The 56,545-nt window shown below is 71.3% G+C and carries 47 protein-coding genes and 1 tRNA gene (1 of these 48 running past the window's edge); 29 read left to right on the top strand and 19 right to left on the bottom strand.

Annotation, left to right across the window (positions count from 1 at the left end; all coding sequences use genetic code 11):
* The 4 genes in view from HNQ70_RS17530 to HNQ70_RS17545 are tightly spaced (each overlapping or abutting the next) and all read left to right on the top strand, a layout consistent with a single transcriptional unit that may run on beyond the window.
* A protein-coding gene (locus tag HNQ70_RS17530) for an acetate--CoA ligase family protein (protein WP_183970191.1) crosses the window boundary here: on the top strand, nt 1-1,348 show its 3' portion. It extends 482 nt beyond the left edge of the window; the window shows 1,348 of its 1,830 coding nt (coding positions 483-1,830); its start codon lies off the left edge, out of view; it ends in the stop codon at nt 1,346-1,348.
* Complete coding sequence (locus HNQ70_RS17535; protein WP_183970193.1) at nt 1,348-2,898, top strand: class I adenylate-forming enzyme family protein; 1,551 nt, start codon at nt 1,348-1,350, stop codon at nt 2,896-2,898. Before HNQ70_RS17530 ends, HNQ70_RS17535 begins: the two co-directional genes overlap by 1 nt.
* The gene (locus HNQ70_RS17540; protein WP_183970195.1) at nt 2,895-4,190 is read left to right on the top strand and encodes a glycosyltransferase; all 1,296 of its coding nucleotides are present in this window, start codon (nt 2,895-2,897) and stop codon (nt 4,188-4,190) included. The genes HNQ70_RS17535 and HNQ70_RS17540 overlap by 4 nt, the downstream gene beginning before the upstream one ends.
* Nucleotides 4,187-4,717, top strand: coding sequence for a hypothetical protein (locus HNQ70_RS17545; protein WP_183970197.1), 531 nt, complete (start codon nt 4,187-4,189; stop codon nt 4,715-4,717). Before HNQ70_RS17540 ends, HNQ70_RS17545 begins: the two co-directional genes overlap by 4 nt.
* A 66-nt stretch (nt 4,718-4,783) precedes the next feature.
* Here the strand turns inward: HNQ70_RS17545 and HNQ70_RS17550 are convergent, their stop codons facing one another.
* The 3 genes from HNQ70_RS17550 to HNQ70_RS17560 are packed head-to-tail and all read right to left on the bottom strand — an operon-like array spanning nt 4,784 to nt 9,297.
* On the bottom strand, nt 4,784-6,118 hold the full coding sequence (locus HNQ70_RS17550) for a TolC family outer membrane protein (protein ID WP_183970199.1): 1,335 nt from the start codon (nt 6,116-6,118) through the stop codon (nt 4,784-4,786).
* A gap of 56 nt (nt 6,119-6,174) precedes the next feature.
* Entirely contained in the window at nt 6,175-7,548 is a 1,374-nt protein-coding gene (locus HNQ70_RS17555) for an HlyD family type I secretion periplasmic adaptor subunit (protein WP_183970201.1), read from the bottom strand.
* Nucleotides 7,549-7,551: 3 nt separating this feature from the next.
* Nucleotides 7,552-9,297, bottom strand: a complete 1,746-nt coding sequence (locus HNQ70_RS17560; RefSeq protein WP_425504388.1) for a type I secretion system permease/ATPase — start codon at nt 9,295-9,297, stop codon at nt 7,552-7,554.
* 243 nt (nt 9,298-9,540) lie between these two features.
* Here HNQ70_RS17560 and HNQ70_RS17565 point away from each other — a divergent pair, with 243 nt between their 5' ends.
* The 7 genes from HNQ70_RS17565 (at nt 9,541) to HNQ70_RS17595 (ending at nt 15,621) form a co-directional block, all read left to right on the top strand.
* Nucleotides 9,541-10,926, top strand: a complete 1,386-nt coding sequence (locus HNQ70_RS17565) for a phosphomannomutase/phosphoglucomutase (RefSeq protein ID WP_183970205.1) — start codon at nt 9,541-9,543, stop codon at nt 10,924-10,926.
* A gap of 93 nt (nt 10,927-11,019) precedes the next feature.
* Entirely contained in the window at nt 11,020-11,343 is a 324-nt protein-coding gene (locus HNQ70_RS17570) for a helix-turn-helix domain-containing protein (RefSeq protein WP_183970207.1), read from the top strand.
* Nucleotides 11,343-11,771 (top strand): hypothetical protein, encoded by a 429-nt coding sequence (locus HNQ70_RS20290; protein WP_246435070.1) that lies wholly within the window; start codon nt 11,343-11,345, stop codon nt 11,769-11,771. The genes HNQ70_RS17570 and HNQ70_RS20290 overlap by 1 nt, the downstream gene beginning before the upstream one ends.
* 2 nt (nt 11,772-11,773) lie before the next feature.
* The gene (locus HNQ70_RS17580) at nt 11,774-12,871 is read left to right on the top strand and encodes a glycerol-3-phosphate dehydrogenase/oxidase (protein ID WP_183970209.1); all 1,098 of its coding nucleotides are present in this window, start codon (nt 11,774-11,776) and stop codon (nt 12,869-12,871) included.
* Nucleotides 12,872-12,916: 45 nt separating this feature from the next.
* Nucleotides 12,917-13,891: a lipopolysaccharide heptosyltransferase I gene (gene waaC / locus HNQ70_RS17585; RefSeq protein WP_183970211.1), complete on the top strand. Its 975-nt coding sequence runs from the start codon at nt 12,917-12,919 to the stop codon at nt 13,889-13,891.
* 46 nt (nt 13,892-13,937) lie between these two features.
* Nucleotides 13,938-15,308 carry a lipid IV(A) 3-deoxy-D-manno-octulosonic acid transferase gene (waaA, locus tag HNQ70_RS17590; protein ID WP_183970214.1) on the top strand — a complete coding sequence of 457 codons (1,371 nt, stop codon included), beginning with the start codon at nt 13,938-13,940 and terminating at the stop codon, nt 15,306-15,308.
* A gap of 10 nt (nt 15,309-15,318) precedes the next feature.
* The gene (locus tag HNQ70_RS17595; protein ID WP_246435072.1) at nt 15,319-15,621 is read left to right on the top strand and encodes a helix-turn-helix domain-containing protein; all 303 of its coding nucleotides are present in this window, start codon (nt 15,319-15,321) and stop codon (nt 15,619-15,621) included.
* A gap of 61 nt (nt 15,622-15,682) precedes the next feature.
* Here the strand turns inward: HNQ70_RS17595 and HNQ70_RS17600 are convergent, their stop codons facing one another.
* From HNQ70_RS17600 to HNQ70_RS17620, 5 genes are all read right to left on the bottom strand, one after another.
* On the bottom strand, nt 15,683-17,038 hold the full coding sequence (locus HNQ70_RS17600; protein WP_183970217.1) for a TolC family outer membrane protein: 1,356 nt from the start codon (nt 17,036-17,038) through the stop codon (nt 15,683-15,685).
* A 59-nt stretch (nt 17,039-17,097) separates the two neighbouring features.
* Complete coding sequence (locus tag HNQ70_RS17605; protein WP_183970219.1) at nt 17,098-17,763, bottom strand: protein-L-isoaspartate O-methyltransferase family protein; 666 nt, start codon at nt 17,761-17,763, stop codon at nt 17,098-17,100.
* Between the two features lie 82 nt (nt 17,764-17,845).
* Nucleotides 17,846-21,019 (bottom strand): efflux RND transporter permease subunit, encoded by a 3,174-nt coding sequence (locus tag HNQ70_RS17610; protein WP_183970221.1) that lies wholly within the window; start codon nt 21,017-21,019, stop codon nt 17,846-17,848.
* 24 nt (nt 21,020-21,043) lie between these two features.
* Entirely contained in the window at nt 21,044-22,285 is a 1,242-nt protein-coding gene (locus tag HNQ70_RS17615; RefSeq protein ID WP_221302882.1) for an efflux RND transporter periplasmic adaptor subunit, read from the bottom strand.
* Complete coding sequence (locus HNQ70_RS17620) at nt 22,282-22,941, bottom strand: TetR/AcrR family transcriptional regulator (protein ID WP_183970223.1); 660 nt, start codon at nt 22,939-22,941, stop codon at nt 22,282-22,284. Before HNQ70_RS17620 ends, HNQ70_RS17615 begins: the two co-directional genes overlap by 4 nt.
* Nucleotides 22,942-23,072: 131 nt before the next feature.
* Between HNQ70_RS17620 and HNQ70_RS17625 the strand changes: the two genes are divergently transcribed.
* The 3 genes from HNQ70_RS17625 to nadB are packed head-to-tail and all read left to right on the top strand — an operon-like array spanning nt 23,073 to nt 26,660.
* Nucleotides 23,073-24,767 carry a sensor domain-containing diguanylate cyclase gene (locus tag HNQ70_RS17625; protein WP_183970225.1) on the top strand — a complete coding sequence of 565 codons (1,695 nt, stop codon included), beginning with the start codon at nt 23,073-23,075 and terminating at the stop codon, nt 24,765-24,767.
* Between the two features lie 55 nt (nt 24,768-24,822).
* Nucleotides 24,823-25,074 (top strand): YkgJ family cysteine cluster protein, encoded by a 252-nt coding sequence (locus HNQ70_RS17630; protein ID WP_183970227.1) that lies wholly within the window; start codon nt 24,823-24,825, stop codon nt 25,072-25,074.
* Entirely contained in the window at nt 25,071-26,660 is a 1,590-nt protein-coding gene (gene nadB / locus HNQ70_RS17635; protein ID WP_183970229.1) for an L-aspartate oxidase, read from the top strand. The genes HNQ70_RS17630 and nadB overlap by 4 nt, the downstream gene beginning before the upstream one ends.
* Nucleotides 26,661-26,749: 89 nt before the next feature.
* Here nadB and nadA read toward each other — a convergent pair whose 3' ends face one another.
* Both nadA and nadC read right to left on the bottom strand, forming a co-directional pair.
* Complete coding sequence (gene nadA, locus HNQ70_RS17640) at nt 26,750-27,847, bottom strand: quinolinate synthase NadA (RefSeq protein WP_183970231.1); 1,098 nt, start codon at nt 27,845-27,847, stop codon at nt 26,750-26,752.
* 10 nt (nt 27,848-27,857) lie between these two features.
* Complete coding sequence (gene nadC / locus HNQ70_RS17645; protein ID WP_183970233.1) at nt 27,858-28,724, bottom strand: carboxylating nicotinate-nucleotide diphosphorylase; 867 nt, start codon at nt 28,722-28,724, stop codon at nt 27,858-27,860.
* 143 nt (nt 28,725-28,867) lie between these two features.
* Here nadC and HNQ70_RS17650 point away from each other — a divergent pair, with 143 nt between their 5' ends.
* Nucleotides 28,868-29,716, top strand: coding sequence for an undecaprenyl-diphosphate phosphatase (locus HNQ70_RS17650; RefSeq protein WP_343060824.1), 849 nt, complete (start codon nt 28,868-28,870; stop codon nt 29,714-29,716).
* Nucleotides 29,717-29,780: 64 nt separating this feature from the next.
* Here HNQ70_RS17650 and HNQ70_RS17655 read toward each other — a convergent pair whose 3' ends face one another.
* The 3 genes from HNQ70_RS17655 to HNQ70_RS17665 form a co-directional block, all read right to left on the bottom strand.
* The gene (locus tag HNQ70_RS17655; protein ID WP_183970235.1) at nt 29,781-30,770 is read right to left on the bottom strand and encodes a Bug family tripartite tricarboxylate transporter substrate binding protein; all 990 of its coding nucleotides are present in this window, start codon (nt 30,768-30,770) and stop codon (nt 29,781-29,783) included.
* A 93-nt stretch (nt 30,771-30,863) separates the two neighbouring features.
* A complete protein-coding gene (gene trmB, locus HNQ70_RS17660) occupies nt 30,864-31,541 on the bottom strand; it encodes a tRNA (guanosine(46)-N7)-methyltransferase TrmB (protein ID WP_183970237.1) in 678 nt (225 codons plus the stop codon).
* Complete coding sequence (locus tag HNQ70_RS17665; RefSeq protein WP_183970239.1) at nt 31,541-32,005, bottom strand: OsmC family protein; 465 nt, start codon at nt 32,003-32,005, stop codon at nt 31,541-31,543. Before HNQ70_RS17665 ends, trmB begins: the two co-directional genes overlap by 1 nt.
* A 191-nt stretch (nt 32,006-32,196) precedes the next feature.
* Between HNQ70_RS17665 and HNQ70_RS17670 the strand changes: the two genes are divergently transcribed.
* The 5 genes from HNQ70_RS17670 (at nt 32,197) to HNQ70_RS17690 (ending at nt 36,994) form a co-directional block, all read left to right on the top strand.
* Nucleotides 32,197-32,270: transfer RNA gene (locus HNQ70_RS17670), tRNA-Gly, on the top strand.
* 340 nt (nt 32,271-32,610) lie between these two features.
* Nucleotides 32,611-32,829, top strand: a complete 219-nt coding sequence (locus HNQ70_RS17675; protein WP_183970241.1) for an AbrB/MazE/SpoVT family DNA-binding domain-containing protein — start codon at nt 32,611-32,613, stop codon at nt 32,827-32,829.
* On the top strand, nt 32,826-33,260 hold the full coding sequence (locus HNQ70_RS17680; RefSeq protein WP_183970243.1) for a putative toxin-antitoxin system toxin component, PIN family: 435 nt from the start codon (nt 32,826-32,828) through the stop codon (nt 33,258-33,260). Before HNQ70_RS17675 ends, HNQ70_RS17680 begins: the two co-directional genes overlap by 4 nt.
* 129 nt (nt 33,261-33,389) lie before the next feature.
* Nucleotides 33,390-34,316, top strand: a complete 927-nt coding sequence (locus HNQ70_RS17685; protein WP_183970245.1) for a histone deacetylase family protein — start codon at nt 33,390-33,392, stop codon at nt 34,314-34,316.
* Nucleotides 34,317-34,327: 11 nt separating this feature from the next.
* Nucleotides 34,328-36,994 (top strand): bifunctional acetate--CoA ligase family protein/GNAT family N-acetyltransferase, encoded by a 2,667-nt coding sequence (locus HNQ70_RS17690; protein ID WP_183970247.1) that lies wholly within the window; start codon nt 34,328-34,330, stop codon nt 36,992-36,994.
* Between the two features lie 48 nt (nt 36,995-37,042).
* On the opposite strand, the gene HNQ70_RS17695 is transcribed toward HNQ70_RS17690, so the two are convergent.
* The gene (locus tag HNQ70_RS17695) at nt 37,043-38,047 is read right to left on the bottom strand and encodes a class 1 fructose-bisphosphatase (protein ID WP_183970249.1); all 1,005 of its coding nucleotides are present in this window, start codon (nt 38,045-38,047) and stop codon (nt 37,043-37,045) included.
* Between the two features lie 36 nt (nt 38,048-38,083).
* Nucleotides 38,084-40,810 (bottom strand): aminopeptidase N, encoded by a 2,727-nt coding sequence (gene pepN / locus HNQ70_RS17700; protein ID WP_183970251.1) that lies wholly within the window; start codon nt 40,808-40,810, stop codon nt 38,084-38,086.
* A 12-nt stretch (nt 40,811-40,822) separates the two neighbouring features.
* Here pepN and HNQ70_RS17705 point away from each other — a divergent pair, with 12 nt between their 5' ends.
* The 4 genes from HNQ70_RS17705 to HNQ70_RS17720 all read left to right on the top strand — a co-directional run bounded on the left by HNQ70_RS17705 (nt 40,823) and on the right by HNQ70_RS17720 (nt 47,887).
* Complete coding sequence (locus tag HNQ70_RS17705) at nt 40,823-41,449, top strand: DUF4136 domain-containing protein (protein WP_183970253.1); 627 nt, start codon at nt 40,823-40,825, stop codon at nt 41,447-41,449.
* Between the two features lie 206 nt (nt 41,450-41,655).
* Complete coding sequence (locus tag HNQ70_RS17710) at nt 41,656-45,180, top strand: pyruvate carboxylase (RefSeq protein ID WP_183970255.1); 3,525 nt, start codon at nt 41,656-41,658, stop codon at nt 45,178-45,180.
* A 205-nt stretch (nt 45,181-45,385) separates the two neighbouring features.
* Nucleotides 45,386-47,317 carry a M48 family metalloprotease gene (locus HNQ70_RS17715; protein ID WP_183970257.1) on the top strand — a complete coding sequence of 644 codons (1,932 nt, stop codon included), beginning with the start codon at nt 45,386-45,388 and terminating at the stop codon, nt 47,315-47,317.
* A gap of 21 nt (nt 47,318-47,338) precedes the next feature.
* Nucleotides 47,339-47,887, top strand: a complete 549-nt coding sequence (locus tag HNQ70_RS17720; protein WP_183970259.1) for a flavin reductase — start codon at nt 47,339-47,341, stop codon at nt 47,885-47,887.
* Between the two features lie 13 nt (nt 47,888-47,900).
* On the opposite strand, the gene HNQ70_RS17725 is transcribed toward HNQ70_RS17720, so the two are convergent.
* From HNQ70_RS17725 to HNQ70_RS17735, 3 genes are read right to left on the bottom strand one after another with little or no spacing between them, the layout of a single operon-like run.
* Nucleotides 47,901-49,100 carry an MFS transporter gene (locus HNQ70_RS17725; RefSeq protein WP_183970261.1) on the bottom strand — a complete coding sequence of 400 codons (1,200 nt, stop codon included), beginning with the start codon at nt 49,098-49,100 and terminating at the stop codon, nt 47,901-47,903.
* Nucleotides 49,097-50,116 (bottom strand): SLAC1 anion channel family protein, encoded by a 1,020-nt coding sequence (locus HNQ70_RS17730; RefSeq protein ID WP_183970263.1) that lies wholly within the window; start codon nt 50,114-50,116, stop codon nt 49,097-49,099. Before HNQ70_RS17730 ends, HNQ70_RS17725 begins: the two co-directional genes overlap by 4 nt.
* Nucleotides 50,117-50,171: 55 nt before the next feature.
* On the bottom strand, nt 50,172-50,750 hold the full coding sequence (locus HNQ70_RS17735) for a TMEM165/GDT1 family protein (protein ID WP_183970265.1): 579 nt from the start codon (nt 50,748-50,750) through the stop codon (nt 50,172-50,174).
* A 242-nt stretch (nt 50,751-50,992) separates the two neighbouring features.
* On the opposite strand from HNQ70_RS17735, the gene HNQ70_RS17740 reads away from it, so the two are divergent.
* Entirely contained in the window at nt 50,993-51,283 is a 291-nt protein-coding gene (locus tag HNQ70_RS17740) for a hypothetical protein (RefSeq protein ID WP_183970267.1), read from the top strand.
* An 84-nt stretch (nt 51,284-51,367) separates the two neighbouring features.
* On the opposite strand, the gene HNQ70_RS17745 is transcribed toward HNQ70_RS17740, so the two are convergent.
* Nucleotides 51,368-53,083, bottom strand: a complete 1,716-nt coding sequence (locus tag HNQ70_RS17745) for an AMP-binding protein (RefSeq protein WP_183970269.1) — start codon at nt 53,081-53,083, stop codon at nt 51,368-51,370.
* A 152-nt stretch (nt 53,084-53,235) separates the two neighbouring features.
* Between HNQ70_RS17745 and trxC the strand changes: the two genes are divergently transcribed.
* From trxC to HNQ70_RS17765, 4 genes are all read left to right on the top strand, one after another.
* Nucleotides 53,236-53,676 carry a thioredoxin TrxC gene (gene trxC / locus HNQ70_RS17750; protein WP_183970271.1) on the top strand — a complete coding sequence of 147 codons (441 nt, stop codon included), beginning with the start codon at nt 53,236-53,238 and terminating at the stop codon, nt 53,674-53,676.
* Between the two features lie 254 nt (nt 53,677-53,930).
* Entirely contained in the window at nt 53,931-54,779 is an 849-nt protein-coding gene (locus HNQ70_RS17755; RefSeq protein WP_183970273.1) for an acyl-CoA thioesterase, read from the top strand.
* Between the two features lie 11 nt (nt 54,780-54,790).
* Nucleotides 54,791-56,152: an acyclic terpene utilization AtuA family protein gene (locus HNQ70_RS17760; protein WP_183970275.1), complete on the top strand. Its 1,362-nt coding sequence runs from the start codon at nt 54,791-54,793 to the stop codon at nt 56,150-56,152.
* A 2-nt stretch (nt 56,153-56,154) separates the two neighbouring features.
* Entirely contained in the window at nt 56,155-56,517 is a 363-nt protein-coding gene (locus tag HNQ70_RS17765) for an AtuA-related protein (RefSeq protein ID WP_183970277.1), read from the top strand.
* Nucleotides 56,518-56,545 lie beyond the last annotated feature (28 nt).

Here is a 56,545-nt window from a genome sequence, read left to right on the forward strand (position 1 = left end):
CTGGCGGCTCGGGATTCCTTTCGTCCACCTTGGGGCGGCTGTCTACCAGCTTGGCTGGGGCGCCAGGGGGGTGCGCGTGGCCCGCAGTGCCAGTGGGGTGGACTCGGCGGTGGGCGCCAGCCTGGCCCAGGACAAGCATGCCGCGGCGGGTCTTCTGCGGCGAGCGGGGATGCCGGCACCGGAGCACTTTGCGGTGCGCACGCTCGAGGAGGCAGCGGCGGCGGCGGATCGGTTGGGCTGGCCGGTGGTGGTCAAGCCCGTGGCGCTCGACCGGGGCGAGGGCGTGTCCGTGGATGTGGACTCGCCCGCGGCTCTGGCGGCTGCGTTCGAGCGGGCGCTCCTGCGTGCGCCGCGCAGGCCGGTGCTGGTGGAGCGGCAGGTCGGCGGCACCTGCCATCGGATCTTCGTGGCCGGGGGGCGCATGCTCTACGCGGTGAGGCGGCTTCCGAAATGCGTCACCGGCGACGGCGAGACGAGGATCGCGGAGCTCGTCGCGCAGGCGAATTCTCGAGAGCAGGCACGTCCGCCATGGCGCCGCAGCGAGCCCTTTCCCTTCGACGACGAGGCTCGCGCGGCAATGGCCGCCGCAGGCTTCGACCCCGAGGCGGTGCCGCCGGCCGGAGCGCTGGTGCCGCTGCGTAGGATCGAGTCGACCGCGGACGGTGGTTTCGACATTGACGAGACCGCCCGGGTGCACCCGGACAATGTCGACCTGGCATTGCGCGCCGCGCGGCTCTTCGGACTGGCGGTGGCGGGGGTGGATCTCATCACCGACGACATCGGCCGCCCCTGGCATGCAGGCGGTGCGGTCCTGAACGAGGTGAATTTCGCGCCGCTGCTCGGTGGTGGCGAGATTTCGCGCGGCCACATTCCGGAATACCTGCGTCGCCTCGTCGATGGCGACGGACGGATTCCCGTCGAAGTGGTGGTGGGAGAGGACCCCGGCCTGGCCTTCGCTCGGGGGCGGCAGCGGGTGATGGCGCAGGCAGGGCTACGCTGCCACGTCACCGGTCACGACACCACGCTCGACGCCAGTGGGGCAGTTCGGCAGCTGTCCTTCGAGGGGCTGGGGCGTCGATGTCGCGCGCTGCTGCTTGATTCGGAGGTCGATGCGCTGGTGCTGGTCGCTTCCACCGATGAGCTGCTGCGAGGACCGCTGCCCGTTGACCGGGTGGCCGGCATCTTCCGTGCGAATCCCGAGCCGCAGGCGGATGCCGCCGACTCCCGGCTCGGCCCGGCAGAGATCGAGCGCCTGGTGGCGCGGCTGGTCCGTATCGCCACGCCCACGAAGGGCGGCTCGCCTGGCCCGGGGCGCGGCGGCTCCGTGGCCGGCCACAGGGGAGAGTGATGCAAGGCAACGGACACAATCTTGCGGACTGCCTGATCCGGCATGCGCAGGCGCGCCCGGACGCCATTGCGCTGCAGCTGCCCCGCGCGGCGCTGTCTTACCGCGCGCTCGACGCGCTGGTCTGGCGGGCCGCAACCCGGCTGCAGCGTTCGGGCGTGGCGCGTGGCGACGTGCTTGCGCTCAGCTTCGAGCGCGAGGCTGCCCTGCTGGTGGCCCTTTTCGCCCTGGCGCGCCTCGGCGCCAGCGTGCTGAGCCTGCCTGTGCACTATCCGGCGCAGCTGCGGGCCGACATGGTCAGGCAGGCCGGCGCGCGCATGCTGGTGAGCGACAGCGTTGATGGCGGCGATCTCGGCTTGCCACGGGTCTGCCTGGTTCTCGCTACCCTGTTCGAGGCGGGCACGCCGATCGATCCCGGAGTGCGCGATGCGGATCCGCGGGCGCCCTGGCTGATCAACATCGGATCCGGTTCGACCGGTCGCAGCAAGCTGCTGCCGGTCTGCCATGGGCCAGCCCTGCAGCGGGCGCCACGGGTTTGCCCGGCCACGCCGGAGGATCGGGTCCTGTCCCTGGTCTCCCTGGATTTTTCATCGACGAAGATGGCCACGCTCGCCACCCTGATGGCGGGCGGCACCGTTGTCCTGGGCGACCGGCGCATGGCCGACCCGGTCGAGACCTGCAGGGCCGCCCTGCCGACCGTCCTGCGCTGTTCCGTCTTCCACCTGGAGGCGATGCTGCGCGGGATGGCGGCCCGGGCGCAGGGCGAGCCTGGCCAGGCTGTCCTGCTGCCTTCGCTGCGGATGCTGCGCGTAGGCGGTTCGATCCTCACCGAATCGCTGCGGCGCAGGGTGATGCGTCTGCTGACACCAAACCTGTTCGTTGCCTACGGAACGAACGAGGTCGGGATCGTCTCGGTGGCCGATCCGGAGCAGATCCGGAGCACTCCGGGTACGGTCGGCAGGCTTCTTCCAGGCGTCGAACTCGAGATCGTCGACGCCCAGGGGGCGCCGGTGCCCCCTGGCGAGGTGGGGCATGTCCGCTTGCGCACCGCAGGCCAGATCGCCGGCTATCACGGCGACCAGGAGGCGACGCGTCGCGCGTTCATCGATGGCGGGTGGTTCGTTCCCGGCGATCTCGGCCGCCTGACCCCGGATGGGCAACTGGTCCACTGCGGCAGGGCAGACGACCTCATCATCATGAACGGCATCAACATCCATCCGGCCGAGATCGAGCATGCGATGGCGGCGCATCCCGCGGTGCGCGACGTCGTCGTGCTCGCCGCCACCTCGCGCATCCGCCAGCAGGTGCCGGTATGCGCGGTGGCGCTGCACGAGAATGCGTCAGTGACGCAGGCGCAGCTGCAGGAACATGCCCGAGAGCGGCTTGGGCCGCGAGCGCCTTATGCGGTCTTCGTGATGGACCGGATCCCGCGCAACGAGCTGGGCAAGCCGGTGCGCGATGCGCTTCGGCGCGAGCTCGAACCGCGCCTCCAAGCTCGTCGGCAGCCCGCAGGGGATGCCGCCGATGGCCAGCCCGCCGCGGACAGGTCATGAAAATCCTGTTCATCCACCAGAATTTCCCCGGCCAGTTCCGGCACCTGGCGCCGGCGCTCGCGGCGCGCGGTCATGAGGTGCGGGCGCTGGCGATCACGCCGCGCGGGTCGCTGCCCGGGGTGGCGGTGCATCCCTACCGGCTCGGTCGTGGCAATGCACCAGGCGTCCATCCGTTCGCAGCGGAGTTCGAGACCAAGGTGATCCGCGGTGAGGCCTGCGCCCGGCAGATGGCCGCGCTGCGGGCGCAGGGATTCGTGCCGGATCTGGTGGTTGCACATCCGGGCTGGGGCGAGGCGCTGTTCGTTCGCGATGTCTTCCCCGGCACCCGCTACCTTGCCTTCCTCGAGTATCACTACGGGACGCCCGGCGGCGATACCGGCTTCGACCCGGAGTTCCCCGTCGGGGGGGTCGCGGCGACAGCGAAGCTGCGCGTGAAGAACGCAGCGAACCTGCTCACCTACGAGTCGATGGACTGGGGGCTCTCGCCAACCCACTGGCAGCGCAGCCGCATCCCGCAGGAATGGCGCGATCGTGTGAGCGTGATCTTCGATGGAATCGACACCGGGCGTGTCCGTCCGGACGCGGGCGCACGCTTCGATTTCGTCGATGCATCGGGCGCCACCCGCACCCTGCGCACCGGCGACGAGGTAGTCACCTTCGTCAATCGCAACCTCGAGCCCTACCGCGGCTATCACAGCTTCATGCGTGCGCTGCCCGCGCTGCAGCGGCTGCGGCCGAACGCGCAGGTGCTGATCGTGGGGGAGGCGGGCGTCAGCTACGGTGCGAAGCCGCCCGATGGCGGAACGTGGAGGCAGCGCTACCTGGACGAGGTCGGCGATCGGATCGATCCCGCCCGAGTCCATTTCCTCGGGTGGCTGGACCATGCGCGCTTCGTTTCGCTGCTCCAGGTGTCGGCCTGCCATGTGTACCTCACCTATCCTTTCGTGCTGTCCTGGAGCTGCGTCGAGGCGATGGCCGCGGGCTGCCTGGTCGTGGGCAGCGATACGGCGCCGGTGCGCGAGGTGATCGAACATAGGCGCAACGGGCTGCTCGTGGATTTCTTCGATCATGAGGCGATCGCTGCCACGGTGGCGGACGCGCTGGCCCGGCCTGCGGCCCATGCGGGCCTGCGCGCCGCGGCACGTCGCACCGCGGTGCGGCACTATGATCTCGCCGGGGTTTGCCTCCCTGCGCAGATCGCGCTGCTGGAGACGCTCGGCGCGGGCGGCACGCCCTCGGCGCCCACCGCGCCACCCACCGCGCCGCCCACGGACCAAGAAAGGACAGGATGAAGATTTCGATCGGTTACAGCGATTCCGAGGACAGGCTCTGGTTGCGCACGCAGCGCTCCAGGCTGCTGTGGTGGATCACGCGGCGGGTGGCGCTAAGGCTGGTCGCACGGTGGGCCGAGATGATCGAACGCGACCCCTGGGCCGGGACGGCGAGCACGCCCAGGCCACCCCAGGATCCCGGGAGGATGCAGCAGGTGCACCATCGCGCGGTGGCGGCCACCCGAACCGAGGGCATCGCGCCGGTGGAACGGCCGGCGCCTGGGGTCACGCTGGAGAACTGCCTGCTGGCAAGCGTGCAGCTTTCGGTGCACCCGCGAGGCATGTCGATCACGCTGAAGGCTGCCGCCAGGGAGGAGTCATGGCTGATGTCGCCCGACGAATGCCACGGGATGCTCGACGCCCTGCTGGCTCGCTGCAGGCGCAGCGGCTGGCTGGAGGCGGCGCTGCCGGAATGGCTGACCGGACAGCCCGCGGACGAGACCCCGCCGGCGGCATCAGGCGGCGGGGATCCGGCCGTTGGCGCCTGACCTCGCCTGCGCGAGCGTCCGCACTCCGCCCGCACCCGCGCTAGAGCCTGCGCTGGCGCCAGCGCCTCAGCGCAACGCCGCGTCTGCCTGCTGCAGCGCCTGCTCGTCCAGCCGTCCGGCGGCCGCCAGCAGCTGCGCCCAGGCGACCAGCGCACGGCTGTCGGCCTGGATGAGATCGCGCCTGGCCAGGGACTCTTCTGCGATTGCGTTGAGTTCGTCCACCCGCGTGGCACTGCCGGCCGGAATTCCGAGCCGTGCCGCCCGGACCGCGAGCGATGCGGCGTCCACGGCCTGCGCGGACGCCGCGGCTGCGTCGCGGGCCGCACGGAACGCGTGCCACTCTCGTTCCACCCTCAGCAGGAGGTCGAGCCGTGCGGCTTCGAGCTCGCTCTCGGCCCGCCGGAGGTTCGCTGCCGCCTGACGGACCACGGAACTGACCGCGCCGCCGCTGTAGATCGGCACCGACAGCTGCAGGCCCAGCCGCGTGGTGTCGTAGCGGTTGCCGATGGTGAGTTCGGTGTCGCTCTGGCTGCGCGTGCGGCTCGCGAAGAGGTCCAGCGAGGGCAGGTGATCGGCGCGCGACTTGCGGACCTCCTGCTGCGCCGCCCGTACTGCGTGCTGCAGCGCCTGGATCTGGGCGCTGCCGGCGAGCGCTTCCTGCTGCCACTGCGACAGCGTGTCGAGGTCCAGCGGGAGGCGCAGCGAGGCGCCATTGCCGATCGCCGGCAGGGCGACTGCCTCCTGGAGATCCCCGCCATGCCCGGTGATCTGCAGCCAGCCGCGCCGCGCGGCGCGTACCTGGCCGTCGGCTTCGACCACCTGGGCGCGGGCCTGGGCCAGCCGTGCGCGCGCGGTCTCGAGCTCGACCCGCGTGCCATCGCCCGCGTTGAACATCCGGGCGGCGCTCGATGCGCTGAGCTCGAGCGATTCGGCCTGCGAGCGCGCCGCCGTCAGCGCGGCGCTCGCGAAGCCCCACTCGGCATAGGCGAGCACCACCTGTCGAGCGAGCTCCTGGCGGGTGGCCTGCAGGTTGGCCTCTGCGTAGGCGGCCTGCGCCTTGCCCTGGCCGTAGGCGGCCCAGGCTTTTGGCCGATACAGCGGCTGGCGAAGCTGCAGCGCGTAGTTGTAGGCGCTGTAGTCCCGCGAAGAATTCTGCGGGCCCTGCAGGGAGGCCACGGTGGAGTCGGTGCTGGCGCGCGAGCGCGATGCGCTGAAGCTGGCCTGCGGCAGCAGGCCGGCCCGCCCCTGGACCTCGGCCTCGACCCCGGCGTCGCGCTGCGCCTGGGCGGCCTCCCAGTTCGGGTTCGTCGCCAGGGCGTCTCGCAGGCCCTCGGCCAGGCCGGTGGCCTTCGCCGCGAAGGGTAGCAGCGCCAGCAGGAGCGCAGACGCAAGGCTGGCCATGCGACGGGCGCCCGGTCCAGGACCCCCGGTGGCAGGACGCATCCGCCTCGCCATCCTCATTCCTCCTTGAGCCCCAGCGAGAACCGGTCGATCAGCGGCTTGATCACGTAGTTGAACAGGGTGCGCTCCCCCGTGATGGTGATGACGTCGACCGGCATTCCGGGCTGCACCTTGCCGTAGCCCAGCTCGGCAAGCGCTCTCGTCGGAACCTCGATGCGGGCCAGGTAGTAGGGGAGGTTGTCGCGCGGCGTGTAGAGCAGGTCGGCCGAGACGGTGACCACCTTGCCGTCGACCACCGGGGTGTGCCGCGGGTCGAGCACCGTGAAACGCAGCTGGGCCGGCTGGCCCGGCCGCACGTGCTTGATGAGGTGCGGAGGAATCTGGGTTTCGATCAGCAGCGAATCGCCCTCGGGCACCACGTCCATGATCGGCTCGCCGGCGGAGATCACCCCGCCCAGAGTGTGCACCGAGAGCCCGACCACCATGCCGTCGGCGGGTGAGCGGACGTCGGTGCGGGCGAGCTCCTCGGAGAGCGCTGCGAGCCGTTCTGCCTGCGCGCGGGCTTCGCTCGACACCTCGGTGAGCTGGGTCTCCACCTCCCTGCGGTATTCCTGCCGGCGCTGCGCGATGTGCAGCCGCGTCTCGGCGATCTGGTTGCGGATGCGCGCTGCATTGGCGGCATCCTCGGCGCGGCTCGCGTAGGCGACCGACAGCTGGCGCCTGATGTCCTGGTGCCGGTTGCGCGGGTACAGCCCCTCCTCGACCAGCGGCGCCAGGCTGGCGACTTCCCGCTCGAACAGGCTGATCTGCGCCACGCGCTCCTCGCGCGCCTGCTCGACGCCGCGCAACTGTGCCTCCAGCCCCGCGATGCCTTCGCGCATCGCTGCGAGCTCGGTGTCGATGGCCTTGCGCCGGGATTCGAAGAGCTGGCGCTGCGTCTCGAGCAGCAGCTTCACCGCAGGCTCCGATGCGCGCGCGATGAGATCGGGGTGGAAGTCGATGCGCGCCGTGCCGCGCTGCTCGGCGAGGAGCCGGGATTCCGATGCACGCGCCGTCAGGTACTGGGCATCGGCAGCCTCGCGGGCGGCGCGGGCCGCTGCCGGCTCCAGCCGCAGGAGCACCTGGCCCGTCTTCACCGCATCGCCCTCGCGTACCAGCAGCTCGCGCACGATGCCGCCGGTGGGATGCTGGAGGGTCTTGCGCTTGGATTCCACCACCACCGTGCCGGGAGTCGGCACGCCTTCGTCGAGCGGCGCCAGCGCCGCCCAGCCGAAGAAGCCGCCGAGGCCGAGCAGCACCACCAGCATTCCCAGCCGCAGGGGCCGGCGCGGATCGGACGGCGCCTCGCTGCGGCGCGGCGCCGCAGCGGCGGCCGGCTGCGTATCCACGCGCCGCACGATGCCGTCGATGGTCTTGTCGTCTTCTGCCATGGCCTAGCGTGCCCCCTCGGTCGGTTCCTGGGGGCCGGGGCCGCCCTGCGCCGGCGGTCTGCGGGGCGCCCCCGGTGGGGGGCTGCCGGGGGAGGGCCGAGCGCTCACCACGGTGCCCGGCGGCACCGGGGCGCGCTGCGCTGCGATCTGCGCCGCGCCCTTGGCGATTGCCTCGAGCACTTCCGCGCGCGGGCCGATCATCTGCACCATGCCGTCGGCCAGCACCAGCAGGCGATCGGCCACGCTGATCACGCTGGTCCGGTGCGTGACCAGCACCACCGTGCGCTTGTCGTCCTTGGCCTGCCGGATCGCGCGCACCAGCGCCGCCTCGCCGGCGTCGTCCAGGTTGGAGTTAGGCTCGTCGAGCACCAGGACGGCGGGGTCGCCATACAGCGCGCGCGCCAGGGCGATCCGCTGGCGCTGGCCTCCGGACAGGGCCGAACCTGCCTCGCCGATCGGGGTGTCGTAGCCCTGCGCGAACCGCAGGATCATCTCGTGCAGCCCGGCCTTGGTGGCGGCCTGGATCACCAGGTTGGAATCCACGTCCCCGAAGCGAGCGATGTTCTCGGCGATGGTGCCGTCGAAGAGTTCCACGTCCTGCGGGAGATAGCCGATCCAGGGGCCGAGCTGGTCCTTGTTCCAGAGGAACACGTCCGCGCCGTCGAGCCGCACCTTGCCGGCCATCGCCGGCCACACGCCCACCAGCAGCCGCGCAAGCGTGCTCTTGCCCGAGGCCGAGGGGCCGACGACGACCAGCACTTCGCCCGGCGTGATGCCGAAGCTCACGCCCTTGAGCACAGGCGTCTGTGCGCCGGGCGGCGTGGCGATCACGTTCTCGATGCGGTATTCGCCCTTCGGGCGGGGCAGGTCCATCCCGGGCTCACGCGCAGGGAAGTCCGCCAGCAGTTCCTCGAGCCGCTTGTACGAGGTGCGCGCGGCGTTCGACTGGCGCCACGTTCCGATCAGCAGTTCCACCGGCGCCAGTGCGCGGGCGATCAGGATCGATGCCGCGATCATCATGCCCGCCGATATCTGGTTCTGCAGCACCAGCCAGCCGCCCACGCCAAGCGCTGCGGACTGCAGGGTGATGCGCACGAACCGGGTGACCGCGTTGATGCGGCCCGCCACTTCCGAGGCCTTCGACTGGTTCACCAGCATGCGGTCCTGGAGCGTCTCCCAGCGCTGGCGCACCGCCGGCATCATGCCCATCGCCTCGATGACCTCGGCGTTGCGCAGGTTGGCAGTGGCGTATGCGGCGCCCGCTCCCGCGGCAGCGTTCGCCTCCGTCAGGGGGTGGCGGGTGAGCACTTCGGTGAGCCAGGCCAGGCCGAACAGCACGACGGCGCCCACGACGGCAACCAGCCCGAGCAGCGGATGGAACACGAAGGCCACTGCCAGGTAGATCGGCACCCAGGGAGCGTCGAAGAAGGCGAACAGGCCGTTGCCGGTGACGAACTGCCGTACCGATGCCAGGTCGTTCATCGCCTGCCCGGCGGCCGCGCCGCTGCGCCCGCGCAGGTTGCGCTCGAAGGCAGCGGTGAAGACCCGGGGGGCGAGTTGCGTGTCGAGGCGGTTGCCCAGGCGTACCAGCACCGCGGAGCGGACGTACTCCAGCACGCCCATCGCCAAGTACAATCCGACAGCGATCAGCGAGAGCATCACCAGCGTGGTTTCGTTCCTGCTGCCCAGCACCCGGTCGTACACCTGCATCATGTAGATCGATGGGACCAGGTACAGCAGGTTGATCACGCCCGAGAATGCTCCAACGCTGAGGAACACGCGCCGATACGAAAGCAGCGCCTGCAGGATTTCGCCGCGGGGGCTGCCCGGTCTGCGCGGAGGGGTAGGTGCCATAGGGCCGCGATTTTCGCACACTTGCCCCTGGCTTCCTTCTTCGCGCCTCGTACCGGTCGGCTGCAGTGTGACTTATATGCCCACCGTCGTGGTGCGGTCTCCGCTACCGTCCTCTGCCGACCCTAGAGCCTGCCGCCCATGAACATCGATCCCGCCATCTTCAAGGCCTACGACATCCGCGGCATTGTCGACCGCACCCTCACCGAGGAGGCGGTGCGCGCCATCGGCCTGGCGCTGGGCTCCGTCGCCCGCGCGCAGGGCATCGACCGCGCAGTGGTGGGCCGCGACGGGCGGCTCTCCGGCCCAGCGCTGGCCGGCGCGCTCGCCGAGGGCTTCCGGGACGCCGGAGTGAGCGTGATCGACATCGGCCAGGTCACCACGCCCATCGTCTACTACGCCACCTACGAGCTGGGCACCGGCACCGGTGTGGCGGTCACCGGCAGCCACAACCCGCCCGAATACAACGGGCTGAAGATGATGATCGGCGGCGACGCGCTCTACGGCGACGCCATCCAGGACCTGCGCGTGGCGATCGCCGAAGGCCGCTTCGCGCCGGTGGCGGCGGCGCAGCGCGGCGGGCTGTCGTCGCTGGACCTGCGCGAGCGCTACCTGGACCGCGTGGTGGGTGACGTGAAGCTGGCCCGCCCGATGAAGGTGGCGATCGACTGCGGCAACGGCGTGGCCGGGGCCTTTGCGCCCGAGCTCTTCCGCCGGCTGGGCTGCGAGGTCACCGAGCTGTTCTGCGAGGTGGACGGCACCTTCCCCAACCACCATCCGGATCCGGCCCACGCCGAGAACCTCGCGGACCTGCAGCGCAGCCTGCGCGAGACCGACTGCGAGATCGGCCTGGCCTTCGATGGCGACGGCGACCGCGTGGGCGTGGTCACGAAGAAGGGCGCCATCATCTTCCCGGACCGCCAGCTGATGCTGCTGGCCGCCGACGTGCTCTCGCGCAACCCGGGCGCGCGGATCATCTACGACGTCAAGTGCACCCGCAACCTCGCGGGCTGGATACGCGAGCACGGCGGCGAGCCGCTGATGTGGCGCACCGGGCATTCGCTGGTCAAGGCCAAGCTCAAGGAAACCGGTGCGCCGCTGGCCGGCGAGATGAGCGGCCACATCTTCTTCAAGGAGCGCTGGTACGGCTTCGACGACGGCCTGTACGCGGCCGCCCGGCTGCTGGAGATTCTCTCGCGCCACGCCGACCCCGGTGCGGTGCTCGAGGCGCTTCCCGATTCGCCCACCACGCCCGAGCTGCAGCTGCCCACCGCCGAGGGCGAGAACTTCACGCTGGTGGAGTCGCTGAAGAAGAACGCCCGCTTCGAGGGCGCCACCGAGGTGATCACCATCGACGGCGTGCGCGCCGAGTACCCGGACGGTTTCGGCCTGGCGCGCCCGTCGAACACCACGCCGGTGGTGGTGATGCGCTTCGAGGCGGACACGCCGAAGGCGCTGGCCCGCATCCAGGAGGCCTTCCGCGCGGCGATCCTCGCCGAGAAGCCGGGGGCGAAGCTGCCGTTCTGATCCGGAGAGCTGGTATCGGTCAATTCCGAGGATCTGCAATCGCTCCCCAGGGGCTGTTAAAATGATCTAATCAGTCTTTTGGGAGTGTTTAAAGTGGATCTCCCGATTCCGTTGCCTGTCGGGCGAGCCATAAGCAAGCTCGGCAGTGACATCTCCCTTGCTCGGCGGCGGCGCCACATTTCCCAGGCATCGCTGGCCGAGCGCATCGGTGCGTCCGTGTCCACCGTGCGGCGCATGGAGAAGGGCGATGTGCGAGTGCCCATTCATTTCTTCGCCCGCGCGCTGCATGTCTTCGGCGAGATCCAGGCGCTGGCAGACCTGCTGGATACGGCCAAGGACGATATCGGCCTGGCGCTGGCCGATGAACGGCTGCCCAAGCGTGTGCGCAGCAGGTCCGGCGCTACTGGAGCGCTTTGATGGTTCTGGCCGCTCCGGTTCGCCAGAAGGTTCAGGTTTGCATCGGCAAGGCGGGCCTGGCGGTGGGCTCGCTCGTGTACGTCCGGCAGGGACGCCGCGAGAACAGTGCCTTCGCCTATGACGAGGGCTGGCTGGCCGACCCGGAGCGCTTCAACGTGTCCGCGGACCGTGAATCGAAGACCTGGCTGTCCGAGCAGGATGGGCCGATCACGGACGTGAAGATGCTGCTCGGTCGCGCGTCCTACTTCGCGCTGGACGGTTTGCAGGCCCTTGCCGTGTTGGCGGAGGTGCATTCCGCAGTCTCGAACTGGCGGCGGCTCGCGGTCGGCCCTGAAGTGGGATTGCGGCCGGCCGAGCTTGATGACTTCGCGCCGGCGTTCGAGCACGCACAGATGGATGCAGTCGCTGCGCTGCTCCGGGGGGCTTGAGCATGCGCATCGCCGTCGTCGGCGCCGGCATCAACGGCGTGATGAGCGCCTGGGCGCTGGCCCGGCGCGGTCACGAGGTCGAGCTCTTCGAGCGCGGCGAGCCGATGGCCGGCACCTCGTCCGCCTCCACCAAGCTGCTCCATGGCGGCCTGCGCTACCTGGAGACCGGCGACATCGCGCTGGTGCGTGAAGGGCTGCGCGAACGCGCCTGGTGGCTGGAACAGGCGCCTCGGTTCGCGCATCCGCTGGAGCTGCTGCTGCCGGTGGTGCGCGGGCGCGGCCGGCCGCGCTGGATGGTCAAGGCGGGGCTGGTCCTCTACGATCGGCTCAGCGGCTCGCGGCTGCTGGCCCGGCATCGCTGGCTGGGGCGCGACGAGACGCTGGCGCGGCTGCCCGGGCTGCGGCCCGAGGGCCTGCAGGGCGCGTATGCGTTCTGGGACGGGCAGATGGACGACCGCGCACTGGGGCTGTGGGCGCTGGAGCAGGCCCGGGCGGCGGGGGTGCGCCTGCGCGCGCGGTGCGAGGTGCTGCGCATCGGCGCGGACGGCAGCATGACCGTCGCCGGGGACAGTGCAGCCTCCGGGGACGCGGCGCCCGATCGCGAGTTGCGCTTCGACGCGGTCTGCAACCTCGCGGGTCCCGGCGCCGCCCTGCTGCTCGAGCGCAGCGGGCTGCCAAGCGCCCACCGCCTGCGGCTGGTGCGCGGCAGTCACCTGCTGGTCGATGGAGCCTTGCCCTGCGGGCTGCTGGTGCAGGCGCCCGCGGATGGCCGGGTCTGCTTCATCCTCCCCTATGCGGGGCGGGTGATGATCGGCACCACCGAGGTGGAGCAGGCGGCCGGCGCGCCGGTGGCGCCCAGCGACGCGGAGCGCGACTACCTGCTCGATGTCTGGAACGCCACCTTCGAGGACCGGCTCAGCGCCGCCGACGTGCGCACGAGCTTCGCTGGCGTGCGGCCGCTGCTGGCCGAGGCGGGCGACGCCAACGAGAACACCCGCGGGCATGCCATCGAGCGGCACGGCCGCGTCCTCACGGTGTTCGGCGGCAAGTGGACCACCTCGCGCAGCCTTGGCGAAGAAGTGGCCGCACTGGTCGGCTGAGCGCGCGCGCCCGCTGCCGCTACACTTGCGCCCGTGCGCATCGCCATGATCAAGACCAGTTCGATGGGCGACGTGATCCATGCGTTGCCCGTCGTCACCGACATCCTCGCCGCGCGTCCCGGCGCGCGGATCGACTGGGTCGTCGAGGAAGGCTTCGCCCAGCTGCCGCGCCTGCACCCCGGCGTGGGCGAGGTGATCCCGGTGGCGATCCGCCGCTGGCGCCGCGCGCTGGGGCAGGCCGCGACCTGGAGCGAGATCCGCGCGACGCGCGCGCGGCTGCGCGCCGGCGCCTATGACCTGGCGCTGGACCTGCAGGGCCTGATCAAGAGCGCGATGGTGGCGCGCTGGACTGGCGCGCCGATCGCGGGGTTTTCACGCGCCAGCGCGCGCGAGCCGCTGGCCGCGCTCGCCTATGCGCATCGCTACGACGTCCCGGCGGACCTGCACGCCATCGAGCGCCTGCGCTCGCTTGCCGCGCAGGCGCTGGGCTACCGCGCCGAGGGTGGGCCGCGCTTCGCGCTGTCCGCGCCCGCGCTGGACCTGGCCTGGCGGCCGCGCGGCAGCTATGCGGTCTTCCTGCATGCCACTTCGCGCGCCGAGAAGCAGTGGCCCGCCGAGCGCTGGGTGGAGCTCGGCCGCGCGCTGCTCGGGCGCGGCGTCTCGGTGGTTCTGCCCTGGGGTGGCCAGGCCGAGCAGGCGGCTGCGCAGGCGCTTGCCGCGGGGATCGGGGCTGCGGCGATGGGCGAGGCCGCCCCGCTGGTCCGCGTCGCCCCGCGCCTGTCGCTCTCCGAATGCGCCCGCCTGCTCGCCGACGCCCGCGCGGTGGTCGGCGTGGACACCGGGCTGACCCACCTCTCAGCGGCGCTCGACTCGCGGACGGTGGCGCTCTTCGCCGCCACCCCAGCCTGGCGCTTCGGCCCCTACTGGACGCCGCGGGCGCGCAACCTCGGCGAGGACGGCACCTGGCCGCAGGCGGGCGAGGTGCTGGCCGCGCTCAAGGCGCTGGGGAGCTTCGTCTGATGCCAGCCGACTGGTTCGACGTGTTCCTCGGCCTCAGGCTCAGTCAGTGAGCCTGAAACTCTACTCCCTCGCCTGGTGGCTGGCGACGCCGCTGGTGATCGCCTACCTGCTCTGGCGCGCGCGCCGCCAGCCGGAGTACCGCGCGCACTGGGGCGAGCGCTGGGGCTTTCACGGCGCCGCGGCCGCCCGGCGCGGCGACGGGCCGCTGATCTGGGTGCACGCGGTGTCGGTGGGCGAGACCCGCGCCGCGCAGCCGCTGGTGGCCGCGCTGCTCGAGCGCCATCCGGACGCGCGGCTGCTGCTCACCCACATGACTCCGACCGGGCGCGCCACTGGCGCCGAGCTTTTCGCGCGCCACGGCGGGCGGGTGCTGCAGGCCTATCTTCCCTACGACCTGGGCTTCGCCACGCGCCGCTTCCTGCGCGCCTGGCGGCCGGCGCTCGGCATCGTGATGGAGACCGAGCTGTGGCCCAACCTGTGCGCGCAGGCCCGGCGCGCGGGCGTGCCGCTGGCGCTGGTCAACGCGCGGCTGTCGGAGCGCTCGCTGCGCAAGGGCCTGCGCTGGCGCGCGCTGATGGAGCCGGCGCTGCGCTCGCTGGCCTGCGTGGTCGCGCAGACGCCTGCGGATGCGCAGCGCATCGGGCGCCTGGGCAGGACGGACGTGACGGTGGCCGGCAACATGAAGTTCGACGTGAGCCCCGCGCCCGCGCTGGTCGAGCGCGGCCGCGGCTGGAAGTCGCTGCTGCGAGGGCGGCCGGTGGTGCTTGCTGCCAGCACGAGGGACGGCGAGGAGGCGCTGCTGCTGGACGCCTGGCAGGTGCAGGTGCAGGCGCAGGCGCAGGCGCAGGCGCAGGCGCAGGTGCGCCAGCCGCTGCTGGTGATCGTTCCAAGGCATCCGCAGCGCTTCGACGAAGTCGCCGACCTGCTCGCCGCGCGCGGGCTGCGCTTGGCGCGGCGCAGCGCGCTGGAGGCGTCGGGCGGATTCGACCCGGCCGCCATCGACGTGCTGCTCGGCGACTCGATGGGCGAGATGTTCGCCTGGTATGCGATGGCGGACGTGGCTGTGCTGGGCGGCTCGCTGCTGCCCTTCGGCGGACAGAACCTGATCGAGGCCTGCGCGCTTGGCGTGCCGGTGGTGATGGGTCCGCACACCTTCAACTTCGAAGACGCCGCGGAGCAGGCCATCCAGGCCGGCGGCGCCTTGCGGGCGGCGGATGCCGGCGACGCGGTGGCGCAGGCGCTGGCCCTGCTGCGCGCGCCCGACGCGCTCGCACGGCGCAGTGCGCAGGCGCTGGAGTTCGCAAAGGCGCACCGCGGGGCCACCGGGCGCACGCTGGCGCTGCTCGAACCGTGGCTGGCACCACTGGCCGCTGATGGCAGGCTGAAGGAGATCTGCAATGCCGAAGAGAAGCAGTGAAGAGGCTCGCATGCTTCACGAATTGCTGGAGACTGCCGAGGATCTCAACGCTTACGGCGTCGTCTCGAAGGCCAGCCTGGCCAAGGTGCGAACGCTTTGCACGGAACCTCCGGTCTATACCCCGGAGCGCGTCGTTGCCGTCCGCACGACCATCGCCAGGATGAGCCAGTCCGTCTTCGCTGCGTTCCTCAACGTCAGCGTCTCCACGGTCCAGAAGTGGGAGTCGCCGGCAGCGGGGAAGCACCCCAGCGGCGCCGCCGCGAAGCTGCTTCAGCTGGTCGAGACCAAGGGCGTGGAAGCGCTCATCGCCTGAGGGCGAGCCCTGGCAGGGCTCGGACCCTGGCAGCCAGGATCCGCACGAGGCGCTTCAGAACCTACTTCGCTGGCACCACTGGCGCGCCGATCGCGCTGCCCGCAGGCGCCGCCGTCAGCAGCGCATCCACCGCGCGCAGGTCGTCCTCGGACAGCGTGCCGGCAGTGGCCTTGAGCCGCAGTCCGTTGACCAGCACGTCGTAACGCGCGCGGGCCAGGTCTCGGCGGGTGGTGAACAGCTGCTGCTGGGCGTTCAGTACGTCGATGTTGATGCGCACGCCCACCTGGTAGCCCAGCAGGTTGGAGTCCAGCGCCAGCTGGCTGGAGCGCTCCGCGGCCTCCAGCGCCTTCACCTGGGCCAGTCCGCTGTTGACGCCCAGGAAGGCGGAGCGGGTGCCCTGCTCGGCCTGCCGCCGCGCGTTGTCGAGGTCGAACAGCGCCTTGTTGCGCAGCTGCGCGGCTTCGCGCACCCGCGCATCGATCGCGCCGCCGGCGTACAGAGGCACGCTCAGCTGCAGGCCGACCGCCGCGGTGTTGCTCTTGACGCCGATGAAGTTCGCGGCGGCGTTCTCCGCGCGGCCCACCGAGCCGACCAGGTCGAGCGTGGGGTAGTGCCCGTAGCGCTGGCGCTCGATCTCGCGCCTGGCGATCTCGCTGGCCACCTCGGCCTGCTGCACCGCGAGGTTGTTCTGCCGGGCGCTGTCGGTCCAGTCGGTCTCGCGCGCCGGCTGCGGCCCCTGAAGCTCGACCCCCGGGCGCAGCACCTGGACCTCCGCCACCGGCCTGCCGATCAGCTGCGACAGCGCAGCCCGCCTGACGTCCAGGTCGTTCTGCGCGGCGAACTCCTGCGCCAGCGACAGGTCGAAGCGCGCCTGCGCCTCCTGCTGGTCGGTGACCGTGGCGGTGCCCACCTCGAAGTTGCGCTTCGCGGCGGCCAGCTGTTCGGTGATCGCCGCCTTCTGCGAGCGGATCGTGGCGAGGTTGTCCTGGGCGGCGAGGACGTCGAAGTAGGCCTGCGCGACGCGCACGACCAGATCCTGCCGCGCCTGCGCCGTCTGGGTCTCGCCGATGCTTGCCGCCAGCAGGCTCTGTTCGTAAGCTTCGACGTTCTGCAGCCGCAGCAGCGGGTAGGAGAGGCTGATGTTGTAGTTCTGGGCGGTGAAGTCGCGGCGCGCCGCCAGGTTGGTGTCCACCGTCTGGCGGCTCACCGCCGCGTTCGCGCCCACCGAGGGCAGCAGACCTGCGCGCGCCTGCTGGATTCGCTCGCGTGTCGCCCCGGACTGCGCTTCGGCGCTGGCGACCACGGGGTCCACTGCCAGCGCGGCCTGGTAGGCCTGGAGCAGGTCCATTGCCGAGGCGCCAGCGGGAAGGCAGGCGAGCGCGACCGCTGCGGCCAGGGCGTGAAGTCGGTGATCCATCGGAGGCGTCCTCGGTGTCTGGGGTTCGGGCGGCCCGGGCTCGGGCGCGCGCGCTGCGTTCAGAAGCGGAAGGCGTCCTTCTCCGGGAAGCCGTGCAGCCGTGGCGCCACGGTCTCGAAGAGGGTCTCGGCGGTGAAGCTGTCGGGGCCGGTGCGGGTGATCAGCTGCGCTTCCATGGCGGGCGCGTCGCCGACGACGGCGGCCAGCCGCCCGCCGATGGTCAGCCGGTGCAGCAGCGCCTCGGGAACGAAGGGCACCGAGCCCGACAGCAGGATCACCTCGTAGCTGGCGGGGCCGGCCGGCTGGGCGCCGTCGCGCTGCTCGACGACGGCGTTGCGCACTCCGGCGCGGTCCAGGTTGACGCGCGCAAAGGCGGCCAGCCCGGGGTGGATCTCGCAGCTGACGACGTGGCGCGCCCGATGCGCGAGCAGCGCGGCCATGTGGCCCGAGCCCGCGCCGATCTCCAGCACGTGCTCATGCCGGCGGACCGAGAGGTTCTGCAGCAGTCGCGCCTCGACCTTGGGCGAGAGCATGCATTCGCCGGTCCTGGCGCCGTCGATGAGCAGCGGCACTTCCATGTCGACGAAAGCGATCGCGCGGTAGGCGGGCGGGACGAAGTCCTCGCGCCTGACCACGAGCAGCAGGTCGAGCACCTCCTGGTCCAGCACGTCCCAGGGCCGGATCTGCTGTTCAACCATGTTGTAGCGCGCGCGTTCGAAGTCCATTTCCGTTCCACAAAAGCCGTGAAAAAACAAGATTTTAACCGGGGCCAGCGGCAGCGGCCCTGACATCCGTCAGTCCGATCCGTCAGTCCGGTGCGCCGTCGCCGCCGGCCGCAGCGCCGGCCCTGCCGCCGCGCCGCCGCGCCCAGGCAGTGACGTCGTCCAGCAGCGTGTAGAGCACGGGCACCACCAGCAGCGTGAGGAGCGTCGAGGCCAGCACGCCGCCGATCACCGCGTGCGCCATCGGCGCGCGCTGCTCCGAGCCCTCGCTGACGCTCACCGCCAGCGGCAGCATCCCGAACACCATCGCCAGCGTGGTCATCAGGATCGGCCGCAGGCGGATCTCGGCGGCCTGCAGCAGCGCCTGCGCGCGCTCCACGCCGCGCGCGCGGGCCTGGTTGGCGAAGTCCACCAGCAGGATCGCGTTCTTGGTGACCAGGCCCATCAGCATGATGAAGCCGATGATCGAGAACATGTTGAGCGTCGAGCCCCAGGCCAGCAGCGCCGCGACCACGCCGATCAGCGCCAGCGGCAGCGAGGCCATGATCGCCAGCGGCTGCAGGAACCGGCCGAACTGCGAGGCCAGGATCATGTAGATGAAGATCACCGCGAGCGCCAGCGCCTGCACCGCGTAGCCGAAGCTCTCGACCATGTCCTTGGTGGCGCCGCCGGTGACGAAGCGGTAGCCCGGCGGCAGCGGCAGGTCGGCCAGCGCCGCCTGCACCGCGGTGCCCACGGTGCCAGCGGCCACGCCGTCGGAGTTGGCGGAGATCAGGATCTCGCGGGTGAGATCCTTGCGGTTGATCTGGGTGGGGCCGGTGCCGGGAATGAAGTCCGCCACCTGGCGCAGCGGCACCATGCGGGGGCCGCCGTCGGCCGCCGGCTGCGCGGATAGCAGCGTCAGCCGCTCCAGGTCGGCCACCGACTCGCGCGCCGAGGGCGGCAGCCGCACCATCACCTCGTAGTTCTCGTCATCCGGTGCGCGCCAGGTGGTGGCGGCTTCGCCGGCGAGCAGCGGCCGCAGCGCCGCGCCGATCTGCGCCACGCCCACGCCCAGGTCGGAGGCGAGCTGGCGGTCGATCTCCACCGACACCGTGGGCTTGGAGGGCTTGGAGCTGGTGTCCAGATCGACGATGCCCTGGTTCGGGCCCAGCCTGTGCTGCGCGCGCAGCGCGACGTTCAGCGTCTCGATGCGCTCGAGCGCGCCGGCGGCGATGCGCTCCAGTTCCGCCATTTCCGGTCCCTGCACGCTGACCTGGATCGGCTTGCCTGAGCTGACCGCGTTCAGGTTGCCGACATCGGTCACGGTGACGCCGGCGATCGCGTTGACGCGCTCGCGCACCGGCTGCGTCATCTGGTGCACCGACATCGGCCGCTGGCTGCGCTCGGTGAGCCGCGCGAACACCGCGGCGTAGTTGCGCCCCTGCAGCGCGCCAGTGTTGATGGTGGCGTAGGTCTGCTCGACGCCGGGGAACTCGCGCAGCGCCGCCTCGACCTGGCGGACCTTCTCCTCGGTGAACTCCAGCGACGAGCCGACCGGGGTGTTGAACTGCAGGTACAGCTCGTTGTTGTCCGCCGGCGGCACGAACTCGGTGCCAACCACGCGGATCAGCGGGAAGGACGCGAAGAAGGCCAGCAGCGCGATCGCCACCGTGGTGCCGCGCCGGCGCAGGCCCCAGCGCAGCAGCGCCACGTACCAGCCCTCCAGCCGCGTCATCGCCGCCTGGAAGCCGCGCAGCAGACGCGCCACCGGCCCCTTGCCGCGCGCGCCATGCGCGTCCGGGTCGTGCCACACCGACGACAGCATCGGGTCCAGCGTGAACGACACGAACATCGACAGCAGCACCGCGAAGGCCACGGTGACGCCGAACTGATTGAAGAACTTGCCGATGATGCCGCCCATGAAGCCGATCGGCATGAACACCGCGACGATGGTCAGCGTGGTGGCCGCCACCGCCAGCCCGATCTCGGCGGTGCCGTCGTAGGCGGCCTCGCGGTGGTGCTTGCCCATCGCCTGGTGGCGCACGATGTTCTCGCGCACCACGATCGCGTCGTCGATCAGCAGGCCCACGCAGATCGACAGCGCCAGCAGCGTGACCAGGTTGATCGAGAAACCCATCGCGTACATCACGAGGAAGGTGCCGATCAGCGAGATCGGCAGCGTGAGCCCGGTGATCACCGTGGAGCGCCAGGACGACAGGAACAGGAACACGATCAGCACGGTCAGCACCGCGCCCTCGACGATGTTGCGCTGGACGCTGGCCACCGAATTACGGATCGCGGTGGAGGCGTCGCGCACCACCGAGACCTCGACGTCGGCCGGCACCACGCCCGAGGCCTGCATCTCGGCGAGCAGGCCGCGCACGCCGTCGACCACCGCGATGGTGTTCTCGTCCTGGGCCTTGACGATGTCGATCGCGATCGCGGACCGGCCGTCGACCAGCGCGACGTCGTCGCGCTCCTCCTCGCCGTCGACCACGGTCGCCACCTGCGACAGGTAGACCGGCTGGCCGCCGCGGCGCGCCACGATGATCCGGCCGAAGTCGTCGGCCGAGCCCAGCCGCGCCTTGATCTGCACCACCTGCTCGCGGTCGCGCATGATCAGCGTGCCCGCCGGCAGCTCCTGGTTCTCGCCGCGCACCGCGGCGATCACCTGGTCGATGCCCACCCGCAGCGCCTCCATCTCGGAGGGCTTGAGCCACACCTGCACCTCGCGGCTGAGCCCGCCCACCAGCGTCACCCGGCCCACGCCGCGCGCGTTCTCCAGCCTGCGCTTGATCACCTGCTCGGCCAGCGTGGTGAGCTCGCGCGGCGAGCGCTGGTCGGAGCGCACCGCAACCGAGATCACCGGCGCGTCGTCCGGGTTGTAGCGGGTGATCAGCGGCTCCTTGACCTCGGGGCGGAACAGCGGCTTGACCAGCGCGACCTTCTCGCGCACGTCCTGGGCTGCCGAGGCCGGGTCGACGGTGAGGTCGAAGCGGACGATCACCAGCGAGCTGCCTTCGTAGGAGCGCGACGAGAGCTCGTTGACCCCGCTGATCGTGTTGACCTGTTCCTCGATCCTGCGGGTGATGTCCGACTCGACCACCTCCGGCGAGGCGCCCGGGTACTCGGTGCTCACCACCACGACGGGAAAGGCGACGTCCGGGAACTGCTCGACGTCCAGGCGCTTGTAGGAGAAGAGGCCAAGCACCACGAAGGCGACCATCACCATGGTCGCCAGCACAGGCTGGGAGATCGAGACGCGGGTGAACCACATGGGGAGCGGGCTCCTGCGTGCCGGTCAGCGGGGCGCGCTGGCGGCCGGGCCGGCGCCAGGTGCTGCGCCGGCGGCCGGGCCTGCGGGGGCTGCAGGGGCTGCAGGCGCCGCGCCGAGCTTCACCCGGCTGCCCGGGCGCAGCGGTCCCAGGTTCACGCCGACGATGGTGTCGCCAGCGGCGAGGCCCTCGAGCACCTCGATCACCCCGGTGCTGCCGTTGGCGGCGCGCGCAGCCGGATCGCGCAGCCCGGGCCTGACGGTGCGCTCCTCGATCACGCCCTCGACGACCCGGTAGACGAAGCTGCGGCCGGCGGCGTCGCGCACCGCTGCGGCGGGCACCGCGATCACCCCCTCGCGGCGCTCGACGGCGAGCGCGCCCTGCGCGAACAGTCCGGCGCGGATCCGTGGATCGCGGTTGTCCAGGCCGATGTAGACCGGCACCGAGCGGGTCCCGGCGGCGGTGGCGGGATTGATCCGCACGACCTCGCCGGTCTGCGGCGCATCGACGCCCTCGATGCGCAGCGTCACCGGCTGGCCGATGCGCACGCTGCCGATCTCGCTGGCTGGCACCGGCGCCTCGATCTCCATCCGAGAGAGATCGACGATCGACAGGATCCGGCTGTCCGGGGACACCTTCTCGCCGACCTGGGCGAAGCGTTCGGCGACCATGCCGGTCATCGGCGCGAGCACCGAGGTGTCGGCCAGCGCCTTGCGCGCCTGGGCGAGCTGCGCGGTCGCCGCGTCGCGGTTGGCCACCGTCACCTGGTAGCCCGACTCGGCATTGTCGAAAGCGTTCTGCGAGATGAAGCCCTTGTCCAGCAGCGCGCGGTTGTTGTCCCGCGTCCGGCGCGACTGCTCCACCTGCGCCTCGGCGCTGCGCCGCTGCGCCTCGCGCTCGCGCACCCGCGCCTCGAACTCGGTGGGGTCGATGCGCGCGATGCGCTGGCCGGCCCGCACTGGCGTGCCCTCGCGCACCGCGACTTCGACCAGCTCGCCGGACACCTTGGCGCGCACCAGCGTCTGGTTCGAGGGCCTCAGGGTGCCGGTCAGCGGGATCGTCCGTGCGATCGGGCCCGCCGCCAGCGTGAGCAGGTCGGAGGCGGCGAACTCCAGCACCGACGGCGGCGCCTCGGCCTGCGCGGTCGCTGCAGGGGGCTGTGGCGCGCCGGCCTGTCCGCCGTCATCGCGGCGGCCGGCCCACCAGCCGGCGGCCAGGCCCAGGGCCAGCACGGTCAGCAGCAGCGCCACGCTGCGCGCGCGGCTCACGATGCGGCCCCGGTCGGCTGCGGGCGCAGCGCTGCGAGCACGAATTCCGTATGGGCCTGCAGCAGGCGCTCGGGCGCCAGGCGGGCCTCGGGGGGGCAGAGTGCGTCCATCGAATTTGTCCAGATCGCCTTCAGCGCCAGCGGCGCGATCCACAGCTGCGCGGCGAGCCGGGCGTCCACCGGCGCGAACTCGCCGCGCTGGATGCCCCGCTCGATGATCGCGACGAGCAGTTCGCTGTGGGGTTCGATCACCTCTTCCTGGAAGAAACGGGCCACTTCAGGGAAGTTGCCCGCCTCGGCGACGATCAGCTTGGCGATCCCGCCCAGGCGGCTCGCGCCGAAGCGCTGCCACCATTGCGCGAAGAAGCTGCGCAGCAGTTCGGCGCAGTCGTCATCCGCCCGGTCGACGCTGCGGCGCAGTTCGTCGATCTGCGGCACGATGGTTTCGCGCACCACCGCCTTGAAGAGGTCTTCCTTGCTCGGAAAGTACAGGTAAAGCGTGCCCTTGCTCACGCCAGCGCGCGCCGCCACCTCGTCGAGCCGCGTGGCTGCGTAGCCGCGCTCCACGAAGAACTCGAGCGCCGCCGCCAGCAGCTCGGCCGGACGGCTCTCCTTGCGGCGCTCCCAACGGGGGCCGCGCGCTTGCGTGGTGGACATCGATCTACTGACTGTTGGGTCAGTAATTCTATTCCCCATGACCTGGCGCCGCTGCAGCTGTTGCTGGGCGGCAACTTGAGCTTCGCCGCGTGCGGTCTGCTGGCATTCTTGAAACATTCATCACGAAGTCCTTGAAGCAGACCCCCTACGACGTGCCGGCCTCGTCCACCCTTGCGCTGCTCGAGACCCAGGAAATGCTGGCCGCGATCGGCCGCATCCAGGCGCAGCTGCTCACCGGCAACGACTCGCAGGCAGCTTTCGACGCGCTGCTCGGCGAGCTGCTGCGCGTCTCCGGCAGTGCGATCGGCTTCATCGGCGAGGTGCGTCACGACGAGCATGACGCCCCCTGGCTCAGGATCCACACGATCAGCGACGTCGCCTGGGACGAGCCGAGCCGAGCACGGATGCAGGGGCGTTCCGGCGGCGGGATGGAGTTCCGCCGGCTCGATACCCTGATCGGGACCGTGCTGCGCAGCGCCCAGGTGGCGATCGCCAACGACCCGGCGCGCGATCCGCGCAGCGGCGGCCTGCCGGACGGGCATCCGCAGATTGCGTCCTTCCTGGGCATCCCCTTCGTGCACCGCGAGCAGCTGATCGGCGTGGTGGGGCTGGCCAACCGCCCCGGCGGCTACACGCAGGACGTGGTCGACCTGCTGCAGCCGATGGTCGAGACGGTGCGCACGGTGGTGGTAGCCCATCGCGCCGAGCGTTCCCGGGCCAGGGCCGAGGCCGCGGTGGTGCGGCTGAACCGCAGTCTGCAGGCCAACGTCGCCAAGCTGGAGCGGATCAACCAGCTGAACCGGGCGCTCTCCCAACTGCGCGACCGGCTGCAGGCCAGTCCGTCCGTGGCGGCGCTCTGTGCGGTCGCGGAGGCCTTCTCCGGCACGCTGCTGGGCGGCCTGGGCGGCTGCGTGGCGCTGTGCGAGGCGCAGGGCGCCAGTGCGGGGAATGCGGCGCCGGACGGCGGCCCAGGGCCGGATCGAGCTGACGCTCAGTCCGGCGGCCTGAGCGTCGTGCACTGCTGGGGCGATGCTCCGCCGGCGCAGGGTTGCGAGGGCGCCGAGGTGCGGCCCGCGATCGACCCGGAGTCCCGGCTGCTGAGCGCACCGCTGGTTGCGCAGGGCGACCGGATCGGCGTGTTGCGGGTGCGCCTTCCCGCGCCGCCCGCCGCAGCCGCGGGAGACGACGCCGAGGCAGCCGGGGCTGCCGCCGACGCGCAGGCGGGTGCCGGCGTGGGCAGCGATGCCGAGCGCCTGCGTCTGGCGGGCATCCTGGCGATGCATCTGTCGATGGCGATCTCGAACGTGCGGATGCGCGACACCCTGCGCGCCCAGGCGATCCGCGATCCGCTCACCGGGCTCTACAACCGACGCCACATGGACGAGGTGTTCGAGCGCGAGGTGCGTCGCGCCCTGCGCAGTGGCGAAGCGCTGGCGGTGTTCATGGTCGACATCGACCGCTTCAAGCGGATCAACGACGGCTTCGGCCATGAGGCGGGCGACCTGGTGATCCGCACGCTTGCGCACTGCCTGGCCGGTACCATCCGGCACGAGGACTACGCCTTCCGCTTCGGCGGCGAGGAGTTCCTGCTGCTGATGCCCGGGGTGGATGCCGCAGCGATGCCGGCACGGGCCCGGGCCGTCCTCGCTGCGGTGCGCCGGCTGAGCATCTGCTGGGAAGGGCGCCCGCTGGGCGACGTCACGGTGTCGATCGGCGCGGCGGCGCTGCCGGCGCACGGCAGCACGCCGGCGGAGCTGCTGCGCGCTGCCGACGAGGCGATGTACCGGGCCAAGCAGGGCGGGCGCGATCGCGCGGTGTGCGCCTGAGAGGGCCTTGCGCTGGAGTATCCTGCGGCGCAACCCGCATGGAGAATCCCGTCCGATGGAGTGCCGACCCGGCTGCGGCGCCTGCTGCATCGCGCCCTCGATCACAAGTCCGATTCCCGGCATGCCCGGCGGCAAGCCCGCGGGGGTGCGCTGCGTGCAGCTCGACAACGAACAGCGTTGCCGGATCTTCGGCCAGCCCGGGCGGCCCGCCTGCTGCGCCGGGCTGCAGCCGTCGCCGGAGATGTGCGGCGGCGATCGCGAGCACGCGCTGACTTTCCTCTCCTGGCTCGAGACCGAGACCGCATGAACGCAGACCATGACTTCGACGTGCTGATCGTCGGCAGCGGCCTCGCCGGCCTGTCCGCCGCGCTGCACCTCTCCGCCACCCACCGCGTGGCGGTGCTCACCAAGCGCGGCATCGCCGACGGCGCCAGCGGCTGGGCGCAGGGCGGAATCGCCGCAGTGCTCGCCGATGGCGACAGCTTCGACGCTCACGTGAGCGACACCCTGGTGGCCGGCGCCGGCCTGTGCGATCCGGTGGCCACCCGTTTCGTGGTCGAGAATGCGCCCGCGGCGATCGCCTGGCTGGAGGGGTTCGGCGTGCCCTTCTCACGCGAGCAGGGGCAGCTGCACCTCACGCGCGAGGGCGGCCACAGCGCACGCCGCATCGTGCATGCCGCCGACGCCACCGGCGCCGCGGTCCAGGAGACGCTGATCGAGCGCGTGCGCAGCACGCCGGGAATCCAGGTCTTCGAGCACCACGTGCTGGTCGACCTGGTGCGCGGCCGGCGCTGCGGGCTGGCCGACGACCGCTGCGTGGGTCTGTACGCGCTGGACAAGCGGCAGGGCAGGGTGCGCTCCTTCGCTGCGGCCCGCACCATCCTGGCCACCGGCGGGGCCGGCAAGGTCTACCTGTACACGACCAATCCGGACACGGCCACCGGCGACGGCATCGCCGCGGCCTGGCGCGCCGGCTGCCGGGTGTCGAACATGGAGTTCATCCAGTTCCACCCCACCTGCCTGTACCACCCGCATGCGAAGTCCTTCCTGATCAGCGAGGCGGTGCGCGGCGAGGGCGGGCGGCTGCTGCTGCCCGACGGCACGCGCTTCATGCCGGCGCACGACGAACGCGCCGAGCTCGCGCCGCGCGACGTCGTGGCCCGCGCGATCGACTTCGAGATGAAGCGCCACGGCATCGACTGCGTCTTCCTCGACATCTCCCACCAGCCGGCCGCGTTCCTGGAGGAGCACTTCCCCAACATCCGGGCGCGCTGCCTGGAGCTGGGCATCGACATCACCCGCGAGCCGATCCCCGTGGTGCCGGCCGCGCACTACACCTGCGGCGGCGTGGTCACCGACCTGGACGGCCGCACCGACCTGCCCGGCCTGTACGCGGTCGGCGAGGCCACCTGCACCGGCCTGCACGGCGCCAACCGGCTGGCGAGCAACTCGCTGCTGGAGTGCATGGTGTTCGCGCGCGCGGCTTCGCAGGCGATCGTCGCCGAGGGCGGAGCGGCGCGCGGCACGCCCTGCGCGCTGCCGGCCTGGGACGAGAGCCGGGTCAGCGACCCGGACGAGATGGTGGTGGTGTCCCACAACTGGGAGGAGCTGCGCCGCTTCATGTGGGACTACGTCGGCATCGTGCGCACCGACAAGCGCCTGGAGCGGGCCGCGCACCGGATCGCGCTGCTGCGCAGCGAGATCCACGAGTTCTACTCGAACTGCCGCGTCACCCGCGACCTGCTCGAACTGCGCAACCTGGTCGAGGTGGCCGACCTGATCGTGCGCTCGGCCTGCTCCCGCAAGGAGAGCCGCGGCCTGCACTTCAGTCGCGACCATCCGGCACTGCTGGCCCCGGCGCTGCCCACGGTGCTGGTGCCCGGGGCGAGCTGAGCGGCGCGATCCGGGCGGCGCCCTGCGGCGCCCGCCGGTCAGGCGGATGCCCGGGGTCAGGCGGCCAGGTGCGCGCCCGGGTCAGGCGCTCAGGCCGCGCCGATCCCGGGCACCAGCGCGCCCACCGGATGCCCGGCCTTGCGGGCTGCGGTGAACGCCAGCATCCGGTCGATCGGAAGCCTGGCGCGCGCGCCAAGCGCCGGATCGACGTGAACCTCGCCGCTGCCGGTCTCCAGCGCATGCGCCACCCCGGCCAGCGAGTTCATCGCCATCCAGGGGCAGTGCGCGCAGCTCTTGCAGGTGGCGCTGTTGCCCGCGGTGGGCGCTTCGATGAACACCTTGCCGGGGTTGAGCGTGCGCAGCTTGTGCATCATCCCGTTGTCGGTGGCGACGATGAACTCGCGCGCGTCGAGCTCGCTCCCGGCCTTCAGGATCGCGGAGGTGGAGCCCACCACGTCGGCCAGCGCGATCACGTCGGCCGGCGACTCCGGATGCACCAGCACCCTGGCGCCTGGGTGCTCGTCCATCAGCGCCTTCAGCTCGATCGCCTTGAACTCGTCGTGCACCACGCAGGAGCCCTGCCAGAGCAGCATGTCGGCGCCGGTCTCGCGCTGGATGTAGCCGCCCAGGTGCTTGTCGGGCGCCCAGAGGATCTTGTGGCCGGCCGCGGCGAGCGTGCCGACGATGTCGAGCGCGCAGCTCGAGGTGACGACCCAGTCGGCGCGCGCCTTCACTGCGGCGCTGGTGTTGGCGTAGACCACCACGGTGCGGTCCGGATGCGCGTCGCAGAAGGCGCTGAATTCCTCGATCGGGCAGCCCAGGTCCAGCGAGCAGGTGGCGTCCAGGTCGGGCATCAGCACGCGCTTGTCGGGCGAGAGCATCTTCGCGGTCTCGCCCATGAAGCGAACGCCCGAGACCACCAGCGTCTTCGCTGGATGGTCGCGGCCGAAGCGGGCCATCTCCAGCGAGTCGCTGACGATGCCGCCGGTTTCCTCGGCGAGGTCCTGCAGGTCGGGGTGCACGTAGTAGTGCGACACCATCACCGCGTCGCGCTCGGCGAGCAGGCGGCGGATGCGGGCCTTGAGCTCGGTGCGTTCGGCAGGCCCCGGCTCGGCGGGCACGCGAGCCCAGGCATGCCGGGTCGGGCAGGCGGGCTGCTCGTATTCGACGTCGATCAGTTCGTTCATTCCAGCCCCCTCACAGCGCGTCGAAGCGCATCGAGTAGTCAACCGCCTTCACGTCCTTCGTCAACGCACCGACCGAGATCCGGTGGACCCCGGTGGCCGCCAGCGCAGGCAGCGCTTCCAGCGTCACGCCGCCGGAGATCTCCAGCACCGCGCGCCCGGCGTTGATCCGCACCGCCTCGCGCAGCGTGACCAGGTCCATGTTGTCGAGCAGGACCATCTTCGCGCCGGCGTCCAGCGCCTCGCGCAGCTGCGCCAGGGTCTCGACCTCGATCTCGACGAAGTCGGCGCGGGCCGCTGCCTGCGCCGCCGCACGGAGCGCCTCGGTGACGCCGCCCGCGGATGCGATGTGGTTCTCCTTGATCAGGATGGCGTCGTGCAGCCCGATCCGGTGGTTGGTGCCGCCGCCGGTGCGCACCGCGTACTTCTGCGCCAGGCGCAGGCCGGGCAGGGTCTTGCGGGTGTCGACGATGCTGGCCTGGCTGCCGGGCACCGAGCGGACCGCGTCGACGTGGGCGGCGGTCTTGGTGGCGACCGCGCTGAGGAGCTGCAGGAAGTTCAGCGCGGTGCGCTCGGCCGACAGCAGCCCGCGCGCGCTGCCTTCGATCTTCAGCACCACCTCGCCCGCGGCGCAGCGCCCGCCCTCGGGCACCAGCCAGTCGAGCTGCGCGTCGGGATCGAGCTGGCGGACCGCCGCCTCCACCCAGGGTGCGCCGCAGACCACCGCCGCCTCGCGGGCGATCACCCGGGCGCGGGCGCGCCGCGACGGGTCGACCAGGCCGGCGGTGAGATCGCCGCTGCCGACGTCCTCGGCCAGCGCGCGGGCTGCATCCTCGCGGGCGAGCGCCGCGATCCGTTCGGGTGAGAAATCGAAGGCCATGGCGCGTCCTGCTGTCCTGTCCGGGTCGGGGCGCAGAGGATAACCCCATCGCCGCCGCCCTGCTGCGCGCCGGGAGGCCGCGCGTTCCGGGTTAACCTTGCGCTCCTTCGCCACCCCTCAATCGCACCAGAAGGGATTCCCGCGTGTTCGAGTTCCTGTTCGGCCTGCCGCTGCTGGTCAAGGCCATGATCCTCGGCATCGTCGAGGGACTGACCGAGTTCCTGCCGATCTCCAGCACCGGCCATCTGATCCTGGCGGGCAGCCTGCTCGGCTTCACCGGCGAGAAGGAAAACCTGTTCAACGTCGCGATCCAGACCGGCGCGATGTTCTCGGTGATCTGGTACTACCGCCGGCGCATCGGCAGCGTGGTGCGCGGGCTGGGCACCGACCCCCAGGCGCAGCGCTTCGCCGCGAACGTGCTGATCGCCTTCCTGCCGGCGGCGGTGCTCGGCCTGCTGTTCGCCCGCTACATCAAGACCTGGCTGTTCCACCCGCTGCCGGTGGCCGCCGCGCTGATCGTCGGCGGGCTGGTCATCCTGTGGGTGGAGCGCGGCCATGGCCGCATCGGCCGCCAGCACCGGGTGGATTCGGTCGACGATCTCACCGCCATGGATGCGCTGAAGGTCGGCGTCGCCCAGTCCTTCGCGCTGATCCCCGGCACCAGCCGCTCCGGCGCCACGATCATCGGCGGCATGCTGTTCGGACTCTCGCGCCGCGCCGCGACCGAGTTCTCCTTTTTCCTCGCCATCCCCACGCTGATCGGCGCCGGCGTCTACGACACCTGGAAGTACCGGCACCTGCTGTCGATGGCCGACCTGCCGCTGTTCGCCGTGGGCCTGCTGCTGTCCTTCGTCAGCGCGCTGGTCTGCGTGCACTGGCTGATCCGCTTCGTGGCCAGCCACGATTTCGTCGGCTTCGCCTGGTATCGGATCGTGTTCGGCCTGGTGATCGTCGGCACTGCGTGGAGCGGCCTGGTCGACTGGTCGGCCTGAGGCGAAGCAAGCCCGAAGCCGGCCGGGCGGCCGGCGGAGCGTCCGTCGATGGCGAGGCCGGGCGCTACTGCGGCGAAATGCCCGCCGCCTTGATCATCTTCGCCCAGGTCTCGGCGTCCTCGCGCAACTGGCGCGTGAACTCGTCCGGTGTGCTCGCCACCGGCACCAGCGTCTGCTCGGCGAACTTGGCGAGGTTGTCCGGGTGCCGCGTGGCGCGGATCACATCGCGCGCGATCGCCTCGACCATCGGCTTCGGCGTGGCCCCGTGCACGAACACGCCGGCCCAGCCCAGTGGCTCGTAGCCCGGATAGCCGCTCTCGCCGAGCGTTGGAACGTCCGGCAGCATCGGCGTGCGCTTCGAACCGCTGACCGCCAGCGCCTTGAGTTTGCCGGCCCGGATGTGGGGGATCGCCGTGCTGACGTCTGCCCAGCCGAGCGGGACCTGCCCGCCGAGCAGGTCGGCGAGCATCGGCGCCGAGCCCTTGTAGGCGACGTGGATAACCTCCGCGCCGATCTGGCGCCCGAAGCTCTCGCCGACGATGTGCGATGACGACGCGGCCCCGAACGAACCGAAGGTATAGGCGCCGGGTTTCGCCTTCACGTGCGCGACGAACTCCGCGAGCGTGTTCGCCGGGAAGTCGGGGCGCACCGCAAGCGCCAGGTAGGACAGCACCGACTGCGACACCGCAGCGAAGTCGCGCATCGGCTCGTACGGCATCTTCGCGAACAGCGACGGGTTCTGGATGTGCGTGGTGATCGACACCATGATCGTGTGCCCGTCCGCCGGCGCGCGCAGCACCTCCTGCGCGCCGATCATCCCGCTGGCTCCGGGCCGGTTGTCCACAGCCACCGGCTGGCCCCACATGTCCATGAGCTTGGCGGCGATCAGCCGCGCGGTCAGGTCCGTGGCGCCGCCCGCCGGGAACGGCACCACCACGCGCACCGGCCGCTTCGGCTGGAAGGCGGGTGCCTGGGCCCAGGCGGGTGCGGCTGCAGCGATCGTGCCGGCGAGCACCAGGCGTCGCGTGGCGTTGAAGACCGGGGGGTTCGACATGGGCGCTTTCCTGATGGTCGGAACGAGGCGCTCATCATAGCGAAGCCGGGGGGTGCTGCATCGTTGCGCCCTTGCGGACGCGGTGGCCCTTCCTCAGGCCCGGCGCCGGAACAGCAGGTCCCAGACGCCGTGCCCCAGCCGCAGGCCGCGGCGCTCGAACTTGGTCAGCGGCCGGTGCTCCGGACGCGGCGCGAAGCCCTGCGCGGTGTTCTCGAGCAGCGGTTCGGCCGACAGCACCGCGAGCATCTGATGGGCGTAGTCCTCCCAATCGGTGGCGCAGTGCAGATAGCCGCCGGGCCGCAGCCGGCTGGCCATCAGCGATACGAACTGCGGGCGGATCAGCCGCCGCTTGTGGTGGCGCGCCTTGGGCCAGGGGTCGGGGAAGTAGACATGGATGCCGGCCAGCGTGTCCGGCGCGATCATGTCCCGCAGCACCTCGATCGCATCGTGCTGGATGGTCCTGACGTTGGTCAGTCCCTGCTCTTCGATAAGGCGCAGCAGGCTGCCGACCCCGGCCGGATAGACCTCCACGCCGAGGAAATCCAGCTCCGGCTGCGCCGCCGCGATCGCCGCAGTGGTTTCACCCATCCCGAAGCCGATCTCCAGGATCACCGGCGCAGTGCGCCCGAAAATTGCCGGCAGGTCGATGGGGCCAGGCGCGTAGGGAAGGCCGTGGACCGGCAGCAGCCGATCGTAGGCCGCGCGCTGGCCGCTGGTGATGTGGCCGCGGCGCCCCGAGAAGCTGCGGATGTGCGGGTGGGGCGTCTCCATCAGCCCAGGTCCGGTTCCACCGTCACCGGGAAGTTCACCGAGTTGGACATGAAGCAGTTGCGGTGCGCGCGCTCATGGAACTCCGCAAGTTTCGCGGCATGGGCGGGGTCGGCGAACGTGACCTTCGGCCGCAGCGTCACTGAAGTGAACCCGGTCTTGCCGTTGTCCTTGCGGCCGAGCTCGCCGCTGCCGCTGTCGGAGTAGGCCAGCACCGTGGCGCCGGATTTCGACGCCACCGCCATGAAGGTCAGGAAGTGGCACTGCATCAGCGAGCCGAGCATCAGCGTCTCGGGGTTGGCGAAGCGGTCGTCGCCGTGGAACTGCCCGGGCGCGGAGGCGTCGAGCGCCGCGCCGCCAGTGAACTGCAGTCGCGTGGCGCGGTCGAAGCTCTCGTAGGTGAAGGGCTTGGCGGGGTCGTGGCCCGCCCATGCGAGCGTGCCGGCGAAGAGGACGTCCTGGGCCATAGTGCGGGTTCCTGGAGCGGATGCTGCCTGGCGCAGCGGAGTCTTCATTTTCGCACGCAGCGGCGGCGCGGCGCCGGGCGCGCGCAGGCCGACGGGACGCCGCGGCCCCGGCGCCGGCCGGCATCCGGACCGCGCCGGCGCCTGCGGCCGCCGCGAAGCCGGGGCCGGAAGTGCAGTAGAATGCGGGCCGCGCGGGTGTAGTTCAATGGTAGAACGGCAGCTTCCCAAGCTGCATACGAGGGTTCGATTCCCTTCACCCGCTCCATCTCCGCGCTCCATTGCGATCGACCTGGTGCATCCGCATGCCCCAGCGATCGCGCCCGTAGCGGTAGATCTCGTCGAGCCGCCGGGACGCGGCCTCCTGGGGCATGCTTTCAAGCCCGGTTGCGTGCGATCGCCTCGGCTGCCGTCAGCGGCTTGTACGATGATTCCGGCGCCGCGTACGCCTGCGACAGCTCTGTCCTGAGCCGCTCGAAAGCTTCCTGCTCCTTGCGCTCCTTGTCGCGGCGGGCAGCGACAGCCCGTAGCTCCCTCGTCGCCTGGTTGATTCGCAATGCAGGAAGTAAGGAAGTAAGATCTCCTGCTGAAACATTCAGGAGAACGCCATGCTTGCCAAGCTCACGTCGAAGAACCAGATCACGCTGCCCAAAGCGGCGGTGTCAGGCGTGGATGCTGCGGAGTATTTCGACGTCAGCGTCGAGAACGGCCGCATCGTCCTGACTCCGGTGCGGGTCCAGAAGGCACAGGCCGTGCGTGAAAAGCTGGAGAAGCTCGGGATCACCGAGCAGGATGTCGAAGATGCCGTTGCCTGGGCGAGGCGATGACGCGCAGGGTCGTGCTCGACACCAACGTCGTTCTGTCCGCGCTGCTGTTCAGCGCCGGCCGCCTGGCCTGGATACGCCAAGCCTGGCAGTGCCGGCAGCTGCAGCCGCTGGTATGCAAGGAGACGGTCAGCGAACTTCTGCGCGTACTGGCCTGTCCCAAGTTCAAGCTCACTGCATCGGAGCAGGAGGAACTGCTGGCGGATTTCCTTCCCTATGCCGATGTGGTGAAACTGCCGGCGCCGTGGCCCGTCCTGCCGGCTTGCCGCGACGACAGGGATCAGGTGTTTCTGGTGCTCGCCCATGTCGGCAGGGCAGATGCCCTGGTCACCGGCGACGCGGATATTCTGGCGATGCGCGAAGCCTTCCCCGGTCTGATCCTGACCGGCGATGAACTGGCGGCTCGGCAGGACGCCAGCGCTGGAGGCCAGTGACCATCGTCGAAGCCGGCGCAGAGCGTGAAGCCCCGGCCGTGGGCGCTCTACTGCGAACATCTGACGCATCGACAGCTCATGCCATTAGGACCATCGGCTAGACTCCCCTGAGCCAAAGGGGAGATCGAATTGAAGGCCGCCTACATATCCCATCCAAGCAGCCTTCGCCACGAGATGGGCGAAGGCCATCCAGAGTGCCCGGACCGTGTCGCGGCGATCGCCGACCGGCTGCTGATGCGCGGCGTCCTCGACCTGATGGAGACCTTCGAGGCGCCGGCGGCCACCGAGGAGCAGATCCTCCGGGCCCACGAGTCGCGCTACTACGCCGAGCTCCAGGCGAAAGCCCCCGCCGAGGGCTACGTGCACGTCGACCCGGACACCTCAATGAACCAGCACACCTGGACCGCGGCGCTGCATGCGGCAGGCGCGGCGGTGCTGGCCACCGAGCTGGTCGCCAGCGGGCAGTTCAAGCGTGCCTTCTGCAACGTGCGGCCGCCCGGCCATCACGCCGAGCGCGGCCAGGCGATGGGCTTCTGCTTCTTCAACAACGTGGCGGTGGGCGTGCGCCATGCGCTCGACGTGCTCGGGATGGAGCGCGTTGCGCTGATCGACTTCGACGTGCACCACGGCAACGGCAGCGAGGACATCCTGGCCGGCGACGACCGGGTGCTGATGGTCTCCACCTACCAGTCGCGCCTGTATCCCTTCAGCGGCGACAATCCGCGCGGCGCCAACATGTGCAACGTGGGGCTGCCGGCGTACTCCACCGGCGACGCATTGCGAAGTGCGGTGGTCGACCACTGGCTGCCGGCGCTGCGCAAGTTCCGTCCGCAGATGATCTTCGTCTCCGCGGGCTTCGATGCGCATCGCGACGACGACATGAGCCACCTGGGCTGGAGCGACGCCGACTACGCCTGGGTGAGCGCCCGCGTGGCCGAGGTGGCCGATGAGCTCGCCGAGGGCCGGATCGTGTCCACGCTGGAAGGCGGCTACGACATTCCCGCGCTGGCGCGCTGCGTGGAGCTGCACCTGCGCGCGCTGCTGGGCATCGACTAGGGGCGCGGCGAATGTTGCATCATCGCCATTACCTCGCACCGCTGTTCGAGCCGGAGTCGGCGGTGCTGGTCGTCGAGGACGAGGCCGTGCCCGCCTGGGCGCAGGAACTCGCCGACGGGCTTGGCCAGGCGCGCTGCCGGACCGCGGTGCTCAGGCTCTCCGAGGCTGCGGCGCCGCAGGAGGCCGGCTTTGAGCTGGCGCTGCTGGCGGTCGGCAACCAAGCAGTCGACGCAGGCATCGCTGCAGCCGCGAAGCTGGGCTGCAGCGCGGTCGTCGTCATGACCGACCGCAGCGCTCCCGAGGACAGCTGGCGCTGGCTGGACGCGGCGCGCGTGGCGGGCATGCGCCTGCTGGGCCCGGGAACGATGGGCTTCGTGCGTCCGGGCCTTCAGCTCAACGCTGGCCGCATGGGGCCGATGCCGGGCGAGGGCAACGTGGCGCTGGTGTCGCAGTCCGGCGTGCTGGGCGGCGCAATCCTCGACTGGGCCACCGGCACCGTGATCGGCTTCTCGCTCGCGGTGTCGCTGGGCGCCGAGGCCGACGTCGAGATGGCCCAGGTGCTCGATTTCCTCACCACCGACTCGCGCACCAAGTCGGTCGTGGTCTACCTGGAGGCGGTGCGCAACTCGCGCCGCTTCATGAGCGCGCTGCGCGCGCTCGCCGCGATCAAGCCGGTGGTGGTGCTCAAGGGCCAGCGCGACGACGCGGCGCGCCACCGGCTGCTCACCCATTCGGGCGCCATCTGCGGCAGCGACGCCATCTACTCCGCCGCGCTGCGCCGCGCGGGCGCGGTGCAGGTGCGGCTGTTCACGCAGCTCTTCACCGCGGCGCGCCTGCTGGCCGGCCAGACCTGGCCGCTGGGCAACCGGCTCGCAGTGGTGAGCAACGGCAACGGGCCCGCAGTGCTCGCGGCGGACGTGGCGATGTGGAACCGCATCGCGCTGCCGCCGCCGGCCGAGTCCACCGCGGCGGCGCTGCGCGAGCGGCTGCCGGCGCTGATGGTCCACAACCCGCTGAACCTCGGATTGGACGCCGCGCCGGCCGACTTCGCGGCGGCGCTGGAGATCGTGGTCAAGGACCCGGGCTTCGACGGCGTGCTGCTGATGCTCGCGGCCTACTCGGGCGCGGACGTGGCCGGGATCACCGACGCGGTCATCGCCGCGGCCAAGGGCACCCGCAAGCAGGTGTTCGCCTGCTGGATGGGCGACCACACGATGCGGCCGCTGTGGCGCAGGCTCGACGACGCGGGCATCCCGGTGTTCCGCACCCCCGAGACCGCGGTCGACGCCTTCTCCACCGTGGCCACCTTCCACCGCAACCAGCAGCTGCTGCAGCAGACGCCGCGCTCGCTGTCGGGGCTCGAGCCGCCCGACCTGGACGGCGCGCGCATGCTGATCGAAAGCGCGCTGGCCGAGCAGCGCGAGGTGCTCTCGGAAATGGAGTCCAAGGCGCTGCTGGGCGCCTTCCACATCCCGGTGACGCGCACCGTGCTCGCGCGCTCGGCCAACGAGGCGATCGTGATCGCGGAGCAGACCGGCTTCCCGGTGGCGATGAAGGTGAGCTCGCCCGACATCACTCACAAGAGCGACGTGGGCGGCGTGGTGCTCAACGTGCGCAACGCGCTGGAGGTGCGCGCGCAGTACGGCGAGATCCTCGGCTCGGTGCGCCGCGCGCAGCCCGACGCGCGCATCGACGGGGTCACCGTGCAGGCGATGCGGCGCAGCCGCTTCGGCCGCGAGCTCTACGTGGGCGTCTTCCGCGACCCGGTGTTCGGGCCGGTGATCGCCTTCGGCGCCGGCGGCACCCGCATCGAGGTGGTGCGCGACACCACGCTGGAGTTCGCGCCGCTCAACCGCTTCCTTGCGCGCCGCATGATCGAGCGCACCCGCGTCGCCGAGTCGCTGGGCAACTTCCGCGGCGCCCCCGCGGTGGAGTTCCTGCACCTCGAGGCGCTGCTGGTGCGCGTCTCCGAGATGGTCTGCGAGCTGCCCTGGATCGCCGAGATGGACGTCAACCCGGTGATCGCCGACGAGCGCGGGGTGATCGCGGTGGATGCCCGCATCGTGATCGACCGCAGCGGCAGCGAGCAGACGGTGCGGCATTCGCACCTGGCGATCATGCCCTACCCGGCGCACCTGACCCAGGCGATGACCGCGCCCGACGGCAGCTTCTACACGGTCCGCCCGATCCAGCCCGAGGATGGGGACCGCCTGCAGGCCTTCATGCGCGGCCTGTCGGCCGAGACCCGCTACTTCCGTTTCATCTCGACGCTGGCCGAGCTGACGCCGAAGATGCTGGTGCGCTACACGCAGATCGACTACGACCGCGAGCTGGCGCTGGTGGCGGTCGAGCCGCCCGATCCGGCGCGGGCGCCCTCGAAGGACCAGGGGGAGGGCGAGGAGGAGCGCATCATCGGCGTGGTCCGCTACCTGCTGAACCCCGACGGCGAGAGCTGCGAGTTCGCGATCGCGATCGCCGACGACTGGCAGGGCAAGCGGCTGGGGTCCACGCTGATGCGCGCCATCGTCGAGGCCGCGCGCGGCAAGGGGCTCAAGCGCATCGAGGGCTTCGTGCTGGGCAACAACGCGCGGATGCTGGGGCTGATGAGCTACCTGGGGTTCCGGGTCGTCACCGATCCGGACGATCCCTCGATGAAGCTGGTGACGATGGATCTCTGAGCGGAGCTGCCGGGCGCGCGCCGCGCCGCCCGGCGTTCGCCGCGCGCGTCAACCCTGCAGATGGTAGGCGGTGACCCGCTCCACCTCGTTCTTCGAGCCCAGGAAGACCGGCACCCGCTGGTGCAGCGCGCTGGGGCGAACCTCGAGCATGCGCCCGGCGCCGTCGGTGACCGCGCCGCCTGCCTGCTCGACCAGGAAGGCCATCGGGTTGGCCTCGTACAGCAGGCGCAGCTTGCCGGCCTTGTCCGGCTCGCGCTTGTCGCGCGGGTACATGAAGATGCCGCCGCGGGTCATGATGCGGTGCACGTCGGACACCATCGACGCCACCCAGCGCATGTTGAAGTCCTTGCCGCGTGGGCCGTCCTTGCCGGCCAGCAGTTCGTCGACGTAGCGGCGCACCGGCGGCTCCCAGTGACGCATGTTCGACGCGTTGATCGCGAACTCCTTCGTGTCCTCGGGGATCCGCATGTTGGTCTCGGTGAGCCACCAGCTGCCGGTCTCGCGCTCCATGGTGAAGCAGGCCACGCCGTCGCCCACCGTGAGCACCAGCAGCGTCGACGGTCCGTAGACCGCGTAGCCGGCGGCCAGTTGCCGGTAGCCGGCCTGCAGGAAGTGCTTCTCCTCGGGCTCGTCGGCTCCCTCGGGCATCCGCAGCACCGAGAAGATGGTGCCGATCGACACGTTGACGTCGATGTTGGACGAGCCGTCGAGCGGATCGAACAGCAGCAGGAACTCGCCCCGCGGATAGCGGTTCGGGATCTCGTAGGGATGGTCCAGCTCCTCGGATGCCATTGCGGCGAGGTGGCCGCCCCACTCGTTGGCCTCGAGCAGCGTGTCGTTGGCGATCACGTCGAGCTTCTTCTGCGCCTCGCCCTGCACGTTCTCCGAGCCCGCCTCGCCGAGGATGTCCGACAGCGCGCCCTTGCCGACCGCGTAGCTGATGCGCTTGCAGGCGCGCGCGACCACTTCCAGCAGCAGCCGCAGCTCGCCGGGGATGATGCCCATCTCGCGCTGCTTCTCGATCAGGTACTGGGTGAGGCTGATTCTCGACATCGGTTCTCTCCTGTGAATTCGTGTTTCGCGCTGCCGCTAGGCCGCCAGTGCCTTGCCGACGATCTCGCGCACGTCGCCGGACAGTCCTTCGCGGCCGGCCAGCGTCTCCAGCGCGCTGCGCATCGCCGCCTGGCGCTCGGGCGTGAACTTGCGCCAGCGGTCCAGCGCGCGCGCGATGCGCGCCGCCACCTGCGGGTTCAGCGCGTCCAGCGCGGCCACCTGCTCGGCCCAGAAGGCGTAGCCGCTGCCGTCGGTCGCATGGAACTCGGCGAGGTTGCCGCTGCAGAAGCTGCCGACCAGCGCGCGCACCCGGTTGGGGTTGCGGATCGAGAAGGCGGGATGCGACATCAGCGCGCGCACCCGCTCCAGCACCGGCGGCTCGCCCGGCGCGCGATGCATCGTCGCCTGGATCGTCAGCCACTTGTCCATCGCCAGCGGCTCGTCGCCGAACTCGGTGGCGAAGGCGGCCAGCGCCGCATCGCGCTGCGGAGCGGCGCCCGAGACCAGTGCCTGCAGGGCCGCCTGCCGGTCGGTCATGTTGTCGGCGCTGGCGAACTGTGTGGCCGCGGCTTCGCGGGCCTCGGCGGCGCCGGCGAGCACCCAGTAGCCGAGTGCGACGTTCTTCAGCGCGCGGCGCGCGGCCGCGGTGCGGTCGGCGCGCCAGGGGCCCTGGTCGCCCATGCGCGCGAAGGCGCCGCGCCAGTCGGCCTCCAGCTCGCTGGCCAGCCGCATGCGCAGCGCGTCGCGCACCGCGCGCAGGCGGGCCGGGTCGACCACCGCCAGCTGCTCTGCGATCACCCCTTCGCCGGGAAGGGTGAGCACCAGCTCCCGGAAGGCCGGGTCGAGGGTCTCGTCGCCGAGGCTTCGCCGCAGGGCCTCGACCAGCGTCGACGCAGCCCGCGCAGGGTCGTCGCCGTCGAGCGTGCGCAGCACCGCGCCCACCGCCAGGCGCTGCGTCGCCTCCCAGCGGTTGAACGGGTCACTGTCATGGGCCGCGAGGAAGGCCAGCTCGCGGTCCTCGTAGCGGTAATCGACGATCACCGGCGCGGAGAAGTCGCGCAGCAGCGAGGGAACGACGGGCGCGTCGACGTCGACGAAGACGAAGGACTGCCGCTGTCCCGTGAGCTCGAGCACCAGGGTGCCCGGCGCCTGCGCGGCCGAGCCCTCCGGCGCGGCCTGGGCGGTCGGCGTGCCGGCCAGCCGCAGCGGCAGGTCCCGGCCCTGTGCGTCGAGCAGCCCCACCGCCAGCGGCACGTGCAGCACCGGCATCCGGCCCGAAGCGTCGGGCGGGCTGGCCTGCGCCACCTCCAGCGTGAAGCTGCGCGCCGCTGGATCGTGCCGGCCGGTGATCGCCAGCCGGGGCGTCCCGGCCTGCGCGTACCAGCGCGAGAACTGCGCGAGGTCGCGGCCGTTGGCGTCGGCGACCGCGGCGACGAAATCGTCGCAGGTGACGGCCTGGCCGTCGTGGCGCTGGAAGTAGAGGTCCATGCCGCGCCGGAAGCCGTCGCGGCCGACCAGCGTCTGCAGCATACGGATCACCTCGGCGCCCTTCTCGTAGACGGTCACCGTGTAGAAGTTGTTGATCTCCTGGTACGCGTCCGGGCGGATCGGGTGCGCCATCGGGCCGGCGTCCTCCGGGAACTGGGCGGCGCGCAGCAGGCGCACGTCCTCGATCCGCTTGACCGCCCGCGCGCTGGCCGCCGCCGCGGGCGAGTCGCTCTCGGCGGCCATCCGGTCCGCGGAGAACTCCTGGTCGCGGAACACGGTGAGCCCTTCCTTGAGGGTGAGCTGGAACCAGTCGCGGCACGTGACCCGGTTGCCGGTCCAGTTGTGGAAATACTCGTGGCCGACCACCGACTCCACGTTGGCGAAGTCGACGTCGGTGGCCAGCCGGGGCGTGGCAAAGACATACTTGGTGTTGAAGACGTTGAGCCCCTTGTTCTCCATCGCCCCCATGTTGAAGTCGCCGACGGCGACGATCATGAAGCGGTCGAGGTCGAGCTCGAGGCCGAAGCGTTCCTCGTCCCAGCGGATCGCCTCCACCAGCGACTGCATCGCATGGCCGGTGCGGTCCTCGTTGCCGGGCTCCACCCACACCTGCAGCAGCACCTCGCGGCCCGAGCGGGTCTTCAGGCTGCGCTCGGTGGCCGCCAGCCGGCCGGCCACCACCGCGAACAGGTAGCTGGGCTTGGGGAAGGGGTCGTCCCACACCGCGTAGTGGCGGGCGGCGCCGTCGGCCGCCGCAGGGATGTCGCCCTGGTCGACCAGGTTGCCGTTGGACAGCAGCACCGGGAAGCGTTCGCGGTCGGCGCGCAGCGTCACCCGGTAGCGGGCCATCACGTCCGGGCGATCCTGGAACCAGGTGATGCGCCGGAAGCCCTCGGCCTCGCACTGCGTGAAGAAGTTGCCGTTGGATACGTACAGGCCCATCAGCGCGGTGTTGGCCTCGGGAGCGATCGCGGTGACCACGCGCAGCTCGAATTCCTCGGGCAGCGCCCGGGTGACCGACAGCTGCGCCGGGCCGCAGTCGTACTCGCCGTCGCGCAGCGGCGTGCCGTCCACCGCGATCTCCAGCAGCTCCAGCGACTCGCCGTCCAGGACCAGCGGCCCGGCGCCGGCGGCCGGGTTGCGCCGGTAGCGGGTGGTCGCGGTGACCACAGTGCGCCGGGGGTCGAGCTCGAACTCGAGCCCGATGCGTTCGGCGAGCCATGACGGCGGCGTATAGTCGAGGCGATGGATGGTGCGAGTCGGGTCCATGTCCATGGGAGATTCCGCGTGTCGGTGCTGGATTCTAAGCGTTCGGGGCGCGCGCTCCTGATCGGCGCGGTGCTGGCTGCAGCGCTGCTGGCCGGCGGCTGCGCGAGCACGGTGGACAGCCGCTTCACCGCCTATCACGCCTGGCCGGCGGACGCCGCCCAGCGCAGCTTCCGCTTCCTGCCGCCGCCGCAGCGCGCCGCCAGCCTGGAGCAGGCGGCGCACGAGGCGCTGGCGCGCCCGGAGCTGCAGCGCGCGGGGTTCACCGAGTCGCCGCAGGGGCGGTTCGGCGTCACGCTGCTGTTCACCGAGGCGCACGAGGTCCGGCGGGTGCTGGAACCCGCCACCGTCAGTCCGTGGTTTGGCTGGGGCGGCTGGTCGGGCAGCTGGTCCGGCTGGGGAATCGGGGCGGTGATCCCGTTCGGCTGGCCGCCGGTGCGTGACGAGTCCTGGTTCCGCCGCACCCTGAAGCTGGAGATCGATGACCTCTCGGTGCGCCCGCCCAGGCGCGTCTACGAAGTCACCGCGGTCAGCGAGGATCTCGGCGCCGATCCCGCCGTGGTGCTGCCGGTGATGCTGCGCCAGGTGCTGCAGGACTTCCCCGGCGTCTCGGCCCAGCCTCGGCGCGCGAGTACGCCGCTGCCCTGATCGCCGCCGCGGGCCGCTCCTGAAAGCGGAGCGGGCGATGCGGTGCAATGGCCACGGGGCCGATATCATTCGAGGTTTCCGCGTTTGCCGCGTCGGCTGCGATCGTTTACGCTGCAGCGCAGCATTCGCAGTGCAGATCTGCAGCGCTTTCGCGCGCTCCGCGCCCTGCACCTGCCTGCCGTCCGAAGCCCGTTCTGGAGTCCCTGATGCCCCGTATCCATACGCTGCTCGTCGCCAACCGCTCGGAGATCGCGATCCGCGTGATGCGCGCCGCCGCCGAGCTCGGCATTCGCACGGTGGCGATCTATTCGAACGAGGATCGCTTCTCGCTGCACCGGTTCAAGTCCGACGAGAGCTACCTGGTGGGCGAGGGCAAGAAGCCGCTGCAGGCCTATCTCGACATCGACGACATCATCCGCATCGCCAAGCTGGCCAAGGTCGATGCCATCCATCCGGGCTACGGCTTCCTGTCCGAGAACCCCGACCTGGCGCGCGCCTGCGCGAAGGCGGGCATCGCCTTCATCGGTCCGTCGCCCGAGGTGATGACCACGCTCGGCAACAAGGTGTCGGCGCGCAACGCAGCGGTGGCCGCCGGCGTGCCGGTGATGCCCGCGACCACGCCGCTGCCCAAGACGGCCCTCGCCGAGGACGCGAGTCCGGAGCAGGTGGAGGCGGCCCGCGTGGCGGACCTCGCCGCGGCCAAGGCGATGGCGGCGCAGGTCGGCTACCCGCTGATGCTCAAGGCGAGCTGGGGCGGCGGCGGGCGCGGCATGCGCGTGATCGAGGCCGAGGGCGACCTGGACGTCCAGCTCGACGCGGCGCGCCGCGAGGCCGGCGCCGCGTTCGGCAACGACGAGGTCTACCTCGAGAAGCTGGTGCGCCGCGCCCATCACGTCGAGGTGCAGGTGCTGGGCGACCGGCACGGCAACGTGGTGCACCTGTTCGAGCGCGACTGCTCGGTGCAGCGGCGCAACCAGAAGGTGGTCGAGCGGGCGCCCGCGCCCTACCTCGATGCCGCGCGCCGCGAGGCCCTGTGCGAGTCCGCGCTGCGCCTGGCGCGTGCGGTCGGCTACACGCACGCGGGCACCGTCGAGTTCCTGATGGACTCCGATACCGGCGAGTTCTACTTCATCGAGGTGAACCCCCGGATCCAGGTCGAGCACACGGTCACCGAGGAGGTCACCGGAATCGACATCGTCAGGGCGCAGATCCGCGTCACCGAGGGCGCGCGGATCGGCGACCCCGACGGCCCCTGCCCGGCGCAGCAGGACATCCGTCTCAACGGCCACGCGCTGCAGTGCCGCGTCACCACCGAGGATCCCGAGAACGGCTTCACGCCCGACTACGGCCGCATCACCGCCTACCGCAGCGCTGCCGGTTTCGGCCTGCGGCTCGACGGCGGCACTGCCTATTCCGGCGCGGTGATAACGCCCTACTACGATTCGCTGCTGGTGAAGGTCACTGCCTGGGCCTCGACCGCCCCCGATGCGATCCGGCGGATGGATCGCGCGCTGCGCGAGTTCCGGATCCGCGGCGTGGCGACGAATCTGCAGTTCGTCGAGAACGTGATCAACCATCCCAAGTTCACCGCCGGCACGGTCACCACGCGCTTCATCGACGAGACCCCCGAGCTGTTCCGCTTCCCGAAGCGGCGCGACCGCGCCACCCGGCTGCTGCGCTACATAGGCGATGTTGCGGTCAACGGTCATCCGGACATGAAGGGCCGCAGCAAGCCCGACCTCTCGCATGCGCACCTGATCCTGCCGCAGGCCGACCTGACCGCGCCCGCGCCGGCCGGCACCCGCACCGTCTTCAAGGAGCTGGGCGCGGAGAAGTTCTCGCGCTGGATGCTCGACCAGCAGCGGGTGCTGCTCACCGACACCACGATGCGCGATGCGCACCAGTCGCTGTTCGCGACCCGCATGCGCAGCATCGACATGCTGCGCGTGGCGCCGCACTACGCGCGGCTGCTGCCGGGGCTGTTCTCGATGGAGTGCTGGGGCGGCGCCACCTTCGACGTCTCGATGCGCTTCCTCAAGGAAGATCCCTGGGCGCGCCTGGCGGGTCTGCGCAGCGCGATGCCGAACACCATGCTGCAGATGCTGCTGCGCGGATCGAACGCGGTCGGCTACACCAACTACGCGGACAACGTGGTGCGCTTCTTCGTGCGCCAGGCAGCCGAGAACGGCGTCGACATCTTCCGGGTATTCGACTCTCTGAACTGGGTCGAGAACATGCGCGTGGCGATCGACGCGGTGGTCGAGTCCGGCGCGCTGTGCGAGGGCGCGGTCTGCTACACCGCCGACCTCTTCGACACGAGCCGCAAGTACGACCTCAAGTACTACGTCGGCATCGCGCGCCAGCTGCAGAAGGCTGGCGTGCATGTGCTGGGCATCAAGGACATGGCCGGACTGGCGCGCCCGCGCGCCATCGCTGCGCTGGTGCGCGCGCTCAAGGAGGAGACCGGGCTGCCGGTGCACTTCCACACGCACGACACCAGCGGCGCGGCGGCGGCCTCGGTGCTCGCGGCGATCGATGCCGGCGTCGACGCGGTCGACGGCGCCCTCGACTCGATGAGCGGCCTGACCTCGCAGCCCAACCTGAGCGCGGTGGTCGCGGCGCTGGCCGGCGATCCGCGCGATCCCTGCCGCAACGGCGATTCGCCGTCCGGCGTCGACCTCGCTGCGATGCAGTCGATCTCGCATTACTGGGAGGGCGTGCGCAAGCTGTACGTGCCCTTCGAGTCGGACATCCGCTCCGGCACCGCCGACGTCTACAAGCACGAGATGCCGGGCGGGCAGTACACCAACCTGCGTGAGCAGGCGCGCGCGATGGGCCTGGAGCATCGCTGGCCCGAGGTGTCCGAGGCCTACGCCCAGGTCAACCAGCTGTTCGGGGACATCGTCAAGGTCACGCCCACCTCCAAGGTGGTCGGCGACCTGGCGCTGTCGATGGTGGCCAACGACCTGGCGCCCAAGGACATCGTCGACCCGAAGCGCGAAGTCGCCTTCCCCGAGTCGGTGGTGTCGCTGTTCCGCGGCGAGCTGGGCTTCCCGCCCGACGGCTTCCCGGCGGAGCTTTCGCGCAAGGTGCTCAAGGCCGAGCCGCCGGCGCCCTACCGCCCGGGCGACACCATTCCCGAGGTCGACCTCGAGGCGGCGCGCCGCGATGCCGAGAAGGCGGTCGACCACCAGGTTTCGGACACCGACCTGGCCTCGTTCCTGATGTATCCGAAGGTCTATCGCGAGTATCGCGAGCACCGCCGCCACTACGGCGACGTCGCCGTGCTGCCCACGGAATCGTTCTTCTACGGGATGGTGGAGCGCGACGAGGTCGGCATCGAGATCGATCCGGGCAAGACCCTGGTGGTGCGCCTGCAGGGCGTTGCGCCGGTCGACGAGGATGGCGTGGTGAGGCTGTTCTTCGAGCTCAACGGCCAGCCGCGCACGGTGCGGGTCGAGAAGGCGGGCGCAAAGACCGCGCCGAAGAAGCCGCAGGCCGAGCCGGGCAACCCCAATCACGTGCCGGCGCCGATGCCGGGCATGGTGGTGACGGTGTCCGTCAAGGCCGGGCAGGCGGTCAAGGCCGGCGACCCGCTGGTGTCGCTGGAGGCGATGAAGATGGAGACGCAGATCCGGGCCGAGTGCGACGGCACGGTGAAGTCGGTCCACGTGCGCCCCGGCGAAACCATCGCCGCGCACGACCTGCTGCTCGACTACGCGTCGAAGTAGCAGCTCGACCCGGGGCCGGCGCAGCGCCGGCGTCGCGACCCCTGGCCGGCCCTGCGCCGGCCTCGCGCCGGCGCCCCTCGGCGCGCGCCCCTCCGCGCCCGTGCCACCCATACGCCCGCGCGCACCGTTCGGCCCGCGCCTTTTGACCCGGCAGGACCCCGTTTCCAGAATGACGGGAAGCGGTTCCACCCAGCCGGATCGATACTTGAGATTCTTCGCACGCCAGGTCGAGGCAACGCGCAGCGGCCGTCGTCTGCGGCATCGCTTCGCCTTGACTGCCACGATGGCCTCCGCGTTCGCGGGGGTTCTGGTCGCTCTTGTCGTGTCGGCGCTTGCGCCCTCGGCCTCGCCGACGGTGCTGGCGCTGGCAGCGGGTGTGTCGGCGGCGCTGGCCCTTGCGCTTGCCATGGCAGAGGTGCTGCGCCAGCGGCGCCGGCTGGCCGATGGCGGCATCGCAGTGGCGCGCCTGCTGGGCGCGCGCGCGGTGGTGCCGGATCCGATCGATCCCGCCGAGCGCCGGCTCTGCGACGTGGCCCGCGAGATCGCGATCGCCGCGGGCACCCAGGTGCCGATGCTCTGCCTGCTCGACGCCGACACCTCGATCAACGCCTGCGCCGCTGGCCGCACGCCGGGCGATGCGGTCGTCATTTTCACCCGGGGGGCGGTCGAGCAGATGTCCCGGGAGGAGCTCCAGGGGGTGTTCGCGCATGTCCTCGCGCACATCCTGCACGGCGACGTCCGGCCTGCCTTCGCGCTCGGCGAGTTCGCCGGCGGCCTGCGCAGCGCCTACGACGCGGGCCTTGTCCTGCTGCGTACTCCGGCCGGCGCTGCGCGGGCCCAGGGGCCGGCGCGCAGGCGCCGCGCCCGGCAGGGGCTGCTTCGCGCAGTCGGGCTGCTGCTGGCCGGCGCCGGCAGCCTCGGGATGCTCGCGGCGCTCTCGATGCAGGCCGGGGCGGCTCGGCGCCGCGCACTGAGGGCCGACGCCACCGCCATCCGGATCACGCGGGTGCCCGAGGCGCTGGCGAGCGCGCTGCGCAAGGCCCAGCGGCCCGCGCCGGCGGCGGCGCGTTTCGCCCCGCCTGCGGCGGGCGGTGCCACGGGTGCGGACGCTGCCACGATGCGGGCGCTGACCGCGCACGGCTGGTTCGTCTCGCCCGAGCGGCGGGCGCGCCCTTTCGTCACCCATCCGCCGATCCCGGAGCGCATCCGGCGCATCGCTGGACGCAGCCTGCTGGCCAACGCGCCGATGCACTCCGGGCCGGTCAGCGATCGCTGGCCGCTGCGCTGGCACGTCGCCGCGGCAGCGGTCCGGCGGCCGGCCGAAGCCCGCGCGGTCGCGCTCGCGCTGCTCGCCCCGGGCCGTGCGGCGGAGCTGAGGTTGCCGGGCGCGCGGGACGTCTTCGCGATCGCGCCCGACACGCTTCCGTCGGCAGCGCGCCAGGCGCTGCTGGAGCTCGCTGCCGCCACCCTGCGCAACGAGCCGCCGCAGGCCCGCACGGAGCTGCTGCGCGAAGCGCGCCGGCTGGTCGAGGCGGATGCGCGCGTGACCCTGCTCGAGTTCGTCTTCTATCTGACGATGGTCGACCGGATCGGCGAGGGCAGCGGCATTGCCCGGGCTCGCATCGGCGCGGTTGCCCGGCTCAGGGCGCGCAGGCTGCGCGACTGGGCGGGGCAGGGGCTGGTCCGCTGGCGCCGCACGCAGGGCGGCGCGGGCGAGCCGGTGGACGCCTCGGCGGCCCTGGCGCTGCTGATCCGGGCGGCGCTCGACTGGCATCGTTCGCGGCTGCCGCGCTCGCTGCGTTCGCTGACCCGCGCCTTCGAGCGCGCCAGCGCCTACTGGGGCTGGTCGCTGTGGTCGCCGCCGGGCGCGCTGGACGCAAGGGAACTGATCGCAGCGATCCGCGTGATCGCCCTGCTGCAGACGCTCGACCAGGCGCGCGCGGTCAAGGCCCTGGCTGCGGCCCTGCTCGGCGATCGCAACACCCATCCCGATGCGCGCGCGGCGCAGGCGGCAGTGCTGCGCGCGCTGTGCTTCGCCTGGGGCGTGCCGCTGCCTCCGTCACGCGGGCGAGTCTCGAAACGCGAGTCGGGCGATGCGTTTGCGGGCACCCCCACGCTTGTGTATCTTGACGCCTGAAATCTCAGGCTTCGACACTCGGTGGACGCTGACTCCCCACACCCGTTCCGCCGGCTCCCGTCCTTCTCATCGCACCCGGCCTCCGACGCCAGGCACCTGCGCGCGTGCCTGGGCAGCTTCGCCACGGGCGTGACCGTCGTCACTGCCCTGTCGGGCGACGGCCGTCCCGTGGGCCTGACGGTCAACAGCTTCAATTCGCTGTCGCTCGAGCCTGCGCTGGTGCTCTGGAGCCTGGGGGCGCGATCGCGCAGCCTCGACACCTTTCTCGCCGCCCGGCGTTTCGCGGTGAACGTGCTGTCGGCCGGCCAGCTTGGGCTGGCGCGGCGCTTCTCGCGTTCCGGCATCGACCGCTTCGCAGGCGTCGCCTCGCACACCGGGATCGACGGCGTGCCGCTGATCGAAGGCGCGCTGGCCTGGTTCGAGTGCGAAACCCGCACCCATCACCGGCACGGCGACCACGTCCTGTTTATCGGCGAGGTGCTGCGCTGCGCGCGGGTTCCCGGCCAGGGGCTGGTCTTCCAGCAGGGCGAGTTCCGGTCCACCTGCGCGGCGCACGACCCGCCCGAGTGAGACCCGCGGCGCGTCAGCGGTGCGGCAGCCGATCGGCCCGGATCGACAGCCACAGGCCGGCGGCAAGCACCGCAGCGCCAAGCCAGCCGAGCAGCGCGTAGCCGGACGCAGCGATCGCCAGACCGCCGATGCCGGCGCCGATCGTCTGGCCTGCGTACATGCCGGCCGAGTTCAGCGCGATCGAGGCCGACGCTAGCCCCGGCGCCGAGCCCGCGAGGCGGGCCTGCTGCGCGGAGTTCGACGCGAAGGCGCCGAAGCCCCAGAAGGCCATCGACAGTACGATCACCGGCCAGGGCAGCGCGAGGCTTGCCGCCACCGACCACAGCAGCATCCCGATCAGCATCGAGACCATCGCCTCGTTGGCCGCGCGGTCGGGGCCGGTGCGGCCGATGCGGCGCACCAGCCGCGTGCTGCCGATCACGCCGAACACGCCGTTGACCGCCATGAATGCTGCCAGAACCGTCGGCGACGCGCCGGTGCTGGCGCGCAGGCTCGGCGCGATGTAGGCCATGACGATGAACTGGCCGCTGGCCATCACCAGGGTGGCTCCCAGCAGCATGGTCAGGCGGCGGCTGCGGGCCACCTGCAGCCAGGAGGCAGGGCTCAGCTTGGGCACGGTGAGGCCGCGCGGCACCACCCGCGCGATCCACACGGCTGCGATCGCCGACAGCACGGCCACCAGCACGAAGCCGCCCCGCCAGTGGAGGTGACCCGCGATCAGGCTGCCCAGCGGCATTCCGGCCACCGATGCGAGCGACCAGCCGAGGAAGATGGTCGTCAGCGCATGGCCGCGCCGTTCCGGCGGCACCATCAGGCCGATGGTGGCAGCCGCCTGCGGCGTGAAGATCGCCGCGCCCAGCACGCTCAGCGGGCGCAGCACCGCCAGCGTCGCGTAGTCGGGCGCGAAGGCGCAGGCGGCATGCCCGACGCAGTAGATGGCCATCGAGAAGAGCAGCAGGCGGCGGCGGTCGATGTGCGAGGTGAAGGCCGCGGTCAGCGGCGCGCCGATGCACATCACCAGCGCCGCCAGGCCGAGCAGTTGCCCGGCGGTCGGCACCGACACCTGCAGGCTCTCGGCGAGCTGGTTCAGCATCCCCGGCACGATCATCACGCCGACGCCGATGACGAAGTTGCCGAACAGGAAGGCGGCAGAGGCTGCGCGCTCGGAGACGTGCCCTTCGGCGGCCGGCGCTTCGTGCGCCGGCGTGCTCATTTCGACGGGCCGGGAGCGACCGAGATGGTCGCCACCGGCTCGGGGGCCAGCAGGGTGCCGGCGCGCAGCCCCTTGACCGTGGCCAGCGTCAGCCCGGCCAGCACGACCGAGCTGATCGCGAGCAGGATCGACGCGATGTTGCCCAGCGCCGGGGCGGCGTCCTCGGCAAGCCGCAGCGTCAGCACGGTCAGCGCCGCCAGCGGGAAGGAGACCGACCAGGCGGGCATCGCGAACTGCTGGCGCGCGATCGTGGGCACCCGCGTGGCCGAGGCGAACGCAAACACCGCGGCCACGCCCAGCGGGGCCAGCGCCGCCATTTCGGGCGCGCCCAGCGCCAGCGCCGCGCTGCCCGCCACCGCCGGTGGCGCGATGGTGATGAACCACGAGGCCTGCAGCCGGTCGGGCAGCGGCTGCAGCACCTTGCGCACCAGCACCATCGCGGTCACCACCGGCCAGAAGAAGGCGCCGATGCCGAAGAAGAACCAGGACATCGCCGGCCATCCCAGCGGCTCGCCCGCCAGCGGCGCCAGCAGGTTGCCGACGACGGGGATGTACAGCACCGGCGTGATCGCCGGCCACACCAGCTTCCCGGAGAGCCAGCGCGAAACCACCCAGGCGGTGACGCAGGCCTGCAGGGCCAGGCCGGCCAGCCAGAGCGTGACGGTGGCGGCGCCGGGTCCGTAGAAGGCCACCCCGAGCGTCGCCAGCAGCAGCATCGACACCGGCAGCGCGGCAACGAAGGCATGGCGGACCGGGTGGGCAAGGTCTTCGGCCAGCGCGCCGGGATGGCGCAGCGCGCGCAGCACGCTCGCCGCCAGCACCACCAGGAACACGCTCAGCGCGACCAGCCCGCAGCCCAGCGCCACCGCGTCGGCGGCGGACCCGAAGCGGTCGCCCGCTTGCTGCCAGGCCAGCGCGAGGCCGGACCAGCCCATCACCGGAGCGAACCACTGCGGCCCGAGGTGGGCCAGGGGAGGGGCGTCATGGGACTGGCCGGACGGTTTGCGGGCGGTCATCGGGAACTCCATGTGCTTCGTCGGGTCGGAAACCGCGTCGTGGCGGCGCGCGACATCAGGACAGCAGGGCGTCAGCGCCGCCCAGCAGCGTGACCACGCCGAGGACTGCGAACACCACCGCAGCCACGCCGTGGACCAGCCGCACCGGCATCCGCTCGGCGATGCGCCCGCCGAGCAGCACCGCCGGCACGTTGGCCAGCATCATTCCGAGCGTGGTGCCCAGCACCACCAGCACGAACTCTCCGTACCGAGCCGCCAGCGCCACCGTGGCGACCTGGGTCTTGTCGCCCATCTCGGCCAGGAAGAAGGCAACCAGCGTGGCGCCGAAAACCCCCAGCCGGGGCAGCTGCCCGTCCGCGTCGGCGTCGAGCTTGTCGGGCACCAGGATCCAGGCGGCCATCAGGATGAAGGAGACGCCCAGCACCCAGCGCAGCGCCTCCGGACCCATCCAGGCGGTGACCAGGGTGCCGAGCGCGCCGGCCAGCGCATGGTTCAGCAGCGTTGCGACCAGGATTCCCAGGACGATCGGCAGCGGCTTGCGGAAGCGGGCGGCGAGCAGGAACGAGAGCAGCTGGGTCTTGTCGCCGATCTCGGCGAGCGCGACGATGCCGGTCGATACTAGAAAGGATTCCAATGATGGCTCCGAGGGGGCTCGAGGGGGGCTTCGAGGCGGCCCTCCTAGAGGGCGGCCCCGACGGCGGCCGGCCGGCCGGCCCGGAATCTGTATGAACGGGCGGCCCGGGACCGGCAAAACCCGCCATTCTATCGGCCCGCAGGGGTTTGATGAGGCGGGCGCTTCGGGACCACAATCGGTCTCGCCCCGGCCGGTTCGCGGCCGGGGCCCAGGGCACCGACCCTCGAAGGGAGGACGTTCCGATGAGCAAGCCCATTCCCACCACACCCGCCGGATTCGACACGACGCGGATCATCGAGCGCCCGGACGGATTCTGGTGGCAGCCGATCGAAGGCGGGCGCGAGCACGGCCCCTTCGAGACCCTCCTCGAAGCGGTGGCCGACATGGAGCGCAGCGACGACGGCTGGGAGGCCGGCGGGGACGAGTCGGATGCGGTGCGCGAGGCCGAGGACCTGCTGGGCGTGCCCGCCTGGGTGGATCCGGATACCGGCCACCTCGCCGACGACGAACGCACCCGCACCGAGGATCACTGACGGGCGGGTTTGCGGACGGGCGGACGCCCGCCGTCCGCCGCGCTCAGCGGCGCGCTGTTCGGCGGCGCCTTCCAGCGTCCGGGGTCATTCGCGCAGTTCGCGGCGAAGCACCTTGCCCACCGGCGACTTCGGCAGGTCCTCGCGGAACTCGATGTGCCGCGGCTGCTTGTAGCCGGTGAGCTGGGCGCGGCACAGCGCGCGCAGGTCCTGCTCGGACAGCGCCGGATCCCGCCGCACCACGAACAGCTTCACCGCCTCTCCGGTGGCCTCATCCGGCACGCCGATCGCCGCGCATTCCAGCACACCTGGGTGGGAGGACACCACCGTCTCGATCTCGCTGGGAAAGACGTTGAAGCCGGAGACCAGGATCATGTCCTTCTTCCTGTCCACGATCCGGAACCAGCCGCGCGCGTCCATCGTGCCGATGTCGCCGGTGCGGAAGAAGCTGTCCGCGGTGAACGCGCGTGCGGTCTCGTCGGGCCGTCCGTAGTAGCCGGGCATCACGTTGGGTCCGCGAATGCAGAGCTCGCCCGGCGCGTCCGGCGGCAGCTCCCTGCCCTCGTCGTCCAGCACCCGCATCTCGATCGACGGCAGGGGGATGCCGATGCCGCCGGTGTGCGAGGCCACGTTGGCCGGGTTGTTGGTGCCGATTGCCGCAGTCTCAGACAGACCCCAGCCCTCCTGCACCACGCAGCCGGTGAGCGCCTGCCAGCGGTCGGCCACCGACTGCTGGGTGGCCATGCCGCCGGCCTGCGTGAAGATCAGCCTCGAGAAGTCGAGCCGGCGGAAATCCTCGTTGGCCATCAGACCGTTGAACAGGGTGTTCAGGCCCGGGACGGCGTGGAAGGGACGCTTGCGCAACTCGGCGACGAAGCCCGGGATGTCGCGCGGATTGGGGATCAGCAGCAGGCAGTTGCCCATCCGGATCGAGGGCAGGCAAAGGGCCCCCAGGCCGTAGATGTGATAAAGCGGCATCGCGGTGACCAGGGTGAGCCCGCTGCTGGGCACCTTCTTCAGGCCCGCGGCGACCTCGATGGAGGCGCAGATCTGCATCATCGCCGCCACCAGGTTGCGATGGGTGAGCATCGCGCCCTTGGACACCCCGGTGGTGCCGCCGGTGTACTGCAGCAGCGCGAGGTCGGCGCCGGTGCGCGCCACCGGCTCGAAGCGGTGGCGCCGCCCCTGCGCGAGCGCCTCGTTGAAGCGCACCGAACCCGGCAGCGAGAACGGCGGCACCAGCTTGCGCACCCGTCGCACCACGTGGTTGACGAGCGCGCCCTTGACGAAGCCGTGCAGGTCGCCCATCGCGGCCACGACCACGTGGCGCACCTGCGTGCCGGCGAGCGCCTGCTGCGCGGTGTGACCGAAGTTCTCGAGCACCACCAGCACCTCCGCGCCCGAGTCGGTCAGCTGGTGGGCCAGTTCGCGCGGCGTGTACAGCGGATTGACCGGCACCGCCACGCAGCCGGCGCGCAGCGTGCCCACGATCGCCACCGGGAACTGCAGGACGTTGGGCAGCATGACCGCCACCCTTGCGCCGGGGGCGACGCCCTGCTGGCGCAGCCAGGCCCCGAAGGCGTTCGACAGCGTCTCCAGCTCCTGGAAGCGCATGGTGCGATCCATGCAGACCGCGAAGTCGCGCTGCGCATGGGCGCGGAAGCCCTCCTCGAAGAGCTCGCCCAGCGAAGGGTAGGCGTCGGCGTCGATTTCGGCGGGCAGGCCCTCCGGGTAAGAGGCCAGCCAGGGGCGCCCGGCGGCAGCAGGCTCGGGCGGAGCCGTGGCCAGGGTGGGTTCGGTCATCGTGTCTCCTGTGTCGTGTCGGCCGGCGCTCTGCGGCGCCTGCGCTCCCCGGGGTCGGCCGCCGGGGGCGCCGTCAGCATAGCGCGGGCATGCCGGCTTGACTTCCGCGGGCTTGCCCCGATATCGACTGCAAATCCGATGGAGTCCCCCACATGGAACTGGTCTGCCCCCACTGCGACGCGGTCAACCGCGTGCCCCAGGAGCGCGTCGACGACCTGCCGGTCTGCGGCCGCTGCGGCGGCCCCCTGCTCGACGGCCGGCCGCTGGCGCTTGACGAGGCCCATTTCGAGCGCTTCGTCTCGCGCAACGAGCTGCCGGTGCTGGTGGACTTCTGGGCCGAGTGGTGCGGCCCCTGTCGGGCGATGGCGCCCCAGTTCGAGGAGGCGGCCAGGGCGATGAAGGGCAGGGTGCTGTTCGCCAAGGTGGACACCGAGGCGGCGCAGGGCGTGTCCGCGCGGCTGCGCATCCGCAGCATCCCGACGCTGGCGCTCTTCGCCGGCGGCCGCGAACTGGCCCGGGTGAGCGGCGCGATGCCGGCCCGGGACCTGGTGCGCTGGGTGGAGCAGCAGCTGGCGGCGCAGCCGGGCGGCTGAGCCCGGCTGCGTGCCGGAAACGTCGACGCCGGTCGCCGGCGGCGGGCGCGTGCGGCGCGCAGCCGGCGCCCGCGCAGTACCATCGGCGCTCCGCCTCGAAGCCCCCGCGCCGCGCAAACTGCGAGCAAACGACGAGCAGGCCGGCCGTGCCCCGCGTGAATCTCCGTGCGCCGATGCAAGGCGCCGCACGCCAGCCGGAGCCCGCCTGACGCCAGCCATACGCAGGGGTCGTCGGCATCCTTCCTTCTTCCGACATGCATTCTTCCGACATCCTGGCCGACCCCGCCCACCTCCCGCAGGCAGGCGCGGCGCATCCCTTCGACCAAGCCATCCGTCTCGAGGCTGCCGGCGAAGGCCGGCTGCGCGGCGCCACCCATCCCGAGTACTGGAACCAGGTCGGACCCTTCGGCGGCATCACCGCCGCGGTCATGCTCGAGTCGGTGCTGCGCCAGCCGCAGCGCCTGGGCGACCCGCTGTCGCTGACCGTCAACTACGCGGGGCCGGTGCGCGAGGGCGGCTACGTCATCGAGACGAAGCTGGTGCGCTCGAACCGCACCACGCAGCACTGGTCGATGGAGCTGGTGCAGGGCCCGGATCGCGAAGTGGCGATCAGCGCGATCGCGGTCTTCGCGCTGCGCCGCGACACCTACTCGCTGACCGAGGCCAGCCCGCCGCCGGCGCCGCCGGCCGACCAGTGCCACCGGGTGCGCGGGCGCACCGACCTGCCCTGGCTCGCGCACTACGATATGCGCTACGTGCGCGGCAAGCCGATGCACGAGAACGAGGACAGCGTCACCCACCTGTGGGTGGGCGACCTGCCGCCGCGTCCGCTGGACTTCGCGTCGCTGGCCGCGATCTGCGACGTGTTCTTCCCGCGGCTCTACCTGCGGCGGCCGAAGTTCGTGCCGATCGGCACGGTGTCGCTGAACGTCTACTTCCATCGCAGCGGCGAGGCGATCGCCCGGCACGGCGCGCACCACGTGCTCGCCACCGCGCACGGCCAGGTCGTGTCGGCGGGCTTCTTCGACCAGCAGGGACAGATCTGGTCGCACGACGGCGACCTGCTCGCCACCACCCACCAGATCGTCTGGTTCAAGGAATAGGAGGACCGTATATGGCCGCCGACAAGGTGATCCGCATCGGTTCCGGCGCTGCCTGGTGGGGCGACCGCGTCGAGCCCGCCGCGCTGAACGCGGAGCAGGGCGACCTCGACTACCTGTGCTTCGAGACGATGGCCGAGGCCACGGTGTCGGCCGCCCAGGTCCGGGCGCGCCGCGATCCGAGCTTCCCCGGCTACGACAGCTACCTGGATGACCGGATGCGCGCGGTACTGCCGGCCTGCATGCGCCGCGGCACCCGCATCGTCTCCAACCAGGGCTGGATCAACCCCGACGGCGCAGCGCAGCGCATCGTCCACTGGCTGCGCGAGTTCGGCTTCCACGGCGTGCGCGTGGCGGCGGTCAACGGCAGCCTGATCACCGACCGTGTGCTGGAGCTCACCGACCGCATCCTGGAGAACGGCGCGCCGACGGCCTCGCTGGCGCCGACGCTGATCTCGGCCGAGGCCTACCTCGGCGCCGAGCCGATCGTCCAGGCCCTGCGGGAGGGCGCGCAGATCGTGGTCACCGGCCGGGTCGCCGACCCGTCGGTGTTCCTCGCGCCGATGATGCACGAGTTCGGCTGGGATCCGCTGGACCACGCCCGGCTTGGCGCGGGCAGCGGCATCGGCCACCTGCTGGAGTGCGGCGCCCAGGTCACTGGCGGCTACTTCTCCGACCCCGGCTTCAAGGACGTCCCCGAGCCCTGGAACTTCGGCTTCCCGATCGCGGAGGTGTCCGCCGACGGCAGCGCGGTGTTCGGCAAGGTGGCGGGCACCGGCGGCGCGATCACGCTGCAGACCGTCAAGGAGCAGATGCTCTACGAGGTGCACGACCCGGCGAACTACATCACGCCGGACGTGGTCGTCGACTTCACCACCGCGCGGCTGGAGCAGGTCGGGCCCGACCGGGTGCGGGTCTCGGGCATCGGCGGCAAGCCGCGCACGCCCACGCTCAAGGTGTCGATCGGCTGCACCGAGGGCTTCATCGGCGAGGACATGTTCTTCTACGCCGGCCCGGGCGCGCTGCGCCGCGCGCGGCTCGCGAAGCGCATCCTCGAGGAGCGTTTTCGCATCGTGAAGCTCGACGCGGAGGAGGTGCGCATCGACTTCCTCGGCCTGAACGCGATCCACGGCGAGGCCACGCCGCCGGACGCGCCCGAGCCCTACGAGGTGGCGGTGCGGGTCGCGGCGCGCACCCGCACGCGGGAGGACGCGGCCAAGGTGGGCCGCGAGGTCGACGGCATGGCGGTCTCGGGCGTGGCGCACACCGGCAAGCGGGTGCCGCACCAGGACCGCACCCGCGAGATCATCGGCGTCTGGTCCTCACTGGTGCCGCGCGAGAAGGTGCCGGCCACCGTCACGTACTTCGAGAGCTGATCATGCGCGTCCCCCTGCAGCACCTGGCCCACGCGCGCTCCGGCGACAAGGGCGACACCTCCAACATCGCGGTGTTCGCCTACACCCCGGCGCTCTACGGGCTGCTGCGCGAGCAACTCACCGCCGAGCGCTTCAGGGCGCACTACCGCGGCGCCATCAAGGGTGAAGTGCTGCGTTACCCCTGCGACAACATCGAGGCGCTGAACTTCGTCTGCCACGGCGCGCTGGGCGGCGGCGTGTCGCGCAGCCTGTGCCTGGACAACTACGGCAAGGCGCTGTCCGCGGCCATTCTCGGTTTCGAGGTGGAGGTTCCCGAGGCGCTGGCGGGGGAGCTGCGCAACTGGCCGGAGAGCGGCGCGGGCTGAGCGCCGTTCCTGCCGGCCGCGGCTGCGT

Origin of the sequence: Quisquiliibacterium transsilvanicum (assembly GCF_014202215.1) — a bacterium.
GTDB classification, from domain to species: domain Bacteria; phylum Pseudomonadota; class Gammaproteobacteria; order Burkholderiales; family Burkholderiaceae_E; genus Quisquiliibacterium; species Quisquiliibacterium transsilvanicum.

What these genes read in the sequence shown, in the direction of transcription:
- HNQ70_RS17535 (WP_183970193.1), top strand. Translation starts at nt 1,348, where the DNA reads ATGCAAGGCAACGGACACAATCTTGCGGACTGCCTGATCCGGCATGCG.
- HNQ70_RS17540 (WP_183970195.1), top strand. Translation starts at nt 2,895, where the DNA reads ATGAAAATCCTGTTCATCCACCAGAATTTCCCCGGCCAGTTCCGGCAC.
- HNQ70_RS17545 (WP_183970197.1), top strand. Translation starts at nt 4,187, where the DNA reads ATGAAGATTTCGATCGGTTACAGCGATTCCGAGGACAGGCTCTGGTTG.
- HNQ70_RS17550 (WP_183970199.1), bottom strand. Translation starts at nt 6,118, where the DNA reads ATGGCCAGCCTTGCGTCTGCGCTCCTGCTGGCGCTGCTACCCTTCGCG.
- HNQ70_RS17555 (WP_183970201.1), bottom strand. Translation starts at nt 7,548, where the DNA reads ATGGCAGAAGACGACAAGACCATCGACGGCATCGTGCGGCGCGTGGAT.
- HNQ70_RS17565 (WP_183970205.1), top strand. Translation starts at nt 9,541, where the DNA reads ATGAACATCGATCCCGCCATCTTCAAGGCCTACGACATCCGCGGCATT.
- HNQ70_RS20290 (WP_246435070.1), top strand. Translation starts at nt 11,343, where the DNA reads ATGGTTCTGGCCGCTCCGGTTCGCCAGAAGGTTCAGGTTTGCATCGGC.
- HNQ70_RS17580 (WP_183970209.1), top strand. Translation starts at nt 11,774, where the DNA reads ATGCGCATCGCCGTCGTCGGCGCCGGCATCAACGGCGTGATGAGCGCC.
- waaC (WP_183970211.1), top strand. Translation starts at nt 12,917, where the DNA reads ATGATCAAGACCAGTTCGATGGGCGACGTGATCCATGCGTTGCCCGTC.
- HNQ70_RS17595 (WP_246435072.1), top strand. Translation starts at nt 15,319, where the DNA reads ATGCTTCACGAATTGCTGGAGACTGCCGAGGATCTCAACGCTTACGGC.
- HNQ70_RS17600 (WP_183970217.1), bottom strand. Translation starts at nt 17,038, where the DNA reads ATGGATCACCGACTTCACGCCCTGGCCGCAGCGGTCGCGCTCGCCTGC.
- HNQ70_RS17605 (WP_183970219.1), bottom strand. Translation starts at nt 17,763, where the DNA reads ATGGACTTCGAACGCGCGCGCTACAACATGGTTGAACAGCAGATCCGG.
- HNQ70_RS17610 (WP_183970221.1), bottom strand. Translation starts at nt 21,019, where the DNA reads ATGTGGTTCACCCGCGTCTCGATCTCCCAGCCTGTGCTGGCGACCATG.
- HNQ70_RS17620 (WP_183970223.1), bottom strand. Translation starts at nt 22,941, where the DNA reads ATGTCCACCACGCAAGCGCGCGGCCCCCGTTGGGAGCGCCGCAAGGAG.
- HNQ70_RS17630 (WP_183970227.1), top strand. Translation starts at nt 24,823, where the DNA reads ATGGAGTGCCGACCCGGCTGCGGCGCCTGCTGCATCGCGCCCTCGATC.
- nadB (WP_183970229.1), top strand. Translation starts at nt 25,071, where the DNA reads ATGAACGCAGACCATGACTTCGACGTGCTGATCGTCGGCAGCGGCCTC.
- nadA (WP_183970231.1), bottom strand. Translation starts at nt 27,847, where the DNA reads ATGAACGAACTGATCGACGTCGAATACGAGCAGCCCGCCTGCCCGACC.
- nadC (WP_183970233.1), bottom strand. Translation starts at nt 28,724, where the DNA reads ATGGCCTTCGATTTCTCACCCGAACGGATCGCGGCGCTCGCCCGCGAG.
- HNQ70_RS17655 (WP_183970235.1), bottom strand. Translation starts at nt 30,770, where the DNA reads ATGTCGAACCCCCCGGTCTTCAACGCCACGCGACGCCTGGTGCTCGCC.
- trmB (WP_183970237.1), bottom strand. Translation starts at nt 31,541, where the DNA reads ATGGAGACGCCCCACCCGCACATCCGCAGCTTCTCGGGGCGCCGCGGC.
- HNQ70_RS17665 (WP_183970239.1), bottom strand. Translation starts at nt 32,005, where the DNA reads ATGGCCCAGGACGTCCTCTTCGCCGGCACGCTCGCATGGGCGGGCCAC.
- HNQ70_RS17675 (WP_183970241.1), top strand. Translation starts at nt 32,611, where the DNA reads ATGCTTGCCAAGCTCACGTCGAAGAACCAGATCACGCTGCCCAAAGCG.
- HNQ70_RS17680 (WP_183970243.1), top strand. Translation starts at nt 32,826, where the DNA reads ATGACGCGCAGGGTCGTGCTCGACACCAACGTCGTTCTGTCCGCGCTG.
- HNQ70_RS17690 (WP_183970247.1), top strand. Translation starts at nt 34,328, where the DNA reads ATGTTGCATCATCGCCATTACCTCGCACCGCTGTTCGAGCCGGAGTCG.
- HNQ70_RS17695 (WP_183970249.1), bottom strand. Translation starts at nt 38,047, where the DNA reads ATGTCGAGAATCAGCCTCACCCAGTACCTGATCGAGAAGCAGCGCGAG.
- pepN (WP_183970251.1), bottom strand. Translation starts at nt 40,810, where the DNA reads ATGGACATGGACCCGACTCGCACCATCCATCGCCTCGACTATACGCCG.
- HNQ70_RS17710 (WP_183970255.1), top strand. Translation starts at nt 41,656, where the DNA reads ATGCCCCGTATCCATACGCTGCTCGTCGCCAACCGCTCGGAGATCGCG.
- HNQ70_RS17725 (WP_183970261.1), bottom strand. Translation starts at nt 49,100, where the DNA reads ATGAGCACGCCGGCGCACGAAGCGCCGGCCGCCGAAGGGCACGTCTCC.
- HNQ70_RS17730 (WP_183970263.1), bottom strand. Translation starts at nt 50,116, where the DNA reads ATGACCGCCCGCAAACCGTCCGGCCAGTCCCATGACGCCCCTCCCCTG.
- HNQ70_RS17740 (WP_183970267.1), top strand. Translation starts at nt 50,993, where the DNA reads ATGAGCAAGCCCATTCCCACCACACCCGCCGGATTCGACACGACGCGG.
- HNQ70_RS17745 (WP_183970269.1), bottom strand. Translation starts at nt 53,083, where the DNA reads ATGACCGAACCCACCCTGGCCACGGCTCCGCCCGAGCCTGCTGCCGCC.
- trxC (WP_183970271.1), top strand. Translation starts at nt 53,236, where the DNA reads ATGGAACTGGTCTGCCCCCACTGCGACGCGGTCAACCGCGTGCCCCAG.
- HNQ70_RS17755 (WP_183970273.1), top strand. Translation starts at nt 53,931, where the DNA reads ATGCATTCTTCCGACATCCTGGCCGACCCCGCCCACCTCCCGCAGGCA.
- HNQ70_RS17760 (WP_183970275.1), top strand. Translation starts at nt 54,791, where the DNA reads ATGGCCGCCGACAAGGTGATCCGCATCGGTTCCGGCGCTGCCTGGTGG.
- HNQ70_RS17765 (WP_183970277.1), top strand. Translation starts at nt 56,155, where the DNA reads ATGCGCGTCCCCCTGCAGCACCTGGCCCACGCGCGCTCCGGCGACAAG.